The following is a 54,284-nucleotide window of genomic DNA, read 5'->3' on the forward strand; positions in this document are numbered from 1 at the left end:
CCGACATCGGCGATCAGGCGACTTTCGAGGTCATCCTCGGTGAACTCCCACCCGCCAAAGAACCGCAGCCCGATCCGAGGGCCGGTCGTGGCATAGGTCTCGCGCCGCTTGAAGGCGTCGAAGATCGCGGACCGGGTGTTGTCCGTCGCCCAAACCGCCGTGTAGCCCGAGGCGACGAGCATGTGCCCGGGAATCTCGCCGAGGTCATTGGCAATGAAGGGGTGCTCTATCCGGGTGGGGGAGGGTTCCACGCTGACGGATTTGCCGAAAAAATTCTCTTCCTCGGCGGTCGCCAGTGAAGTGTGGCTGTCCGTTGCGCCACCCATGCCGAATTTGTACGGGTTCACGCCGAACTTTTCCTCAAGCAGGAGGCCCCGCTTCAGGGCCTCGCGCGCGTATTCCCCGGCAAGCATGTCTTCGGTCTTGAGTTCGGTGATATCGAGGTTGCCGACATCCCAATTCTCGTAATCGGCAAAGTCGTCCTCGGGGCTGAGGAACGGGTGGGCCTCGCCATCGCCCTTGATCTGGGTCACTTCGTAGTGGGGTTCCCATTTCGCGCGCTTTGCCACGTAGTCGGCATCGACCGTGCCGCCGTGATAGGTACCCTCTGTCGGGAACATCCAACCGTTGGACAGGTTGCCGTTATGGGCAAAGGCAATGGCGCGTCCGCCGGTCTCTGCCTGGTAGGTTTCGAGCCAGTCATAGAGGAAATTCGGATCGGTCGAGCCCAGGGGGGCTTCCGTCGTTGGTGGAACCATTTGCAGCGCGCGGATCGCCCCGTCGCGAAGCATCACGTTGCGGTGCAGGTTGAAGCCACCGGGCACCGACGTCCACTCAAAGCCGATAAAGGCGGTGAAATTACCGGGGTCGTTATGGGCTTCTGCAGCCATGACGATTTGCTCCCACGTGAAGGCAAATGCGTCCGAGCCGGGTTGATAGCTGGCGAATAGTTCCTCTGGCAGTGTCCCCTGCGAAAAATTTGTGATCAGGTCGAACGCCGCGCGCGCAGCAGCATCGCCGCCCTCATTGAAGCCCTGATACCATTCCAGCCCCTTTGGGTCGGCAAGGATGTTGGGTTTGCCGGCCTGCAGGTCCGTCGCAAACCCCATCGAATCTGTGTGATCGGTCAGAACCATCCAGTCGAGCGGGCGGGCAAGGCGCACCGGCTGCCCGGTTGATGAGACCACCTGTTCGCCCTTGGCAAAGCGCCATGCCGTATCGGGCGGGAGTGTGTTTCCGAACAGTCCCGCATCGAGCGAGAGGCTGGTATGCAAGTGGGTGTCGCCCCACAAGGGGCGCTCGGGGAAGGTTCGATTTGCATAAGGGGAAAACGGGCGGTCTGGAAACGTGCCTTCGGCGGCGGCCTTGCTGGGTACGGCTTCATTTGCATGGGATGCGCTTGAAAGCACCGCGCAAAGGGACATCGCGACAAGAATATGTCGTATCATTGGGTCCTCCGGGGTCTGTCATCGAGAGTGAATCGATGTGCAAGCAGCGTAACACAGCTTGGCGACAAGGCAATTCTCGGCTTTTGCGCCCTAGCTGCTTTGCGTCGCCGCAATGAGCGCGCGACCCAGATGCGTTGCAGCGCTGTGGCGGTGTCCGCGTCGCGCGTAGACCGAGACGGACACCTGCCCGAGCGGCGGCAGCCCAAGCCGTGCGCCAACATCCGCAAGTGGCGCAACCACGGCCATGCAGGGCAGGACCGAGACCGCCAGCCCGCCCGCCAGCACCGCGCGCAGGCCGACCGGGTCAGGGTGCGTTTGCAGGGATGTGGCGACCGCGCCATGTGAATCGAGGGCGGCAAACGCGTGCCTGCGCAGGTCGCGCGCGTCCTCCAGAAAGGCGAGGGGAAGGGGGCCATCAACCGGCGGGGCGACGTTTGCGCAAGCCACCCAGACCAGTTCGGTCTGGGTTGTTGCCACCCGCATCGGATGCGGCCCCTGGTCGAACAGAAAAGCGAGGTCGATGCGGTCGGTTTCGAGCAGGTCGAGCAAGGCATGGGACCGGGCCGTCCGGACGGTGACGCGGGACGTGTCGGGTGCCTGTGCACAGGCGGACAAGGCCGGGGGGACGACCGACAGCGCAAAGGTCACGGTGGTCCCGAGACGCAGGGGTGGTGCGCCGTCGCCAGCGCCCGGGTGCCTGGCCATTTCCTCGGCCAGGGCGAGCAAGCGGCGGGCTTGCGCGAGGAACGCGATGCCGTCTGGCGTAAGGGCAACGGGCTGGCCCCGCCCGCGTGTGACCAGCGCGCGACCGACCTGGTGTTCCAACTGCTTGATATGGGCACTGATGGCCGACTGGACGGTGTTGGTCCGCGCCGCCGCGACCGAGAAATTGCGCGCCTCGGCCACCGCGATGAAGCTTTCGATATGCTTGAGGTCGAAGGGCATGAGATCGCAATATCAGATTTTAATGATCACAAGAAATCGTTTTACGGATTTATGGGCGCGGCATATCTGCGAGGAATGACGACTGACGCTTATCTTGTTGCGGCCCTGGCGGTTGCTCTGACCGGCATTTCGAAGAGCGGTTTTGCCGGTGGGCTCGGGATTCTCGGTGTGCCGCTGGTGGCGCTGACCATGCCGGTCCAGGAGGCGGCGGTGTTGCTGTTGCCGGTTCTGGTCGGGATCGATCTGCTGTCGGTCTGGCGGTATCGCCGGGCGTGGCAAGCGCGGCTGGTGCTGGTTCTGCTGCCGGGCGCCGCGCTCGGGATCGTCCTTGGCATGGTGGGGTTTTCGCAGGTGGACCCGGACGGGCTGCGTTTGGCGATCGGGGTGATGGCGCTGGTTTTCGTGGCGCGGTTTGTCTGGCGGGGCCCGGATACCGCCCCCGTCACCGCCGCGCCGCGCGCTGTGGTGTTCCTTGCGAGCCTGCTGTCGGGGTTCGCGGGGTTCGTGGCGCATGCCGGGGGGCCGCCGATCAAGGGGACGTTCTTGCGGATGAATCTCGATAAGTCTGCCTTTGTCGGCACCAACGCGGTTTTCTTTTTCGTGCTGAACATGGCCAAGGGGTTTGGGTATGGCGCACTTGGACTGTTAACCACCGAGGGGCTTTGGGCGTCTGCCTTACTCGTGCCCTTCCTGCTGATCGGTGTGGGGCTCGGGATGGCCCTGCATGACCGCATCCCGCAGGCGCTGTTCGTGCGGCTCGCCTACGGCCTTCTGGCGCTTGCGGGTCTGAATCTCGTGGTTCTGGGGGGCGCGTCGCTGTGGGCGGGGGCGAGCTAGCGAAGACCTGCGGACCTGCATTGAAAACGGCTCCCCCATTTCGTCCCCGAGGATCCGATCCGAACTTGTGCTGGCGGCTCCAGCGATAGCCTTTGCAGCTTGGACTCGTAAATCGGCGAATCTGGGGGTGACGGCTATCCGAGCCAGGTGGGGGCACGGGTTCGGTCAGGCGCAAATGGCGTTTAGGCGTGTGCGGCTAAGGTCAGCTTCGAGCCTTCTTTGTAGGCTGCTGCACTCTGCACCAATGTCTGCTCCTTGAGCGCCGGTCAAGAACGTGGAAAAACAAAAGGCGGTTTTGCCAAGGGCTTGTGGCACAAGATTTCTCAACCATTCCGGCGTGAGCAACGCCTGTGACAAAAACGACCGTTTTTGGCACATAAGGAGCCACTTTGGAGACTTGAACGCATGTTAGGCGCGCGGCATGCTTCCTGCGGGCTTTGCTGAAAAGGACAATCTCGTGACCACAGCAACAAATCTATTTCGACTAAATATTTTCCTAATCCTAATCATAGTCGTTTCTGCGGTCGCCTACTCCACACCGTACCTAAACCAATCATATCGAGAGCGTGTAACAGACGGCTTTAAGAACAGGCTGAACGAAAACCTATCTCTTAGAGCAAGCAGAAGCTTCATTACTTGTTCGGGAGTGGAGACTGACTTGCCGCCCGCTGCATTATTTAAGGAAGGCTTTGAGGATTGTAGGGCAGAATACGGTTTAGGTGAGGAACAGGGCATCTTCCTAACAGTCGAGCACCCTGAAGTCATTTTCATTGGAGACGAAGACGTCGTTCGCGTTTCCATAGACAGGATCGAAGAGCCAAAAAGTCAGGTCATTGAAATTGAAATCAGCAGCTTCACAGAGGGTGTCTCTGTTATTCCTGACACAGCCCAAACGCTCAAAGTCCGCGAAGGGGAAGATACAACCTTCATAGTAACTACCGGTTCTGACGTATCGCAGGGTGACAAGCTCTTGTCATTTTACGTTTCGTCTATGCTTGGCTCTCAATCGGCTGAACTGAGGTATGCCATATCGCAGCCGCCCAACTTGTTTTCCCTATCCCAAGATGACTTCAAATCGATTTCTCAGATTGCACAGATCATAGGTCTTCCCGCACTTCTACTATTGATAGCCAAGACTCTTGTTGACTGGAGGAAGCCAAAAAAAACGACTGATACGAAAAATCAAAGGTGACTATTGCTCAGGCTTTGTGCCGTCGGCACAAACGACCGTTTTTGACCCCTTCCGATTTCCGATAGCGGCTGTCGGCGCATCCGCAGCGAAATGGCGCTTTGTCCCGCTAAGCCGACATCTGTTTTATGCGGCGTTGGGTGCGACCTGGTTCCGCCATTCAACGGGCAAGAAAAAAGCCGCCCCGAGGGACGGCTTTTTGTCTCCGGTACGGCAGGGGCTTTAGAAGCCCAGACCTGCGTACTTGTTCTTGAACTTCGACACGCGGCCGCCGGTGTCGAGCAGGCGGGTGCCGCCGCCAGTCCAGGCCGGGTGCGAGGACGGGTCGATGTCGAGCGCGAGCTGGTCGCCTTCTGCGCCGTAGGTGGAGCGCATCTGGATCACGGTGCCATCGGTCAGCTTGACGTCGATGATGTGATAATCGGGATGGATGTCTTTTTTCATCGTGCGTCCCCTTATGCGCCGGATTTGGGCTTGTAGTTGGTCTGCTCTGCGATACGGGCGGACTTGCCGCGACGCTCGCGCAGGTAATACAGCTTCGCGCGGCGGACACGGCCACGGCGGACCACCTCGATGCTGTCGATGTTCGTGGAGTAGAGGGGGAACACACGTTCCACGCCCTCGCCGAAGCTGATCTTGCGCACGGTGAACGCGGCGGCAATGCCGTCGCCGCCCTTGCGTGCAATGCAGACACCTTCGTAGTTCTGCACACGGGTGCGCGTGCCTTCGGTCACCTTGTACCCGACACGGACCGTGTCGCCCGCCTTGAAATCGGGGATCTCTTTGCCAAGCGCTGCGATCTGCTCGGCTTCAAGCTGTGCGATCAGGTTCATCTGAACGCTCCTTCATTGATGCTTGCGGTTAGTCCGCAAAGTTTCTCGCGCCCCAGAGCTCCGTGTCTTCTATCGGGTCCGCGCGTATCGCGCCCGCCGGAGGTTCGGTCGTCCTTACCTATGTGTGTGCAGGGGCAGGGCCGTGGAGCGTCGGGAGAAGAACCCGCGCCAGATCGATCCTGTCCGATGCCGTGTCGTACCGGGTCGCGGAGAGGACGCTGACTGCCAAAAGCAAAAAGCGCCCGGTGATCCCACGGGGCCCGAGCACGCGCCGTATAGACCCGGACGGGCTGTCGATCAAGCCTTTATCGCGCGGCGTGTGCGCGGGCGTCTGCTTCAGTCTTTCCGGGGGGTTTTGGCGTTCAGATAGGCCTGCCAGAGATCCGGGCGGCGGTCCTTGGTCAGGGCCTCCGCCCTCTCGCGGCGCCAGTCGGCGATGCGTTCGTGGTGGCCCGAGAGCAGGACCTCGGGAATCGCGCGCCCGCGCCAGACCGGGGGGCGGGTGTAGTGGGGGTGTTCCAGCAATCCGCCGGAGAACGATTCCTCCTCCGTGGAGGCGTGGTTGCCCAGCACATTCGGGATCAGGCGGACGGTGGCGTCGATCATGGCCTGTGCCGCGATTTCGCCGCCGGTCAGGACGAAATCCCCCAGCGACACCTCTTCGACATCAAACTCGTCCAGCACGCGTTGGTCGACGCCCTCGAACCGGCCGCACAGCATCGTTATCCCGTCGGCCTTGGCCCACGCGGCCGCCCTGGCCTGGGTGAACGGCAGGCCGCGCGGGCTGAGGTAGACCACTGGCCACTTGCCACGGTCGGAAGGGGTGTTGTCAGCGGCTGTTTTGAGCGCCTGCCCCAGAACGTCCGCGCGCAGCACCATGCCCGCGCCGCCGCCCGCAGGTGTATCATCGACATTTCGGTGCCTGCCGTCGCCAAAGGGGCGCAGGTCGATCGTCTCAAGCGCCCAGAGACCCTGATCGAGCGCCTTGCCGGTCAGGCTTTCGCCAAGCACGCCGGGGAAGGCCCCGGGGAACAGGGTGATGACCTTCGCGGTCCAGGCCCCCTTGAGGCGGGGGCGCGGGGTCATCAACTCCTTGGGTTGGAGTGTCACCGAAATGCTTTTGCGGCCGTGGGATTTCAAAGGCGGTGTTTTCGTCATGACGGGCGGTTTAACCGAAGATTGAGGCCTTGCAAGGTATTTGGGGGGACACCCACGGAGAGTCCCATGGCCCAGACCCGAGATCCCCTGCTGCGCGCTGCCCTTGCGGATTGGCGCAGGCTTGCGCCGTTCGCCGGGTTGGACCCGGCTGCCCATTTGCCCGAACCGCTGGGGCGTCGGCAGGCCAGGGGTGTGGCGCGGATCGTGCTGCGGATGCGGGCGGAGGGGCGGTCTGATGTCGTGTTCAAGCGGGTGTTTCGCCCGCGGGTCGATCCCGGCTGGGCCGCGGGGCTGCAGACCCAGCGCGCGGTACGGGCGCTGCTGCCCGGGCCCGCGCGGCCCGCGCCGGTGATGCTGGAAGACGCGGACGCACAAGCGGCGATTTTCGGGTGGGTGCCGGGCAAATCGCTGAACGCGCATCTGCTGTTGAAATACGACCAGCCGGTGCAACGCGCCGATGCGTTGCGGCGTGCGGGTGACTGGCTCGCGCAGTTCCATGCCGCCACCGATGCGGGCCCGGTGGCGTTTCACGCCAGCCCGGTCCAGTTGCGCCTGTCGCGTCTGATGGCGCGGGCTGAGGCGGACCCGGCGGCAATTGTCGATGCGGATTTATTCATCGTGCTGGCCCAGGGCATGGCCCGGTTCGCCCGCGCAGCGCAGGGTGCGCCGGTGCAATGCGCGGCGCTCCATGGGGACCTGACGGCGAACAACATGGTGCTTGGGGTCAAGGCGACAACCGCGATTGATTTCTGCACGGCGGTGACAGGACCTGTGCTGCACGAGGTGGCAAAATTACTGGCCGACATCGCGGCGCGGTTCGGCGTGGACGGTGTGCCGCGCGCGGATGTCCAGGCTTTCGAAGAGGGTTATGGCGCGCGCGTGCGCCACGACCCGGTCTTCGATTACCTGCTGCGTGCGCAGCTCTTGTTTCAGTGGGCCGCACTTGGACCGATGGGGCGTCCGCAGACCGCCTTCACCGCGACGCGCATCGAAAAGGTCCAGGGTGTGGCGAAAAAGTTGATGCGCCCGCAGGCTGCCTGATGGCGGGGGTGCCGCGGGCGGGATCGGTCATGCGGCGAACCGCGCCCGCGTGCGGTTGGCAAGTGCGACGAGGGTCAGCATCACCGGGACCTCCACCAGAACACCGACGACCGTCGCGAGGGCCGCGCCGGAATTCAGGCCGAACAGGCTGATCGCGACAGCCACGGCCAGTTCGAAGAAGTTCGACGTGCCGATGAGCGCGCAGGGCGCGGCGATACGGTGGGGCACCTCGAGCGCGTAGGCCGCCACGTAGGCGAGCGCGAAGATGGAATAGCTTTGCAGGATGATCGGCACGGCGATCAGCAGAATCACGAACGGGTTCGATACGATGGTCTGACCCTGCAATCCGAACAGGATCGCAACCGTCGTGATCAGGCCCAGCACCGAGTAGGGCTTGGCGCGGGCCTGAAACGCTTTGATTGCAGCGTCGGTCCCGAGCTTTTTGCGGGTCACAATCCCTGCGATCAGGGGCAGGGCGATAAAGAGCAGAACCGACAGCACGAGGGTCTCCCACGGCACTGCGATATCGCTGACACCCAGCAGGAAGGCCACGATGGGCGCAAAGGCGATGACCATGATCAGGTCGTTCACCGAGACCTGCAAAAGTGTATAGGTCTCATCCCCGCGGGTGAGTTGCGACCAGACAAAGACCATCGCGGTGCACGGTGCCGCCCCCAGAAGGATCAGGCCCGCGATGTATTGCGCGGCGTCCTCGGGTTCGATGAAGGGCGTAAAGACATGCTCGAAGAACAGCACCGCAAGCGCCGCCATGGTGAAGGGCTTGATCAGCCAGTTGACCACCAACGTGATGAACAGCCCCTTCGGCTGGCGCGCCACATCGCGCAGCGAACCTGGGTCGACGCCGACCATCATCGGGTAGACCATCGCCCAGATCAGCACCGCGACCACTAGGTTCACGCTGGCAAGTTCCGCCGCCGCAATGGCTTCGACGAGGCCGGGGGCAGCGAGCCCGATGAGGATGCCTGCCATCATCGCCAGCCCGATCCAGACCGAGAGGTATCTTTCGAAAATGCCCATGCGCGGTCGTCGGGTTCTCTATCAGGCGGAGGCTGTGCCGGTCCGTGTCATTTCCGGCTGCAAACCCGGCATGCGGCCGAAAGACTAAAGGGAGGGCGACGTCGATGGCAATGCCGACAGAGCGCCAAATTCAAAGGTGTTGCGACCCTGCCTTGTCGCATCGAAATCCGGGAGCGAGATGCGGGCCACGGGCCGGGGGCGCGCCGTTGGAACGGCGAGTTGGGGGCGGGGTCTAGTCTTGTTTAAACGTGAACACCCCATCGGGCGGGTCGGTGACGATGCGGCCTGTGGTCAGATCTACCGTGGGCACAGCCTCGCGGGTGAAGGGCAGAAGGGCAGAGCCCTTGAGTGCTGCGCCGCGCACCTCCAGCAGGTCGCCCGCGCCGTGATTGTGAACGGCGGCGACCTTGCCCAGCACCATGCCGCCGGTATCGACCACCTCCAGCCCCATCAGGTCCGTGTGGTAGAACTCGTCATCGGGCAGGTGCGGCAGGGCAGTGCGGTCCGCATAAAGCCGCGTGCCCTTGAGTGCCTCTGCCTGTTCCTTGGTGCGCGCAATATCGAGCCGTGCGGCGAGGCCGTTCTTGATCTGCCCGGTGAGTTTCAGCGTCACGGTGCCCCCGTCTTCGAGCGAGAGAGGGTTGTAACCGGCGATATCCTCCGGCTCGGCGCAGAAGCTCTTGAGTCGGATCTCTCCCTTCACGCCAAAGGAGCCCGCCACCGCGCCAACGCAGATCTTGTCTTTCATCCGATGTTTTCCCCTTCGGTGGGCTTAGCCATTCTGACACATCCTTTGAGCGATTTCCTGAAAATCGAGGGCACCGATCTCCAGTTGTCCGCGCTGGAACGTGCGGCCCCAATGGCGCGGCTCTGCCACGAAGCCCAGCCGTGACAGGAGCGGTCGGACCGGGGTCTCGGTGACAGACGCATAGTCGCAACTGCGCACCCACGAGGTGAAACCGATCCCGTCCCACTCCTTCTTCCAGGCGTCGCCTTCGCCGACGGTGCCAAGCGCGGTGAAGCATTCCAGCGGCTCGCCGCGGCGCGCTTCGTGGGGGGAGTAGTAGATCACGCCGTCGCCGGGGCTGACCTTGCGGATCGGGGCTTCCTTGCCACCCGAGAACAGGCAAAGGCCGTGGCGCACGGCGGCGTGCACGTAATCGCGTTCGGCCACGCCGATCCAGTAGCGCGGCATGGCTCAGCGCTCCTCAACCGCGAGGGTGGTGCTGCGCGTATCCCACCCGGCGGTTTCCAGTTCGGGCGTTTCGCTGTCCAGTTGCGGCCATCCGAGGCAGAGGTAGCCCACCAGATGCCAGCTTTCGGGGACGTCGAGCGCCTGGGTGAGCGCGTGCGGATCAAGGATCGAGACCCAGCCGAGCCCGAGCCCTTCGGCGCGGGCCGCCAGCCACATCAGCGTGATGGCGGAGACCACCGAGTAGCTGCGCATCTCGGGCATGCTGGCGGCCCCGAGGCCCGCGCCCTTGTTGGTGCCGTCATCGCAGAAAAACGCAAGTTGTTCCGGCGCGTCGCGCATGCCCGAGAGTTTCAGGCCCGCATAGACCTTGGCCTTGTCGCCCTGGTACCCTGAGAGCGCCCGGGCATTGGCAGCCTCGAAGTTCTGCAAGGCCGCGGCGCGCGCGGCGGCAGACGTGACGCGCACAACGCGCCACGGTTCCGAAAGCCCCACAGACGGCGCAAGGCGCACCGCCTCGAGGCAGCGCGCCAACGCCTCCGGCGGGACCGGATCGGTGCGAAAGCGGCGCACATCGCGCCGCCAGCGCATCAGGTTTGCCAGTTCGTCCCGAAACTCGGGCGAGAACGCGCGCAAGGGCCGGGGTCTGCGGCGGATTACTCCGCTGCAGCTTCCTCTGCCGCTTCTACTGCGGGCTCTTCCGCAGGCGCTTCGGTGGCTTCTGCGGCCTTGGCGGCTTTTTCTTCAGCGCGTTCCTGGGCCTTCTTGCCCGGCTTGGCTTTGTTGGGGTTGTTACGCTCTTTCTTTTCGAGCGTGCCCGCGGCTTCGAGGAAGCGGGAGACGCGGTCCGTTGGCTGCGCGCCCTGGTCGAGCCAGTACTGCACACGCTCCATATCGAGCTTCACGCGGTCCTCGCTGTCTTTGGGCAGCAGCGGATTGTAGGTGCCCAGCTTTTCGATGAAGCGGCCATCGCGCGGCATGCGGCTGTCAGCTGCGACAACGCGGTAGAACGGGCGCTTCTTGGAGCCGCCGCGGGCGAGACGAATTTTCATAGCCATTTTGTAGTTCTCCTTGGATGTTCTGAGCGGGGCCTGCGCCCCAAGTCTTTGTCAGGATTGATGTTTCTTGTGGTGTTGGATCACTTCCTGAATGATGAAATTCAGGAAGGCCTTGGCGAAATCGGGGTCAAGATCGGCCATGTCCGCCAGGTCTTCGAGCCGGTCGATCTGCGCGGCTTCGCGCGTGGGATCGGACGGGGGAAGGTCGTACTGCGCCTTGAGCCGCCCCACGGCCTGCGTGTGCTTGAACCGTTCGGCCAGCGTGAACACGAGGATCGCGTCCAGCCGATCGATACTGTCGCGGTGTTCGGCCAGCACTTCGGCCGCGCGGGTCACGGGATCGGTCGCGGTGTCAGTCAAGGGGGAAGCCTTTCGGTTTGAACAGGGGATCGGCGTAATGGCTGATCTCCATCTCGATGCCGTGGGCCAACTGGCTGTCGGCGAGCGCCGCCGGGGCCGGGTGGCGGTAGACAACGTCACTGCCATCAACGGTCGTGGCAGTCTTGTCCTTGGTGGCGCCCAGCCGTTCGGCCAGTCGAATGCTGTCGAGGTCCTTGGGGTCGAGGTAGCTGACCGCACCTTCCCAGCCTCGGGTGTCGTAGAAATATCGCCGGCAGGCATGGGTTGCCTCCAGCGCGAAGCCATGGCCGGACTTCTCGGGCCAGATGATCCAGGCAATCTCGCGCTCGGGCCATTTCGCTGGCTGCCAGCCGCCCGCCATGCCGTAGGTTTCATCCGTCGCCTTGTCGTGGATCATCCACATGCCGAAGCCGCGAATTTCCCAATGCCCGATTTCAGCCGCGTACAGCATCCAGGTTTCATACGCGTTTAGTGGCCCGCCCATGAAGCGCGAGCGATAAGAGGCAAAGGTCGCCTTGAAGTTCGGATAATCCTCGGGGTCGGGGCCGCGCAAGACCAGACGCCGGGTTTCCAGCACGGGGATGTCGCGGTGGCCCATCAGACGGCCTCCGGGGCGGGGTGGCGCCAGATCGTCATGGGTCCGAACGCGGCATGGTCGAACATGCCGTCGGGATAGCAACCGAGGCGGTCTGCCAGTTTTTCCGACCGGGTGTTGCCGGGGATGATCAGGCTGATCACCGTGTCCCAGTCGAGCACGTCATAGACGTATTTGCGCGACGCAAACGCGGCCTCCTCGGCGTAGCCGTGGCCTTCGGCACCCTCGAACAGGGACCACGCAATCTCGGGCTCGGGCCAGCTTTCGGGCATATAGGGGCCAGCAAGGCCAAGCGGCGCGTCGGTTGCCTTGTCGGCGATGATCCAGCGGCCATAGCCACGCAAGTGCCAATGCCCGACGGTCATCGTCATGCGGTCAAACGCGTCCGAGGCCTTGAATGGTCCGCCCACCCCGGCAGATCGCGGGCTTTCCAGAAACGCGCCATAGGCGTCCGCGTCACTGGGTTGCGGTGCGCGCAGGCGCAGGCGGGCTGTTTCCAGCGTGGGGATTTTGACGAGGGTGGCCATCTACTTCTTCTTGCCGAACCCGCTCAGCCCCGGGGGCAGGCTGCCGCCGCCCAGACCGGGCAGGCCACCGCCGGGCATCTTGCCCATCGCCTTGGCCGCTTTTTCCAGATCGGCCGGGTTCATGCCGCCCATGTCGCCGCCGGGCATTCCGCCGGGCATCCCGCCCTTGCCGCCCATCAGCGCGCCAAGGTTCCGCATCATGCCCTTCTTGCCCATTTTACCCATCTTTTTCATGGCGTCGGCCATCTGCCGGTGCATTTTCAGCAGTTTGTTGAGGTCGCTGACCTCCATGCCCGCGCCCTTGGCGATGCGTTTCTTGCGCGAGGCTTGCAGCAGGGCAGGATTGGCGCGTTCCTTCTTGGTCATCGACTGGATCAGGGCGATCTGGCGGCGGATGACCTTGTCGTCGAACCCGGCCTCGTCGAGCTTGCCCTTCATCTTGGACATGCCGGGCATCATACCCATCAGCCCTTCGACGCCGCCCATCTTTTCCATCTGCTCCAGCTGGCCGCGCAGGTCGTTCATGTTGAACTGGCCTTTCTGGAAGCGCTTCATCATGCGCTCGGCCTGTTCGGCCTCGATCGTTTCCTGCGCTTTTTCCACCAGCGCCACGATGTCGCCCATGCCGAGGATGCGGCCCGCGACGCGGTCGGGTTCGAAGGTTTCGAGCGCGTCCATCTTCTCGCCCAGGCCCACGAAGCGGATCGGGCGGCCGGTGATTGCGCGCATTGACAGGGCCGCGCCGCCGCGCCCGTCGCCGTCCATCCGGGTCAGGACGACGCCGGTGATGCCGATTCGGTCGTCGAAGTTTTCGGCCGTGTGCACGGCGTCCTGACCGGTCAGACCATCGACGACCAGCAGCGTCTCGCGCGGGTTCGCGACGTCGCGCACCGCTTCGACCTGCGCCATCAGTTCCTCGTCGATCGACAGACGACCAGCGGTGTCGAGCAGGTAGACATCATAGCCGCCGAGGGCCGCTTGCGTCTTGGTACGCTTGGCGATGGCGACCGGGTCTTCACCCTTGACGATGGGCAGCGTGTCAACGCCGATCTGGACGCCGAGGATTTGCAGTTGCTCCATCGCCGCCGGGCGGTTCACGTCGAGCGAGGCCATCAGGACCTTCTTGCCCTCGCGCTCTTTCAGGCGTTTGGCGATCTTGGCGGTGGTGGTGGTTTTGCCGCCGCCCTGCAGGCCGACCATCAGGATCGGGGCAGGCGGGTTGTCGATCTTCAGCGCGCCCGGATCTTCGTCACCTTTCAGGACATGGACAAGCTCGTCATGGACGATCTTGACGACCTGCTGGCCCGGGGTGACGGATTTCGTCACCGCCTGTCCGGTGGCCTTTTCCTGCACGGCCTTGATGAAGTCGCGCGCCACGGGCAGCGAGACGTCGGCTTCCAGCAGGGCCACGCGCACCTCGCGCAGGGCGGTGGCGACGTCGGCCTCCGACAGCGCGCCCTGTTTGGTCAGCCGGTCGAAGACACCCGAGAGGCGGTCAGAGAGATTTTCGAACATGTCGTCTTCCTTGTCGGTTCTCTCGGGTCAGATAAGCCCAGTTGCTGCGAAACCCCATGGCCCAAAGCAGAAAAGCACCCGTGGGCGCAACGCGCTGACGGGTGGCGATCCCTGCACTGAGGCATGGGACCGGAGGGCGATGGCTCTCCGGAAGTTGGGGGCGTATCGCGCAAGCGGGGGCGCGAGTCAAGTCTGGCAGGGCTTTGGAGCCTCGGGCGAGGTATTTTCAGACTTGCATGGGGACCGCTGCGCCCCGGTGGCCGGGGCGCGGTGGTCTGGCATTACGCGGCGAGCGCGTCGATGGCGGCGGTGGCTTTGGCCATGGACGCGTCGGCATCGACCATCATGCGGTCTGCGGCGACCACTTCGACCTCATGGATCCCGATGAAGCCAAGTACGTGTTTCATGTAGTCGGTGGCAAAGTCGATGGCGCTGCCCACTTCGGTGCCGCCCGAGGCGATGACGAGAATGGCGCGTTTGCCTTCGAGCAGACCCACCGGGCCTTCGGCGCTGTATTTGAAGGTTAGGCCCGCGCGGGCGACCAGATCGATCCAGGCCTTAAGGGTGGAGGGGATGCCGAAATTCCAGATCGGCAGGGAAATCACGATCGTGTCGGCCGCTTGCAGTTCGGCCACGAGGGTGTCGGACAGGCCGAGTTTGGCGCGCTGGTCGTCGGTGCGGTCCGTTGCCGGGGTGAAGTTTGCGCCGATCCACTCGGCGTCCACTGCGGGCAGGCCACCGGTGATGTCGCGCGCGACGACTTCCGGGGCGCCGAGTTGGGCGATCACCTTGTCGGCGAGGTCGCGGGAGATGGACTGGTCCTTGCGGGGGGAACTGTCGATGCGCAAAACGGCGGTCATGGTTGGTGTCCTTTTCAAAGGGATGTGATTGTGCGTCTGGGGAGCAAGTTAGCCCTTGCAAAATTTCACACAATTGCGAAGATCAAACAAAGAGTGTTGATGGATGCACAATTATGCCGATTGAAAACTGGGATGAAATTCGAACCGCCTATCAGGTGGCGCGTCTGGGCACGGTCAGTGGCGCGGCGGATGTTCTGGGCGTACACCACGCGACCGTGATCCGTCATATCGACAGTCTGGAACAGCGGCTGGGGGTCAAGCTCTTCCAGCGCCACGCGCGCGGCTACACTGCGACAGATGCCGGGCAGGACCTGTTGCAGGTGGCCAAGGTCACGGCGGACCAGTTCGACCAGTTGTCAGGTCGGTTGCATGGGCACGGAGCCAAGGTCACCGGGGAGTTGATCATCACGTCGCTTGATCTGTTGTCGCCGTTGCTGGCGCCGATCATCGCCGGGTTTCAGGCAGAGCATGACGATCTGGTGGTCAAGTTCCTGACCGACAACCGGGTGTTCCGGCTGGAATACGGGGAGGCGCATATAGCGATCCGGGCAGGCAACAAGCCCGAGGATCCCGACAATGTCGTCCAGACACTCGACCGGCAGGCAACGGCGATCTATGCCACGAAGGCTTACCTGGATGCGCATGGACCCATTGATTGCGACGGCGATTTCGAGGGCCATCGCATCGTGGGGTATGCGGATGACAATCCGCGTGCGCCGTTCTCGAAATGGATGCGGGATCACGTGCCGTCAGAGCGAATTGTGTACCGTGCGTCGAACATCCGGTCGGCCTGCGATGCGGTCATTGCCGGGGTCGGCGCAGGGTTTCTGCCGGTGTGGCAGGCGGAATTGCATGACCATCTGGTCCCGGTATGCGACGCGCGCGAGGAGTGGGCGTCGCGCATCTGGCTGATCACGCACGTGGACCTTCATCGCACCGCGAAGGTTCAGAGTTTTACCACCTATCTCAAAGAACACGCGAAAGGCTGGCCGCAGGGGGCTAACTCTGCGGCGGGGACTCGGGTTCAAGTTCCGTAGCGAGAAACCGTTCGAAGGCATCGAGATTGACTGCTTCGAACTGGCCGAAGCTTTGCATCCAGATGCTGGCATCGCGCAGCGCGTCCGGCTCCAGCTTGCACCATTTCACGCGCCCGCGCTTTTCCTGGCTGATCAGTCCGGCGCGGGTCAGGATGGTGAGGTGCTTGGAAATTGCCGCCAGCGACATCTCGAACGGGTCGGCCACGTCGGTGACGGCCATGTCATCCTCCAGCAGCATCATCAGGATTGCGCGCCGGGTCGGGTCGGCAAGAGCGGAAAAAACCGTGTCGAGGGGCTGAGCCATACCCCCTGCGCTAGCGGTCATGTCGCCAATCGTCAACTGAATGGTTGAATATGGAAAATCCCCCCTTGGCCCGCCTGGTGGCGCTAACGCATGGCGGTACAGGCTGTCGCACCTTATGAAAATATAATAAAAACAGGTATTTGACGGAGTGCTGTTTGCATGTGCAGCGCGTTGACTCCGGGGGCGCCCGACCCTAGCGTGCGCTCAAATCCATCGGAGGGGCATTTGCCTTGGCGGACGATCCGCACCGCGAAAAGCTCAGGGCGCTTGAGGAGCGGATCGACGCGCTCAAGGGCGCACAGGCACCGGCCCCGGCGAAGGAAGAGCACTACAGCCTCGCTCAGCATGCGTGGCGGATGGTGATCGAACTTGTGGCCGGTCTTGGGATCGGCTTTGGCATCGGGGTCGGGCTGGACGCAGTGTTCGGGACCAAACCCTACCTTCTGGTGCTGTTTACATTGCTGGGCTTTGCCGCCGGGGTCAAAACGATGATCCGCACGGCGCAGGAGCTTCAGGAAGAGCGCATACAGGCGGCCGCGGCCGCAACGGACGAAGAGGAAACACATCGTGGCGACTGAAGAAGGCGGAAAGCTCGAATTCCATCCGATGGATCAGTTCATCGTCAAGCCGCTGTTCGGCGAGGCGGGCGACCCGGTCCACTTCTACACGATTACCAACGTCACGTTGTGGATGGCGCTGGCCGTCGTGGCGATCGTTCTGCTGCTGGTGGTGGGCACCCGTGGACGCGCGATCATCCCGAGCCGCGCCCAGTCCATCGCCGAGCTGATCTACGGCTTCGTCTACAAGATGGTCGAGGACGTGACCGGCAAGGACGGGATCAAGTACTTCCCCTATATCTTCACCCTGTTCCTGTTCATCCTGTGTTCGAACTTCCTCGGGCTGATCCCGATGAGCTTTACCACAACGTCCCACATTGCCGTCACGGCGATCATGGCGATGGCGGTGTTCCTGACAGTGACCATTCTGGGCTTCGTCAAGAATGGCGCAGGGTTCCTGAGCCTGTTCTGGGTGTCGTCCGCGCCGCTGGCGTTGCGCCCGATCCTCGCGGTGATCGAGGTGATCTCGTATTTCGTGCGCCCGGTCAGCCACTCCATTCGTCTGGCAGGCAACATGATGGCCGGTCACGCCGTTCTGAAAGTTTTCGCAGGCTTTGCGCAGGTCGCCGCGGTCGCGCCCATCGCGATCCTCGGCGTGGTGGCGATCTACGGGCTCGAAGTGCTCGTGTCCGCCATCCAGGCCTACGTCTTTACCATCCTCACTTGCGTGTATCTGAAAGACGCACTGCACCCGCATCACTAACACCCCGGGCGGGGCAGGTGCCCCGGTCGACCCCTGAATTCCAATTCCATCGTAAGGAGAGACGATCATGGAAGGCGATATCGCACAACTCGGTCAGTTCATCGGCGCAGGCCTCGCAGCAATCGGTTCCGGCGCAGCCGCAATCGGTGTGGGCCACGTTGCCGGCAACTTCCTCGCAGGCGCCCTGCGCAACCCGTCGGCCGCCGCCGGTCAGACCGCGACGCTGTTCATCGGCATCGCGTTCGCAGAAGCGCTGGGGATCTTCGCATTCCTCGTCGCTCTGCTGCTGATGTTCGCCGTCTAAGCACCTCTTGCGATCCTTACGGTCGGGTTGGCCCCGTGCGGGCCGATCCGATGTGACCGAAGGCCAAGGAGGGAAACATGGCAACAGACGCAACAGACGCTGCCGCGTCCGCACCGGGCATGCCGCAGCTCGATTTTTCGACGTTCCCGAACCAGATCTTCTGGCTCGTGATCACGCTCGTGGTGATCTACCTCGTGCTGACGAAGGTTGCTTTGCCCCGGGTCGCCTCGGTTCTGGCCGAACGCAGTGGTACGATCACCAATGATCTGGCCGCCGCCGAAGAGCTCAAGCTGAAGGCGGTCGAGGCGGAAGAGGCCTACAACAAGGCTCTGGCCGACGCGCGCGCGGAAGCCCAGAAGATCGTGGCGGAAGCCAAGGCCGAGATACAGGCCGATCTGGATGTGGCCACACAGAAGGCCGATGCGGAGATTGCTGCGAAGGCGGCTGAGTCCGAGAAAGCCATCGCCGAGATCCGCGAAAACGCGGTTCAGAGCGTGACCGAGGTGGCGAACGAAACAGCCGGTGCACTGGTCGGGGCGCTGTTGCCGCAAGCTGCGGGCACAGACGTGACCGCCGCCGTGGCCGCAAAGCTGAAAGGATGAGCAGGATGCGCATGCTGACACTCGCCCTTGCGGGAGCCTCGCTGGCTGCAACGCCTGCGTTTGCCGCCAAGGGGCCATTCTTTTCACTGGCCAACACCGATTTCATCGTTCTGATCTCGTTCCTGATTTTCGTCGGCATACTGGTCTACTTCAAGATCCCGGGAATGCTGAGCGGGATGCTGGACAAGCGCGCCGAGAGCATCAAGTCCGAGCTGGACGAGGCCAAGGCCCTGCGCGAGGAGGCCCAGACCATTCTGGCGTCCTATGAGCGCAAGCAGGCCGAGGTTGCCCAACAGGCGGAGGCGATCGTCAAGACCGCCCGCGAAGATGCCGAAGCGGCAGCGGCCCAGGCCAAAATCGATCTGGAAACCTCCATTGCGCGCCGTCTGGCCGCTGCGGAGGATCAGATCGCCTCTGCCGAAGCCTCTGCGGTGAAGCAGGTGAAGGACCAGGCAGTGGCCGTCGCCGTGGCAGCGGCTGCGGATGTGATCCGCGACAAGCTGACGGACAAGGACCGGACGGACATGATGGCCGCCGCGATCAAGGAAGTGCAGGCCAAGCTGCACTGATCTCAGGCTGATACAAGCAAAAGAAACCCGGGCATTCGCTCGGGTTTTTTCTTGCCGTCAGAGGGTCTGCGCGTGCTCGTAGCGCTGGCGGGCGATATCCTCGTTGCGCTCCATCTCGCGCCAGTCGGACAGGGAGCCCTCGACGAAGTCCAGATGCCGTTCGACCGCCTTGCGGGCCGCTTCCGGATCGCGGGCCTGGAGCGCATCGTTGATGGCGCGGTGCTGATTCAGAAGCTCGTCGCGTGTGGCGCGCTGTTTGAACATGATCTGGCGATTGTAGAACACGCCTTCCTGCAACAGTTGGAACATCGAGCGCATCATGTGCAGCATGATGATGTTGTGGCTCGCCTCGATGATCGACAGGTGGAACTCGGCATCGAGCTTTGCCTCCTCCGCCGGGTTCCGCTTGGCATGGGCGGCCTCCATCTTGCGGAAAACCGTGTCGACAACCTTCAGATCGGTTTCCGAGCCCAGTCGCGCGGCGCGGTCGGCGGCCATGGATTCCAGATCGCGGCGGAAGGCGAGGTAGTCGGACACCGCCTCGTCATGGGTGGCAAACAGGGTGATCAGCGCATCCGAAAACGCGGACCCCAGCACCTCGGCCACAAAGACACCCGCACCCGCGCGTGTCTCAAGCAATCCTCTGTCCTGAAGGTCTGCCAGCGCTTCGCGCAGCGACGGGCGTGAGACACCCAGCTTGTCCGCCAGTTCCCGTTCTGCGGGCAAACGTTCGCCGGGGCGCAGGATGCCGCGCAGGATCAGCTTCTCGATCTGGCGTACCACGGCATGGGAGAGTTTTTCGGACTGGATACGTTGGAATGGCATGCGACCTCCGGAATTGGTCAAATGATATGACCAACCTGGAGGCATGGCAAGGCGCGGTCAAACCGTGGGTGTGATCACAATCTCGACCCGCCGGTTTTGTGCGCGGCCCGCCTCGTCGAGGTTGGAGGCAACCGGGCGGTCCTCCCCCGCGCCGATGGCCACGATCCGGCCAGAGGGCACGCCGTTTTGCGTCAGCACGCTGGAGACAGAGGCCGCGCGGCGCTTGGACAGATCGAGATTGTAGGAGGCCGCGCCCGTGTTGTCGGTATGGCCGATGACCTGCACGGTGGTGTCTGGATAGGCCTGCAGGTTTTGAGCCAAGGCTGCGAGGTCCGATTGCAGCGTCGGTTGCAGCACGGCACTGTCCACGGGGAACAGGATGTCCTGCGGCATGGTCACGATCAACTCGCTGCCGGTATTGGTGATCTGGACCTGATCATTGCCCAGGGACTGGCGCAGCGCGGCTTCCTGCGCGTCCAGCTTGTCGCCGATGATCGCCCCGACCCCTGCGCCCACGGCGGCCCCGATCAGCGCTGTTTCCCGGTTGTTGGTCGCGCCCAGCAGGCCGCCGATGGCGGCCCCTGCGGCGGCGCCGGTGGCAGTTCTCTGGCGGTCTTCCGGAACAGCACACGCCGACAGCGCAACTGCACTGGCACTGAGGAAAATAAGAGGAAAACGCATACTCATGGGCCTGTGGCCTCCTTGCTCGATGTTTTTGAGCATAAAGGTATTGCCCCCCCGGTTATGCAATAGCAAAGGCGATTTTCGGAGGTTTTAGGCCGAGGCGCGCGCAGGGGCCGGGGTGTTGGCAGCTTGCTCGGCGGCCTCGTGGGCGAGCATGGCGCGTTTGACCGGCAGGCCCCAGTGATAGCCGCCCAGGCCGCCCGACTTGCGCAGGGCGCGGTGGCAGGGGATGAGCCAGCTGATCGGATTGCGCCCGACAGCGGTGCCCACGGCGCGTACCGCTTTGGGACTGCCGATGGCCTGCGCGATCTCTGAATAGGTCGTGACATGACCCGAGGGGATGCGCAGCAGGGCTTCCCACACCTTGATCTGGAAGGGCGCACCGGTCAGGAACAAGGGCGCTTTCGACAGGTGCGCAGCGTCCGCGCCGAAGGCGGTTTCCACCCAAGGGCGCAGGACTGTCGGATCCTCCACAAAATCAGCATTTGGCCAGCGGGAGACCATGTCTTCCATCGCGGCTTCCTCGCCGGTCTCAGCGGCAAAGGCCATGCCGCAGATGCCCTTGTCAGTGCCCATGACCAGCGTCAGGCCGAAGGGGCTGTCGAACCAGCCCCAGCGGATCGTCATGCCACCGCCCTTGCGGGCAAACGCGCCGGGGCTCATCGCCTCCCACGTCAGGAACAGGTCGTGCAGGCGTCCGGAGCCGGACAAGCCGACCTCGTGGGCAGCACTCAGGGTCGTGAAATTCTCAGACAGCAGGGATTTCGCGTGATCGAGCGTCAGGTATTGCTGATACCGTTTGGGCGAGACCCCCACATGCGCCGAAAACGTGCGCTGCAGATGCGCCGGGCTGAGGCCGGTGATGTCCGCCAACTCCTCCAGCGACAGAGGTGTGCCGCCCGCCGCATCGATTGCGTCGATGGCGCGGCGAATGACGTTGTAGTGGTAGCTTGTCTGCGGGTCGGACATGGCGGCTCTCCTTCGTCATTCAAGCTAGAGTGTTGCGGGCGTGCTCGCGACCCGGAATTTGCGGGAAAGCAACGCTTGCCCAGCCTGCGGGTGCGGGGCATACGGAGGGCCATGGCCAAGCAACTGCCCTATCACACGATCCGCGAGATTTTCACCCGGTTTCAGGCCGGTGATCCTGCCCCGAAAGGCGAGTTGGATCACGTGAACGCCTATACGCTGGTCGTGGCCGTGGCGCTGTCGGCCCAGGCGACCGACCTGGGGGTCAACAAGGCCACCAAGGAGCTGTTCAAGATCGCCGATACGCCGGAGAAGATGCTCGCATTGGGCGAAGAGGGCGTGATCGCGCATATCAAGACGATCGGGCTCTATCGCAACAAGGCCAAGAACGTCATCAAGCTGAGCCGCATCCTTGTGGAGGAGTACGGGGGCGAGGTGCCGAATTCGCGTGCCGCGCTGGAAAGCCTGCCAGGTGTCGGGCGCAAGACCGCCAATGTGGTGTTGAACATGTGGTGGGGGCATCCTGCGCAGGCGGTCGATACCCATATCTTTCGCGTCGGGAACCGGACCGGGATCTGCCCCGGCAAGGATGTGGTGGCTGTAGAGCGCGCAATCGAGGATCATATCCCGGTCGATTTCCAGCATCATGCGCATCACTGGCTGATCCTGCACGGGCGGTACATCTGCAAGGCGCGCAAGCCTGCCTGCGGCGTCTGCCCGATCAAAGACCTTTGCCAATTCGAGGACAAAAGTGAATGACCCAACCGTATCAGGTGGTGGGCATCGGCAATGCGATTGTCGATGTGCTCGCCCAGACCGATGACAGCTTTCTGGACCATATGGGGATAGAAAAGGGCATCATGCAGCTGGTCGACAAGCCGCGGGCGGAGACGCTCTATGGCGCGATGTCGGACCGGGTTCAGGCACCGGGCGGGTCGGTTGCCAACACGCTGGCGGGGCTGGGCGAGCTTGGTTTGCGCTGCGCGTTCATCGGGCGGGTCAAAGACGATGCGCTTGGCCGGTTCTATGCCGAGGGCATGGTCGCCGAGGGCACCGCGTTTCCCAACCCGCCCATGGCCGGGCTGGAGGCACCGACGTCGCGTTCGATGATCTTCGTGACCCCGGATGGGGAGCGGTCGATGAACACCTATCTTGGCGCGGGAGCCGATCTGGGACCCGAGGACGTGGCCGAGGAGGTGTTCGAGAGTGTCGGCCTGCTGTTCCTGGAGGGGTATCTGTTCGACAAGGTGCCCGGCAAGGCGGCGTTTGAGGCGGCCGCGCGCTATGCGCGGGCGGCGGGTGGGCACGCGGGGATTACTCTGTCCGACCCGTTCTGCGTGGATCGGCACCGGGCGGATTTCCAGAAACTGGTGGCGGATGACTTGAATTTCGTGATCGGCAACGAGCATGAGTTCAGGGCGCTGTACGAGGTAGACGATCTGGAGGCGGCGCTCGCGCAAGCGGCGGCGGTTTGCGACCTGGTCGTGTGCACGCAGTCGGGCGATCCGGTGATCCTGATCCGGGGCGACGAGCGGGCGGAAGTGCCGGTGCACAAGGTCGTGCCTGTGGATGCGACTGGGGCAGGCGACCAGTTCGCGAGCGGGTTCCTGTACGGGCTGGTGACAGGGCAGAGCCTTGAGACCTGCGGGCGCATGGGATGTGTCGCAGCGGCCGAAGTGATCAGCCATTTCGGCGCCCGACCAAAGACGGACGTGCGTGCGCGGTTTGTGGCCGAAGGCCTGATCTGAAGGAGCGGCCCTGCCGGGCCGCGTTCCCTTTGCCTCGCGCGCGGGGCGCGCTCAGGTGGCCTGCGCGAGGATGTTTCCCGGACTGACAGGCGTTTCAGCCGTGATGGGTGGCGACGGTCTTGAGCTGGGAAAAGCCGTAAAGCGCCTCGAACCCCTTTTCGCGCCCGTGGCCGGATTTGCCGACGCCGCCGAACGGCAGTTCCACCCCGCCGCCCGCACCGTAGTTGTTGACGAAGACCTGCCCGGCGCGGAGGCGTTTGGCGAGCCGCATCTGGCGCGCGCCGTTTTCTGTCCAGAGGCCCGCGACGAGGCCGTAATCCGTGCTGTTGGCGATGCGGACGGCGTCCTCTTCGGTTTCAAAAGGCAGGATGACCTGTACGGGGCCGAAGATCTCGTCCCGGGCAAGGGGGTGGTCGGGGGCAAGACCGCCGAGCAGGGTGGGGCGGACGTAATGACCTGAGCCCGGGGCATCCTCGACAACCTCGCCACGGGCGAGGACGGAGGTTTCGGGTGCGTCTGCCAGAAACCCCTCGATGATCTCTTTCTGACGGGCGGAGATGACGGGGCCGACATGCAGGTCTGCGCGCGCCGGGCCGACACGCAAGGCCTGGTAAGCCGCGGTCGTGGCGGCCTGCACTTCGGCCATGCGGGAGGTATGCACAAGGATGCGTGAGGCGGCAGAGCAGGTCTGTCCGGCATTCTGAATGCCCGCGTTGACAAGGAATGGCATGGCCCGGTCGAGATCGGCATCCTCGAACACGATCTGGGGGGATTTGCCGCCCAACTCCAGTGTGACGGGGACGATGTTCTGCGCCGCCGCTGTCTGAACGAGCGTGCCCACGGGGACCGAGCCGGTGAAGCTGAGGTGATCGACATCCGGGTGTGCCGACAGGGCGGCCCCGGCCTCTGCCCCAAGGCCCGGCACCACGTTCAACGCACCTGCGGGAAAGCCGACGTCATTGGCAAATCGCGCGAAGGCGAGTGCGGTCAGACAGGCTTCCTCGGCGGGTTTCAGCACGCAGGCGTTGCCCATCGCCAGGGCCGCGCCAACAGAGCGCCCGATGATCTGCATCGGGTAGTTCCACGGGACGATATGGCCGGTTACGCCGTGGGGTTCGCGCAAGGTGTAGACGGTGTAGCCCTGTTGATAAGGGATCGTTTCGCCCATTACCTTGTCGGCCGCCCCGCCGTAGAATTCCAGATACCGGGCCAGCGCCAGTGCGTCGGCCCGGGCTTGCGAAAGCGGTTTGCCGACGTCGCGGGCCTCCATCTCTGCCAGCCAGTCGGCTTTCTCGGCCACGCGCGCGCCAAGTCTGGCGAGCAGGCGGCCGCGCTCCGTCGCCGTCAGCGCCCCCCATGTCCCATCAAGGGCCGCGCGCGCGGCGCTGACCGCCGCGTCGATGTCCTGCGCCTGCCCACGAGCGATCCTTGCAAGGTCGGACGCGTCCGACGGGTCGATCAGGTCAAGCGTTGCCGTCGGTTTCCGCCACGTGCCGCCGATCAGCATCTCGTCCGTGGCAAAGCCTGTGGTGTAGCGCGGTGTCTGAAGCATCCCGGTGTCCTCCCCGTCGGAGAGGTTACGGGGCGGGCGACGGGCTCACAAGCAACTCTTGCAGGGTCAGGGCCATCACGCGCGCGCTGTCGAGCATATCGTCGACCCCGACCCATTCGTCGGGCTGATGTGCCAGGTCGAGGATGCCCGGACCATAGGCGATGCAGTTTTTCAGCCGTCCGATCCGGTCGATGTGTTTCTGGTCATAGGTGCCGGGGCTGACCACGTAATCGGGTTGCCGGGCCAGCACGCGTTCGATCGCGGCGGCGACGGTGCGGACGATCGGCGCGTCGCGGTCTGCCATGGTCGGGGCAACCTCAAACAGCTCGCGCACCTCGTACTCGAACCCGGGGCGGTCGGTCTTGACCCGCTCCAAGAGGGAGGTGACCTCTGCCTTTACCTCGGTGATGTTTTCTTCGATCAGGAACCGGCGGTCGAGGATGATGCGGCAGCGGTCAGCCACGCAGGGCGCTGGCAGGCCGGTATAGTCCGGATCCTGTTCGGGCTCGCCACCATGGATGGAGTTGATGTTAAGCGTGGATTGCCGCGCGCCTTCGGGCACCACCGGCATCTCTGTCCGCTTGGTGGCCAGATGCGGATAGAGCACCGTTTCGATCTCATGCAGGACGGCGCCCATGTGGCGGATCGCGCTGTCGCCCAGAAACGGCATGGAGCCATGGGCAATACGGCCCTTGGTTTCAATCTCGGCCCACCAGACGCCGCGATGGCCAAGACAGATGCGGTCCTTGTTGAGCGGTTCCGGGATGATCACGTGCTGGACGCGGGCGGGGTCGAAGTAGCCTTTCTCTGCCAGATAGGCGACGCCGCCGAACCCGCCGGACTCCTCGTCCGCCGTTGCCGATATCTCGACCGCGCCGGCGAAGTCGGGATGCACGTCGAGAAACGCCTCTGCCGCGATGACGGAGGCGGCAAGCCCGCCCTTCATGTCGCACGCGCCGCGCCCGTAGATGCGCCCGTCGTCCAGTTCGCCGCCGAATGGGTCGCGGGTCCAGCCATGACCGACCTCCACCACGTCGTGGTGCGAGTTGAAATGCACGCAGTCGCCGGGCTTTGAGCCGCTGCGTCGGGCCACGAGGTTCCAGCGCGGGTGGGTGTCGCTGTCGGCCGGCGCGCCGGTTGCGCGGATCATCTCGCACACGAACCCGTTTTCCGCGAGGCGCGCGCCCAGATACTCGCATACCTCAAGGTAGTTGCGCCCGGGGGGGTTCAGCGTTGGAATGCGGATCAGGTCCCGGGTCAGCGCGATCAGGTCGTCGCGCCGGGCCAGAACGGCGGCGTGCAGGCGGGTATCATCCATACCGTGACGGTAGGCGGGGGCAGGCGGGCCGGCAATCCCCCGTGATTGCCCCTTTTCAGCGCGCCCTGTGCGACCCATCTGTTCAGGGTGAACTCAGGAGGGGTAAATGGCGTTTCTTCGTATCAGCCTGTTCGTTTTTCTGGCTGTGGCCGTGGTGCATATCCTGTTGGCCATGTTACAAAGATGGCGTAAGTCGCAGGAGTTGGAGCAGGACTGGCTGGACGCTGGCCAGCCCGGCCCGTTGAAGGACTACGTGACAGCCGGGATGGCCCCGCTGGAAAAGGATTTGAAACGGCGGTTGGTTTGGGGCGTTTACGTATTTCCCGCTCTTCTGACCGTGGCGCTGGCGGTGCTGACCAACTGGGACTGACCACTGCTGTCAGAGACAGCGAAAGGACATGGCAATGACGTATCTGCGTTGGGGTTTCAAACTGGTGCTGATCCTGCTGATCGGTGGCTTTCTGCATTACGTGCTGCCCAGCCATGACGTGGTGCGGATCGTGGACGCCTATGAACGCCGCGTGGATTTCACTGCCAACAATCGGATTTTCTGGTCCCGTCCCGACAGTGGCGCGCCGGATGTGGATAGCCGGGACGTGCGGTTCATCGATGCGGTCAAGACCAATGGACGTGAGATCGTTTACCGGAACGAGGACACCAGCTGGGGCTGGCCATTTTATTTCAAGTTTGATTCCAGTGATCTGAACGCGCGTGCCAAGGATCTGGTATCGCCCAGTTCCGATCCGCAATGGGTGGTCATCCGGAACTATGGCTGGCGGTCGAATTTCTTTTCCATCTTCCCAAATGCAACGAGCCTGCGCGTTGTGGACACGCCCGACCCGACCATAATTCCGTGGTTCAACATTGCCTTCTTTGCTGTTCTGGCGCTGATCGCCCTGCGCATCTGGCGTTGGTGGAGCCGGTTCGAAGAGGACAGGATCGAGCCGGTCATGGATGAGATTGCGATTTCATGGGGGCGCGAGAATGTCCGCCCGAACACGTTTCTCGGCCGGATCGGGCGCGCACTGGACTGGGTGCGCGGCAAGAAAAGCGCATGATCACGCGCCGTAAGGCACCCAGATTGTCTTGATTTCCGTTGCGGCCTCAAGCCATGTCCGCGCGTCCCTTTCCACCCCTGCCCAGTCATGGGACCGGCCGTAATTCACCCAGCTGCGCTTGAGGTTCCCGGCGGAGGCTTCCTCGATCTGTGCCGACAGGGGGCTGGAAGAAAATGACCAGACAGCGTCCACGCCCAGATGCGAAGCGAGTGGGCCCGCAAGATCGTTGTGGCACCCCGGCACGATGTTGACCACACCCGCGGGTACGTCCGAGGTGTCGAGCACCTGGTAGAAATCCGTGGCCGCAAGCGGGGCCGGTTCCGAGGGCACCAGCACCACGCGATTGCCCATGGCCAGCGCCGCGCCCATGATCGTGACAAGACCCAGCAGCGGCGCATCATCCGGGCACAGCGCGCCTATGACGCCGACGGGTTCGTGCATGGCCAGCGCCACGCCGCGCATCGGCACCGACTTGGCGGCTCCGTCGTACTTGTCGGCCCAGGCGGCCCAGGTAAAGAGGCGCGCGATGGACGCCTCGACCTCTGCCGCAGCCGTGCGGGCCTGCACACCCGTCAGCCCGCGCAGACGCTCGGTGAACTCGTCGTGACGGGCGCTGAGGTTTTCGGCAATGTAGTAGAGGATCTGGGCGCGCAGATGCGCCGTGGTCGTGCCCCATCCTTTCGCGGCTGTTGCGGCCTCCACCGCGTTGCGGATGTCCTTGCGGTTGCCGATCGGCGCGTGGCCCAGCAACCGGCCACGCGGGGACCAGATTGCCGTGGAATACCCCCCGTCGGGCCGCGCCTGCTTGCCGCCGATATACATCTTGGCGGTGCGGTCCACTCCGCCGTCCAATTCGGCCTCTTTCGGTGCAGGTTCAGGTTTGATCGGTTTCAGCGCCGGCCCGGGGGCGCTTGCGGGTTTGGTATAGGCGCGCAGGCCTTCCCACCCGCCTTCGCGGCCAAAGCCGCTGTCGCGAACTCCGCCAAATCCGGCGGCCGCATCGAACATGTTCGTGCCGTTCACCCACACAACGCCCGCGGCAAGTCTTGGCGCAATGTCGAGGGCGGTGTTCACGTTCTCCGTCCAGATGCTGGCGGCAAGGCCGTAGCGGGTGTTGTTGGCGACCTCAACGGCCTCTGCCGGGGTGCGGAAGGTGGTGGAAACCAGTACGGGCCCGAAAATCTCGTCCTTCATCAGTGGATCGGCGGGGGAAAGACCCGTGATCAGCGTCGGTGGGTAGTAACAGCCTGTCTCTGGCAGGGCTGCGGGGGCCGTGTGAATGGTTCCGGCAGTGTCAGTGACCATGCTGGCCACCCGGTCCAGCTGCACCGGGTCGATCATCGCGCCGACATCGATGCATTTGTCCATCGGGTCGCCCACGCGCAGTCCGGCCATGCGGGCGCGCAGCTTTTTCTCGAACCGGTCGGCGACACCCTCCTGGACCAATAGCCGTGATCCGGCACAGCAGACCTGACCCTGGTTGAACCAGATCGCATCAACCAGTCCCTCGACCGCCGAGTCGAGATCCGCATCCTCGAACACGATGTAGGGGGATTTGCCGCCCAACTCCAGCGTGAGCGCCTTGCCAGAGCCCGCTGTCACACGGCGGATCTCGCGGCCCACCTGGGTGGAGCCGGTGAAGGCCACCTTGTCCACGCCAGGGTGTGCGACCAGGGCCGCCCCTGTTTCGCCATTGCCGGTGACGATGTTCAGCACGCCTTTGGGCAGGCCCGCCTGCACCGACAGCTCCGCAAAAAGCAGGGCGGTCAGCGGGGTCCATTCCGCGGGTTTCAGCACCACGGTGTTGCCCGCAGCCAGCGCCGGTGCGACCTTCCAGGCCAGCATCAGGAGCGGGAAGTTCCACGGGATCACCTGAGCGCACACGCCATGCGGCGCGCGGTCCGGCAGGGCGCTGTCCATAAGCTGCGCCAGCCCGGCGTGGTAATAGAAATGCCGCTGCGCCAGCGGGATATCGATGTCGCGGCTTTCCCGAATGGGCTTGCCGGTGTCCAGCGTTTCCAGTGTCGCAAAGAGCCGGGCATGTTTCTGCAAGAGCCTCGCGAGCGCATACAGCACCTTTGCCCGCCGATGTCCGGGCAGTTTCGCCCACCGGGGCTGCGCGCGCCGCGCCGCCGAAACGGCAGCATCCACATCCTCCGCTGTGCCCTGGCTCAGCGTCGCAAGTGTCTCTGCCCGCGCAGGGTTTCGCGTTTCGAAATCCGCGCGGGGCGCGGCAAACGCACCGCCGATGAAATGCCCGAACGCGGCCCTGTGCCCGGCCAACCAAGCCCGCGCCGCGCTGTCGTCTTCAGGCGCAGGGCCATAGTCCGGAGCTTCGAAAATTTCTTTGACACCCATGCCCGCCCTCCTGGTTTCTTTTGTGCTCAAATACCTGACCTCCGACCTAGCCAAGCGCGTGCCGGTAGGAGGTCGAATACGCGCCGCTCACGTGATGGTCCAACTGGCGTTCGATATCGCCGAGCAACGACGATGCGCCGAAACGAAATAGATCGGGGTATAGCCAGCGCGGACCCAATTCCTCGTTCAGCAACATCAGATAGACCAGCGCATCTTTCGCTTTGGAAATCCCGCCTGCGGGTTTGTAGCCAACGCGGTGGCCGGTGATCTCGAAATACTCGCGGATCGTACGGATCATCACGAGGCTGACGGGCAGGGTCGCGTTGACGCTTTCCTTCCCGGTGGAGGTCTTGATGAAATCGGCTCCCGCCATCATCGCCACGATCGAAGCTTTCGCGACGTTGCGCAACGTGCCCAGTTCGCCGGTGGCAAGGATGGCCTTCAGGTGCGCCGCGCCACAGGCTTCGCGGAACGCTTTGACCTCATCGTAGAGCGCGCGCCAGTTCCCTTGCAACACGTGACGGCGGGAGATGACGATGTCGATCTCTTCGGCCCCGGCCTTGACGCTTTCGCGGATTTCCTTGACCCGCAGCTTGAACGGGCTGAGCCCAGCCGGAAAGCCGGTCGATACGGCGGCGACCGGAATGCCGGTGCCCTGCGAGGCCTCCACTGCCGTGGGCACCATTTCGTGGTAGACGCAGACTGCGCCGGTCGTGATCGGTGGCATGCCGAGGGCCTCCAGGATCGCAGGGGATACCGGCTGCCGGGCCTTTGCACACAGGCGTTTCACACGCCCTTCCGTATCGTCGCCGGACAAAGTGGTCAGGTCGATCATCGTGACCGCCTTCAGCAACCACGCGGCTTGCCAATCCTTCTTGAGACTGCGGCGGCCGGGCAGGGTTGCTGTCCGCCGTTCGATCGCGGAGGTGTTCGCGGTCATCGCTTCGACCCAGGACAGATCGAATGCGCCGCCGGGGTTTCTGGCGTTCGTTGTCTGCGGCAGGCCAACCACCGATGGGGCAGGTTCCGGTGCGGTTTTTGCCGTTGGTTTTCTGGCGGAGGATTTCGCAGCGCTCACGCGGGGCTCCCTTGGTCGTGCGGGTCGCAGGCTGACACGGGCGCGCGGTCCGCGCAAGCGCGCCGCCGGGTCAGATCGTCAGAACCGCGACAGAACAAGGCCCGCGGCCACAAGCATCACCGCTCCGATGCGCTGCGGCGTGATCTCACGTGAGGCCATGCCAAACGCGCCCATGGCATCGAGGACCAGCGCCGCAAGCAACTGGCCGAACACCAGTGCCGCGACCAAGCTGACCACGCCGATCTTGTCGACGCTCCAGGCGGCAGCCCAGACATAGATGGCGCCGAGCGCGCCACCGGTCCATGCCCACCACGGCAACGGCGCCAGCGCTGACAGGCTGGGGACCGTGCCGCGGGCCAGCACGATCGCACTGAGCACGACAAATCCGACCCCGAAGGAAATCGCGGCCGCCGAAACCGGATCGGCCGTTTGCCGGGCCAGCGTTGCATTTATGGGGGCCTGCGTGGCGATCCCCGCGCCGCCGAGGGCGACGGCCCCAAGGGCCAGCCAGTAGGTCAAGCTCATCATGATCCTCCGATTTGCGGTCTGAGCAGATCACGCGCCGCGCCCGGGGGCCAGAGCAATTGCACCCCCGGCCCGTGCAGGCTAAAGGGACGGCCAATCCACACAGGAGCCTGCGCCATGAGCTTTGACCGTTCCATCAAGATCGCGCCGTCGATCCTCGCCTCGGATTTCGCCAACTTCGGTGCGGAATGTGCCGCGGTCGAGGCGCAGGGCGCGGACTGGGTCCATGTGGACGTGATGGACGGGCATTTCGTACCTAATATCACGTTCGGCCCCGAGACCTGCAAAGCCATTCGCCCGCATATCAAGGGCATAATGGATGTGCACCTGATGATCGCGCCGGTCGATCCGTATATCGAGGCGTTCGCGGGCGCGGGCGCAGACGTGATCACCGCGCATCTGGAAGCCGGGCCGCACATTCACCGGACGCTGCAGGCGATCCGGGGGGCCGGGGCCAAGGCGGGTCTGGCGCTGAACCCGGGCACCGGGATCGACGCGGTTGCGCACCTGCTCGACATGATCGACCTTGTCTGCGTTATGACCGTGACCCCCGGCTTCGGAGGACAGAAGTTCATCCATAGCCAGATCGAGAAGGTCACAGCGCTGCGCCAGATGATCGGCGAACGTCCGATCCATATCGAGATCGACGGTGGGGTGACGCCCGAGACGGCGCCACTGGTGTCCGCTGCTGGCGCGGATGTTCTGGTTGCGGGATCGGCAGTTTTCAAGGGCGGATCGGTACAGAACCCGGCGCCCTATGGCGACAACATCGCCAATATCCGCGCTGCGGCAGAGGCGGCGGCCTAGGGGGCCTCGTCCGCCCAGAGCGCCGCGAGGACCCGCCCATCGGGCATCGGGTCGCCGCGCATCTCAAACGCGAAAAGGTCGGCGGATACCATCGCTGCAAGCCGGTAGAGCGCGGGGACACGGCTGTCCGGGGCGAAATCCTCTAGACCGTTCGCTGCGGAGGTCAGGGCAAACACCAGCGACAGGCCGGACGCATCCGGAAAGGCCTCGGCGATCGCGCGGGCGAAGGCGAAGTCGATGCGCTCCGCCCGGGCCGCGTCTTCGAGGACGCGCGCGATGATTGAATCGGTGAACAGTTCGGGCATGGGACTCACAAAACTCGTAAATAGGCGTCTGCGGTGACGCAATAGAGCCTGAGCTATACGCGGAATTTCGCGCGAGAATGAGGCTAAAAGTAGAATTCGAGGTTAATTGTGCGAAAGACGCACCGCAGTTCTGGATCAGCGCGGCCTTTGTCGCGCGATCTTATTCGGCGACCGATTTCAGCCCGGCCAGCAAATGGTGAAACTTCTCACCCTGCACGGCCACATGATCGCGCAAGAGATGGGCCACACCGTCCGCGTCCCCGGCTTCAAGCGCGTCGAGGATGCGGTGATGCTCCTCCATCGATTGGGCCAGGCGCCCCCTGAGTTGCAATTGCATTTTCCGAAAGGGCCGCAGACGTTTTTGCAGCCTGCGCACATCTGCTTCAAGAAAGGCATTGCCGGCCTGGGCATAGATCAGGCGGTGAAACCGCTCGTTTTCGCGGTAATAGGCATCGCTGTCACTTGAGGTAACTGCCGCCTCGCACGTTTCGTTCGCCAGCTTGAGCTCCGCGAGGGCGGCATCGGTGATGCGGGCCGCTGCCAGTCGCGCGCAGGCGGCTTCCAACTCGGCCATGTATTCGAACAGCGACAGCAGTTCGACCGGTCCCGGGTGGCGCACGAAGACGCCGCGCCGCGGAATTTGCTCGACCAGCCCTGCCATGGAGAGTTTGTGAAAAGCCTCCCGGATCGGCGTGCGCGAGACGCCGAAATGCTCTGACAGCTTGATCTCGTTCAACCTGTCGCCGTCATTGAACTGACCTGTCAGGATCATCTGCTCCAAGTCTTCTGCAATTGTGTCAGCGCGGCGGTTTTGCATGTCAGCACCTTCCCGCAGATAACCTCTAAATGCAATAGCGTTTAAATTGTATACAATTCTGTTGACATGGCGTGCAATCTGCCTAACCTTGTCAGCATAGCCGACATACTAAGTGCGGCAGTTTTGGGAGGAATCAAATGAAAACGTCTTTGTTCGCCGTCGTTGCGGCGGTTTCTTTGGGTGTGGCTGGTGCCGTCAGCGCGCAGGAACTGCGTTTGTCGCACCAGTGGTCGACGGCCGATATCCGCCACCAGGTTGCACAGATCGTCGCTGACGAAGTGGCCGCAGCCGACGTCGGGCTGGACATCAAAATCTACCCCTCGGGCTCGCTGTTCAAGGCACGCGAGCAATACAAGCCCCTGTCGCGCGGTCAGCTCGATATGACGGTGTTCCCGCTCAGCTATGCAGGCGGCCAGCAGCCCGCTTTCAACCTGACCCTGATGCCGGGGCTGGTGAAGAACCACGACCACGCTGCACGCTTGAACGAAAGCCCGTTCATGGAAGAGATCGAAGCCAAGATGGCCGAAGACGACGTGATGGTTCTGGTGCATGGCTATCTGGCAGGTGGATTTGCAGGCAAGGACAAGTGCATCACCTCCCCCGAGGACGTGCAGGGCCTGCAGACGCGCGCAGCCGGAAAGGCTTTCGAACAGATGCTGGCAGGCGCGGGTGCCTCCATCGCATCGATGGGGTCGGGTGAGATTTACAACGCGATGCAGACCGGCGTTCTGAACGCAGCGAACACGTCGTCCTCGTCCTTCGTGTCGTTCCGCATCTACGAACAGGTCGCGTGCTACACTCCGGCTGCGGATTTTGCACTTTGGTTCATGTATCAGCCGCTTTTGATGAACAAATCCACCTTTGAGGGCCTGAGCGCCGAGCAGCAGGAAGCGCTGATGGCCGGTGCGGCGAAGGCCGAGGCGTTCTATCTGGAAGAAGCCAAGAAGCAGGACGCCGCCTCTGCCGAGGTCTTCGCTAAGGCGGGCGTCGAGATCGCGTCCATGACGCAGGAAGAGTTCAACGCATGGCGTGCGCTGGCGCAGGAAACCTCCTACGCGCAGTTCATCGAAGACACCCCCGGCGGTGCGGAACTGCTTGAAAAGGCGCTGGCGGTCGAGTGATCGACACCGCGGCATGAAACACTGACCGGCGCGTCTGCCCCTTGCGGGTGCGCCGGTCCCGTCCCCGAAGACCACATCAAAACCTGAGGTTTCCATGGCTGGGCAAAGTTCCGTCGCCGTGGCCCGGACCGGGAACAATCCGTTCCTGAAGGCCGTGGCTGCGCTCTCTACACTTGCGGGTTGGATATCCGCGGCAATGATCGTCGCCGCCGTGATCCTGACCTGTCAGATGATCTTCGTCCGGTTCGTGCTGAACGGCTCGACCGTCTGGCAAACCGAAGCGGTCATCTATCTGGCCGTGGGCGCTACGCTGATCGGTCTGCCCTATGTGCAGTACCTGCGCGGGCACGTGAACGTCGACCTGATCCCGCTGATGATGCCCAAGGGCCTGCGCCGGGTGGCGGCCATGTTCACCTTGTCGATCTCCATCGCGATCATCGGTGTGATGTTGTTCTACGGCTTTGAATACTGGCACTTCGCATGGGAGCGCGGCTGGAGGTCCGACACGGTCTGGGGGCCCAAGTTGTGGGTGCCATATCTGGTCCTGCCGGTCGGTTTCGGTCTGCTGATGCTGCAACTGATTGCCGATCTGGTCGCCGTGGTCCTGAGGATCGACACGCCGTTCAGCCTGCCTGAGGAGGACGCGTAATGGATCCGCTTTCACTTGGCGCGCTGGTCGCCGTCGGAACCATCCTCGTGCTGTTCTCCGGCGTGTCGGTGGCCGTTGGACTGCTGATCGTTTCCGCCGGGTTCCTGGTCATCTTCGACGGCATGCGGTCGCTGGAACTGATGCCCGAGATTTTCTTCGGCAAGCTCAACAATTTTGCACTGCTGTCGATCCCCATGTTCATCATAATGGGCGCTTCGATCGCCTCAACCCGGGCAGGCGCGGACCTCTATGAGGCGCTGGAGCGCTGGTTGACCCGCGTTCCCGGCGGTCTGGTTATCTCCAACCTCGGGGCATGTGCACTGTTTTCGGCAATGTCTGGCTCCAGCCCCGCGACCTGCGCGGCCATCGGCAAGATGGGCATCCCCGAGATGCGCAAGCGTGGCTATTCTGACGAGGTCGCGTCCGGCTCTATCGCAGCGGGCGGCACGCTGGGCATCCTGATCCCCCCATCCGTTACGATGATTGTCTACGGGATCGCCACGGAAACCTCTATCGGGCGGCTGTTTCTGGCGGGCGTCTTTCCGGGGCTGATGCTGGTCGGACTGTTCATGGCCTGGTCGCTCTATTCCACTTGGGCGTCGGGCAACGCGCAGGTTCTGACCAAGACCGTCTACACGTGGAAGCAGAAGTTCGAGATCCTGCCCCGCGTGGTCCCGTTCATCGTCATCATCATCGGGGTGCTCTACGCCATGTACGGCGGCATCGCGACCCCGTCCGAGACGGCGGCTGTGGGCGCGCTGATGTGCTTGCTGATTGCCGTGATCATCTACAAGCTCTGGTCCCCGCAAAAGCTGTGGCACATCCTGCGCGACAGCACCAAGGAGTCTGTGATGATCCTGTTCATCATCGGGGCAGCGGGTGTGTTCAGCTATATGCTCAGCTCTCTTTTCATCACGCAGGCGATTGCCGAGTGGATCGGGACGCTGGATGTGAACCGCTGGGTGCTGATGTTCGCGGTCAATATCTTCCTGCTGATTGCCGGGTTCTTCCTGCCGCCGGTCGCCGTGATCCTGATGGCGGCGCCGATCCTGCTGCCGATCATCATCGCTGCGGATTTCGATCCGATCTGGTTTGCCGTGATCCTGACGATCAACATGGAGATCGGCCTGATCTCCCCACCTGTGGGACTCAACCTGTATGTCATCAACGGGATCGCACCGGACATCAAACTGAAGACAATCCTGAAAGGCTCCTTGCCGTTTGTGGCCTGCATGGTCATTGCGATCCTGCTCTTGTGCTTCTTTCCGGGCATTGCGACATGGTTGCCTGACACAGTCATGGGGCCACGGTCATGAGCTTGATGGCGGATCTTCTCGGCACGGTTTTTGAACGGCGCTATCGCCCCGGGGCCCCGGACGGGCGGTCCCTCGTGGAGCTGTCGCAGGCCTTGCTGTCCAACTCGGGGGAGGTGTCGGGCGGTGCGCTGGCGCGCGCCTTGCTGGACCGGTACGAGGTCGCGGAGACGTCCGAGCGGGAGGCCTGGTTTGCCTTTCTCACGGATGAACTGGACCTCGACGTGCCGACCCTGATGACACGGTTGCAGTCTTACGTGGAGACGCGTGATCCGTTGGAATACCGCAACCTGATGGCGGTTGCCGAACCACCCCGGCAGGAGCTGATCCGGCGCCTGAACCAGGTGCCGGGGGCGACGGCGCGGTTGGTGGGCCTGCGAGCCGAATTGCTGGCCCTTTTGCCTGACTGGCCGGCGCTGGCGCGCTTGGATACCGACATGCGGCACCTGTTTCGAAGCTGGTTCAATCGCGGGTTTCTGGTGCTGCGACCAATCACCTGGGAAAGCCCTGCGCATATTCTGGAAAAGATCATCGCCTATGAGGCCGTGCATGCAATCGACAGCTGGTCTGACTTGCGCGCCAGACTTGAACCAGATGACCGGCGGTGTTTTGCGTTCTTCCACCCTTCCATGCCGGACGAGCCGTTGATTTTTGTCGAAGTGGCGCTGACCAAGGGCGTGCCGGGTTCGGTACAGGGGCTGTTGTCGGATGATCGCGACCAACTGGCGGGCCGCGATGCCGATACGGCGGTCTTCTATTCTATTTCCAACTGCCAGGAAGGGCTTGCCGGGATCAGTTTCGGCAATTCCCTGATCAAGCAGGTTGCCCGCGATCTTGCGCGGGACCTGCCGAACCTCGGGCGGTTTGTGACCCTGTCGCCTATCCCCGGGTTGATGAAATGGGTGTCGGAGGCACAGGTCACATGGCCCGAGGAGGCCGATGCGCAGCGCGCTCTGGTGGCGCACTACCTGATCGGGGAAAAGGCGCGCGCGGGGCGTCCGCGCGATCCGGTGGCCCGGTTCCATCTGGGCAATGGTGCGCTTGTCCATCAAGTCCATGCAGCGGCGGATACATCAGAAAACGGGCTGCGCCAGTCCGGCGGGATGATGGTCAATTATCTGTATGATCTGGACCGTGTGTCCGACAATCACGAGGCGTTTGTCAGCCGGGGGGAGGTTGCGGCCTCCAAGGAGGTGACAACGCTGGCGCGCAAGGCGGCGCCCCTCGTGAGCAAGACGTGAAGGAGGATTTCGATGGTAAACCCCTTGTTTGATTCACTGTTCGGACGCCATTCCGGCAAACAGACGGCTTTTCTGTACCTGCCGGACGGGTCCGTGCTGACCCACGATGCGTTTCTGAAGCTGACGGCGCGATTTGCCCATGCCATCAAGGCCGCCGGGGTTGCGCCGGGGGATCGGGTGGCCGTGCAGATCGCAAAGTCCCCCGAGGCTTTGGCGGTCTATGCCGCCTGCGTGCAATCGGGGGTGATTTTCCTGCCCTTGAACACGGCATACACACCCGCAGAGCTTGAGTATTTCATCGGGAACTCCGGCGCGAAACTGGTTCTGTGCGACCCCCGCAACCTTGAGGCGCTGACGCCGGTCGCGACATCGCATGATGCCCGGCTGATGACTTTGGATGCCAATGGTGACGGAAGCTTCGCGACCGTGGCCATCGCCATGCCGGAGGTGTTCCCGACAGTTGCGCGGAGCACCGATGACCTGGCTGCATTCCTGTACACATCCGGCACGACGGGGCGGTCAAAAGGCGCGATGCTGAGCCAGGGAAACCTGCTGTCCAATGCCGAGGTGCTGGTGGAGCATTGGCGGTTCACGCCTGAAGATGTGTTGCTGCATGCGTTGCCGATCTTCCATACGCACGGTCTGTTCGTCGCCACCAACATCATGCTGTTGGCCGGCGGTGCCATGATTTTCCTGCCGAAGTTCGACACCGATACAGTGATTGCCCGTTTGCCAGAAGCCACCGCGATGATGGGGGTGCCGACCTTCTACACGCGACTTCTGGACGACCCGCGTTTCGACCGGGATCTGACGGCGCATATGCGGCTGTTCGTGTCCGGCTCGGCCCCGCTGCTGGCCGAGACCCACCGCCTCTTCGAGGCGCGGACAGGACACCGGATTCTTGAGCGCTACGGGATGACGGAAACCAACATGAACACCTCAAACCCCTACGACGGGGCGCGGCGGGCCGGGACGGTTGGGTTCCCCTTGCCGGGCGTCGAGTTGAAGGTCACCGATCCCGAAAGCGGCGCCGCGCTGGCGCAGGGCGAGGTCGGCATGATCGAAGTGCGCGGGCCGAACGTGTTTCAGGGCTACTGGCAGATGCCCCAGAAGACCGCCGAAGAACTGCGGGCTGACGGGTTCTTCATTACCGGAGATCTGGGGCTGATCGACGATCAGGGCTACGTTCAGATCGTCGGGCGCGGCAAGGACCTGATCATCTCGGGCGGGTACAACATCTACCCCAAGGAGGTTGAACTGGCGCTGGACGACCAACCCGGTGTGCTCGAATCCGCCGTGATCGGCGCACCGCACCCGGATTTCGGGGAAAGCGTGGTTGCGGTTCTGGTGCCCGAGCCCGGACAGGCCGTGGATACCGCCGCGATCGAGACCGATCTGCGCGGCAAGCTGGCCCGGTTCAAGCAACCCAAGAAGCTCGTGGTGATGGAAGCTCTGCCGCGCAACACGATGGGCAAGGTCCAGAAAAACGTGCTGCGTGACCAGTTCGCCGGTGTCTTTGACCCCTCCGCCGTGGGCTGACGCGGGCCCTTAGGCCTGCGTTGGACTATCGGGCACGTCGTTCTCCGAGGGCGGCGTATCCAGTTCGACTGGTTTTGCCGTGGGCTCCGTGACGGGGGTTGTCTTGGACGTTTCGGGCTCCGACGTGTGGAGCACGACCTGAACCGGCGGGGCGTTGCCGCTGCGATCCTCGCCGAAATAGAGGGTCTGGTGCGGGAACGGAATTTCGATGCCGCGCGCGTCGAAGATGACCTTGAGGTTGGCGTTATAGGCGCGGCCAATCCCCCATTGCTGTCCCGGCACGGTCTTGATCCGCGCGCGCAGAACGATGGCGCTGGCGTCAAACGAGTTGAGGCCGAACCACTCCAGATCGCCGAGGATGTGGCGCGAAAGTTCTTCGTCCTGCTGAAGCTGTTCGAACGCGTCGAACATCGCGATTTTCACCTCTTCGATGTCTTCGCGGTAGGCCACGCCCATATCGCAGACATAGTAGGAGAACTCGCGCATGTAGTTCGAGATCATGGCCGCGGACGAGAACGGGATCATGTGCACGACGCCCTTGAGGTCGCGCAACGTGACCGAGCGAACGGTCAGTTTTTCCACCGTGCCCACAACGCCGCCGACATCCACGACATCGCCCACGTTCATCGCGTTTTCGAGCTGGATGAACACGCCGGTGATAATGTCTTCGACCATCTTCTGCGCACCAAAGGAAATCGCGAGGCCAAGCACACCGGCGGAGGCAAGGAGCGGGCCGATATCCAGCCCCAGCTGGCTGAGCGACAGCATCAGCGCAATGACCACGATCACGATGGTGAGCGCGTTGCGCAGCAGCGTAAGCAGGGTAATCGTGCGGGGTGTAGGCGCGCCGCCGACAAACGGGTTGAGTTGATAGTCCACCCAAGATGACAAGCTGAGATAGATCGCGATTGCGATCGCCGCAATGACACCCACGCCAAAGAGCGCTGAAAGAAAGGCCGCCCCGGCATCGCTGCCGAAAATCCGGTATGGCGCAAAAAAGTCGAATGAGCTGATCAACGCCAGGACAACCACCACGACAATGAGTACGCGAATGACCCCGAAAAACGCTGGAACAAGACGGTTCACACGCATTTCCAGCATAGGGAGGCTGGACGTGATGAAGCCGGGCAGTTTCAACCTTCGTTGAGACGCAGAGCGCGCAAAAGACGTGGCAAGGAACCCTAGGAACAGGATGGTCGCGAACTCGAGGGTCGAGTTCAGCATCGGCAAAAGTACGTTGCCGGTGTGGGTGCTGACGATAGCAAAAAGGATGAACAGGTAGATCAGGATGGGCACATGCCAGCGTTGTGCGATTGCGCCCATCGCTTGATCAAAGGCGCTTTCACCTTCGTTCTGGCGCAGCCAGTCCGCCACGTCTTTGCGCTTCAGGTAAACGACCACTATGGCGTAGAGGACGCTTATGCTGCCCAGCAAAGATGACAGGGCGCGACCAACGAAGATCGAGGTTTCTTCGGAGACCGCGGGAACGACAACGAGCTGCGCATAGCCAAGAAACAGGATCGAGATGGTCGCGAACCGTTGAAAACTGCGCGCACCGCGATCCGGCATGGGCAAGAGGCGCAATTCTGGCGTGGCGGGTGATGTAAAGAACCGCACCGCCGTTCGGATGAGTTCCACCACCACGAAGGCGCCAAGGTAGTTGGCCTGCATCTGGCTGGCTTCGGCCTCAGGATTGGTTGCAACGAAATAGGAGATCGTCGCGAAGCTCGCGATGAATATTGGCGTAACCTGAAGAAGCGTCACGAGTGACCGTCGCCAAAGCTTGCCTAGCCACTGCTTTTCTCTTCCGGTTCTTGCAGCAATCCGGACAAGCGGAAAGACAGCAAACCGGACGGCGTAAAAGACCCCGTAGCTGACCAGAAAAATAACGGTCAATTCGGAAATGATGCGCCCGATGAAATTCCCGTCGAACGCCCTGAGTGCGAGCTGCGTATTGTATGGGATACGCTCCATCCTCGTGAAGAACCCTTGCACTTCATCAACGACGTTTTCGCGGAGCCCGCGCAGAATCGTGAGGCCTATGTTGATCTCGGCCGGGTCGGTCTCGGGTTCCGCCGCTGGCGCTTGTGCTGGTGGTACGGCAGGCGGCGTGGCTGCGCGTTCAAGATCACGAATGAGCGCCTCGCGCGCTTCGGGGTCGCGCAGGATGTTCGCGAGGTCCTGCGCGGCTTGTGACGGGGTGGCCTCGTTCGTGTCGGGCGGTGCGCCTGCCTCAGGTGCGGGTTCGGATGACGTGCCGGGCACGCCCGGGATCGGGAAAGTTGACTGCGCGTTCAACGATGGCGCTAGCATGACCATCACAAAGAAGATGCCCAGGAACCAGATGGTGCATCCGCGCAGAGAAAAACCGTATGCCTTCATGTCGGGTGTCACGCTTACCGATACCTCTGGTCTACACAAGCAAAAAGCTGGTGCCCGGCCAGCCACGATGCCGTGCGGCGTCCGGACGGAACAACAGAGAACGACGGAGGTTTTGGTGGAGCCTAGCGGGATCGAACCGCTGACCTCCTGCATGCCATGCAGGCGCTCTCCCAGCTGAGCTAAGGCCCCGAACCGTGACGCGGCTTTTAGGGAAGGGGCGGAGCGGATGCAAGGGGATTCTCCTGCCCGATCCGCCCGTTCAAATCAGTCGTCGTCCTTGTCGCTGGCGACATCCGTGATGTCATCCAGCGAGACGTCATCATTGTCATCGTCGTCATCCAGCACGTCATCACCGAGATCGACATCTGCATCGGTGTCGTCCTCCAGGATCACGTCATCGTCGTCATCCGTGTCGGGCTTGGCCTTGGCGGCGGCCTTCGACGCTTTGGCCGATTGCGCCAAAGCGACAGTCGACTTGCGACCGGTCTCAATTTCGACAACGTCGCCCGTGTAGGGGCTGACGATCGGGGAGCGGTTCATGTCATAGAACCGCTTGCCGGTTGTGGGGCACAGGCGTTTGACGCCCCAATCTTCCTTGGGCATTCAGAAATCCTCTCGCTTGGGCATGGGCCTCAAGATCGGGGTCGGTTGCCACAATGGCAAGGGCATGTCAAAGCCTTTCGAAGGGCAAAAGCAGGGAACAGCGCCTATGACCGAGATCGAACTGCCCGGCGACCCGAAGCTGCGCGTTCTACTGCGCGTCTCGGCACGGGCGCGGCGGTTCACGCTGCGGGTTTCGCGACTGGACGGACAGGTGACGCTGACCATGCCGAAAGGTGCGGCGCGGCAGGATGCGGTTGCATTTGCTGAGGCCCAATCCGGCTGGATCGCAAGGCAGTTGGCGCGGCACACCCCCTCCGAAAAGGTCGGATTCGGTGTTCAGGTGCCGGTGGAAGGGCGACTTGCGCGGGTTGTGCCCACGGATGCCAGGCGCGGCGACCTGGCCGGTGACCTGATCGAAGTGCCCCGCAAGGCCCCGGCTGCCGGTGCACATGTGGAGGCTTTGCTCAAAGCGTATGCCCGGGATCGCCTGCAGGCCGCCAGCACCCGCTATGCCGAAACGTTGGGGCGGCGGTATGCCTCGCTTACGTTGCGGGACACACGCTCGCGCTGGGGGTCGTGTTCCTCCGAGGGCAAACTGATGTATTCATGGCGGCTGATCATGGCGCCGCCGGAAGTTCTGGAATATGTCGCGGCGCACGAGGTCGCGCATCTGGCGGAAATGAACCATTCGCCTGCGTTCTGGGGAACGGTGGACCGGCTTTATCCCAACTACGAAGCACCGCGGGCCTGGCTGCGGCGTGAAGGCGCGGGGCTGCATCGCTATCGCTTCCGGGATTGACCTGCGCGGTGCAGCGGGCTTCCCTGTGCACATGCTTCTCAATCAGAAACCGACTGCGGACCAGAGCCCGACGCTACAGGCCGCGCATGACCGCGTCTATCGCACGCTGCGCACGCGGATCATGCACGGGGAACTCGAACCGGGCGAGGCGCTGACCCTGCGCGGTATCGGGAAGGAGTACGGGGTATCAATGACCCCCGCGCGCGAGGCCGTGCGCCGCCTGGCGGCCGAAGGTGCGCTGACATTGTCCAGTTCAGGCCGGGTCTCAACGCCCGAGTTAAATGCTGACCGGATCGAGGAACTGGCCGCTTTGCGCGCCTTGCTCGAGCCGGAGTTGTCGGCGCGCGCGATGCCCCGGGCGCACATGGCCCTGATCGAGCGGCTGGAGATGATCCAGACCTCCATTGGGCAGGTCATCGCACGTGAGGATGCCGTTGGATATTTGCGGACCAATCTGGAATTTCACCGCACGCTCTACCTGCGCGCGCAGGCCCCGGCCATTCTGGCCATGGCCGAGACGGTCTGGCTGCAACTCGGTCCGACGATGCGGAAACTCTATGGCCGTCTGCGCCGGACCGAGCCGCCGCATTACCACAAGCTGATCATCGCAGCGCTGAAGGCGGGCGACGAACCCGGCCTGCGTCTGTCCGTGCGTATGGACGTCACGCAGGGGCTCAAGCTCCTGACGACATGAGGCGTTCCGGGAAGTCGATGTGGACATAGGCGCGTCTGTACGCCTCCTGCGGGCTATCCTCCAGTCCGCGGGCGCGCCAAGCCAGAAAGTTCGGCTCGGCAAGATGCGCATTGATGTAGGCCACACCGGCCTCCGACACCGGCAGGCTGTATCCTGCGATCCGCATCGCGACCGGCGCATAGAACACATCCGCAAGGCTGTAGGCGCCGAACAGCCACGGGCCGTCCGCCGCGTGCTGGCGTGCAAGCCCCCAGAGCAATTCGATCCGGTTCAGATCGGCCTGCACGGCGTCACTGACCGGCACGCCGGAATAAGCCGTGCGCAGGTTCATCGGGCACGCCTCGCGCAGGGCGGAAAACCCGCTGTGCATCTCTGCGACGAGTGACCGTGCCAATGCGCGCGCGGTGGGGTCCTCGGGCCAGAACCCGGCCTTTGGATGTCGGGTGGCGAGTTCTTCGGCGATGGCAAGACTGTCGGTCAGGATACCACCTTCGGGCATCCGCGCCGCGGGCACGGTTCTGGCGGGGGCGTAGCGTTTCAGATCCTCGGTGAAACCGGGCTGATAGAGGCGCGTGTCCTCTACCGTGACGGGGACATCGAACGCGGCAAAACACAGCCAGCCACGCAGCGACCATGAAGAATAGGATCTGTCAGCGATCAGGAGAGAATAGGACATGCGTGCAGCCTAGGCCCATAGAACGCAGGAACAAAACCAAAGCTTTTGAAGGTGTCCATCACGGATGGTGATTGATCGTCCTGACATGCCAGACGTCGCCTGCGTCGCGGTGCAGATGCGTGACCGAAAGATTGTCGATCTTGTAGGCAAAGGCCTCTCGTGCCGGCAGGCTCAGGGCGCGTTGAATCTGGCTGACGATCACGCCGAGATGCGCAACGGCGACCACGGGCCCGGGTGTGCGCCAGCTATCAACGAACCCGTCGACGCGGGCGCGCAGGGTATTCCAACTTTCGCCGTCAGGCGGGGCGATATCGCCGGGCTGATCCCAAAACGCGAAGATATGGTCGCGGGCCTCTGCCTCTACATCGGCATGGCTGCGGGCTTCCCACGCGCCGAAATGGATCTCCCGCAGGGTCGGGCTGATCGTGTCGTGAACCCTGTCTCCGGCGATGGCTGCCGCGGTGTCTTTGGCGCGGCTGAGGTCGGACGAGACCAGCGGTGCGGTGCCGGGCAAGTGATCGCGCACCCGTGCGATCTGCGCGGTATCGCTCAGATCCGCTGGCAGATCGGTCCAGCCGATCATGGTTTTCGCATGGGTCGGCCCGTGGCGCACCCAGTACCAGTCCTGCATCAAAACGCGCCTTTAAGGGCCAGTGGCAAGCCAGCCACGATCAACGCCACGCGATCCGCCTGTGCCGCAAGGCGCTGGTTCAGAGCACCTTGCGCGTTGCGAAAATCGCGCCCGAGCCGGTGTTCCGGCACGATGCCCATCCCGGTTTCGTTCGAGACCACAACCACCGGCACCGGGCACGCCGCCAAGGTGGTAAGAAAAGCATCTGCTTCCGCTTCCCAGTCCTTCTCGGCCAACATCACGTTGGACAGCCAAAGCGTTGCGCAATCCAGCAGGACGATTTCGGTTTCGCGCACGGATGCAAGCGCGGCCGCCGGGTCGAGCGGGGATTCCAATGTGCGCCAGAGGGAGCCCCGGTCGGACTTGTGTTTTTTGATCTTGGCAGCCATTTCCGCGTCAAACGCCTGAGCCGTGGCGATATAGACGCGATCGCGGTCGGTCTCCGTGACCAGAGCTTCCGCGAAGCGTGACTTGCCCGACGCTGCGCCGCCCAAAATCACCGTGAGATGGGGCACACACCGCCCTCCGTCAAAACTTTTTTGAAACTTTTTTCCATTCCGGGTGATCCAGACAACGTTTCGCCGCGTAACCCCTATGCCAAACGACGAAATGGGACGCGAATTCCAGCAGGGGGTTGATATGGCATTAGATGGCTACTCGGGTGAAATGAGCCTGTCACGGCGTGCGATGCAAGCGGAATTGCTCGACGCGGAAACCGAACTGAAACTTGCCTATGCATGGCGCGACGAGCGCGATGAAGAGGCGCTGCACCGCCTGATCACGGCTTACATGCGGCTCGCGATCTCGATGGCGGCAAAGTTCAAGCGCTATGGTGCGCCGATGAACGACCTGATCCAGGAAGCCGGACTTGGGTTGATGAAAGCTGCCGACAAGTTCGACCCGGACCGCGGCGTGCGTTTTTCCACCTATGCCGTGTGGTGGATCAAGGCATCGATCCAAGATTACGTCATGCGCAACTGGTCCATGGTGCGCACCGGGTCAACCTCCTCTCAAAAGTCGCTGTTCTTCAACATGCGTCGTGTTCAGGCCCGGCTGGAGCGCGAAGCTGCTGCCTCCGGCGAGACACTGGACAAGCACCAGCTGCGCCAGATGATCGCGACCGAAGTTGGCGTGCCCCTGCACGACGTGGAGATGATGGAAGGCCGCCTTGCGGGGTCGGACTATTCGCTGAACGCAACCCAGTCGACGGAAGACGAGGGCCGCGAGTGGATTGACACGCTTGAGGACGCATCGCCCCAGGCCGCCGAAATGGTGGAAGAGGATCACGACCTCGAAACGCTGCGCGGCTGGCTCGTCACGGCCATGGACGGTTTGAACGAGCGGGAACGGTTCATCGTGCGGGAACGCAAACTGCGCGACGACGCGCGGACGCTCGAGAGCCTTGGGCAGGAGCTTGGGTTGTCGAAAGAGCGCGTGCGCCAGCTTGAGGCCGCTGCGTTCGGAAAGATGCGCAAAAGCCTTGTGAACCAGTCCTCCGAGGTTCGCCAATTCTTCGCCTGACCCACTTCCTCCCGGTCATTTTGGCGATACTTGCCCGCCCCGTTGGGGCGGGCGAAGTCATGGCCGGCGATCTGGACGTGCCGCCCTCTGCCGATGTGGTCATACTTGGCGAATTGCATGACAACCCGATCCATCACGAGAATCAGGCGCGCGCCGTGGCGGCCATAATGCCTAAGGCGCTGGTGTTCGAGATGCTGACACCGGATCAGGCCGCAGCTGCGACGCCAGAGGCCCGTTCCGATGCCGCGCGTCTTGAGGCTGCGCTGCGGTGGTCGGACGGTGGCTGGCCCGCGTTTTCAATGTATTGGCCGATCTTTGCAGCTGCTCCGGACGCCGCCGTGCTCGGGGCGGCGTTGCCGCGCGATCTGGTGCGCCAGTCGGTTATGGACGGGGCGGTCGCCGTGTTTGAACAGACGGGCAATGATCCGGCGCAATTCGGTCTTGATCAGCCCTTGCCCGAGGCTGAGCAGACCGCACGCGAAGAGATGCAGCAGGAGGCGCATTGCAACGCACTGCCGCCGCAGATGTTGCCGGGAATGGTCGATGCGCAGCGGTTGCGGGACGCTGCCTTTGCCAATGCTGTTGCGCGGGCGGTCGAGACGTATGGCACACCGGTCGTTCTGATCACCGGAAACGGGCATGCACGCCGAGACTGGGGTGTTCCGGTTTACCTGAGCGCGGTCGCGCCGGAGCTTTCGACCTACGTCCTGGGGCAATTCGAAGACGCACCCGACGCGGACTATGCCGAGCAGTTCGACGCGTGGATCGTCAGTGCTCCGGCAGAACGTGAAGATCCCTGTGCCGTCTTCCGCAGTTGAGTTCCCGCGCACAGGTGCTTACACCTTCGAGAGACAGGCTTTTTTCGGATGGCACAATGCTTGCGGGCAAACGCGTACTCCTGATTATCGGTGGCGGCATTGCGGCCTTCAAATCGCTTGACCTGATCCGCCAGATCCGCCGGGCAGGGGGCACGGTCGTGCCGGTTCTGACCCGCGCCGCCGAGGAGTTCGTGACCCCGTTGTCAGCCTCGGCGCTGGCGGCGGAAAAGGTGTATCGCGACCTCTTCGATCTGACCGACGAGGCCGAAATGGGCCATATCGAGTTGAGCCGTGCCGCCGATCTGGTGGTTGTTGCACCCGCGACGGCGGACTTGATGGCCAAGATGGCGCACGGTTTGGCGAACGATCTGGCCTCCACGCTTCTGATGGCGACCGACAAGCGGGTTCTGATCGCGCCGGCGATGAACGTCCGAATGTGGGACCACCCGGCGACGCAGCGCAATCTGGCGGTGTTGAAAGCGGATGGCGTGCTAGTGGCCGGCCCCGATGAGGGGGAAATGGCATGCGGCGAGTTCGGACCGGGCCGCATGTCCGAACCGGATCGCATTCTCGGGGCAATTGCAGAGGCGTTGCGCGACGGACCGCTGACTGGCCGCCATGTTCTGGTGACATCCGGCCCGACGCACGAACCGATCGATCCGGTGCGCTACATCGCCAACCGTTCCTCTGGCGCACAAGGGACCGCTTTGGCGGAAGCCCTGCGCGATCTGGGGGCGAAAGTGAGTTTCGTCACCGGTCCCGCCACGGTCCCCGCGCCGCAGGGCGTTTCGGTGTATCCTGTTGAAACGGCAAAGGACATGCTGGCGGCGGTCCGGCGCGCGTTGCCTGCGGATGCGGCCGTCTTTGCCGCGGCCGTCGCCGATTGGCGGGTGGAGAATGCGGCGACATCGAAGATGAAGAAAGATGGCTCTGGCGCGGCGCCGGCACTGGAGTTTGCAGAAAACCCCGACATTCTGGCGACCATCGCCAAGGCAAAGAAACGGCCCAGGCTGGTTGTCGGGTTTGCCGCCGAGACCAACGATGTTCTGGAGCACGCGACGGCCAAGCGCGCCCGCAAGGGCTGCGACTGGATCGTGGCCAACGATGTCAGTCCCGCGACGGGGATCATGGGCGGCTCGGAAAACGCAGTGACCCTGATTACCGAAGACGGGGCCGAGGTCTGGCCGCGCATGGGCAAGGATGCCGTTGCTGCGAAACTGGCGGCCCGGATTGCCGAGGCGCTGGCATGACCCAGCCGGTCTTGCGCGTGCTGCGGGAAGAATGGGCCGACCCGAGCGTTCCGCTGCCCAGCTACGAGACCGCCGGGGCCGCGGGAGCCGATCTGCGCGCAAACCTGCTGGCTGAGGACCGGGAAGAAGGCATTGAAATTCAACCGCTTCACCGAGTTATCGTGCCGACGGGCCTGCGCGTGGAAATCCCTGAAGGGTTCGAAATGCAGATCCGTCCCCGGTCTGGCCTTGCGTTGAAACACGGGCTGAGCCTGCCCAATACGCCGGGCACGATCGACAGCGATTATCGTGGCCCCCTTGGGGTGCTCCTGACCGTTATCGGTACGGATCCGGTGACGATCCGGCATGGCGAGCGGATTGCGCAGGCGATTGTTGCGCCGGTCGTGCAGGCCCGGTTCCAACAGGCGGCGACCTTGTCGGACACTGTGCGCGGCACGGGTGGTTTCGGGTCCACCGGGCGGGGGTAGGCGTGTTTCTGGTATTCGCCATGGCGCTGACGATCTGGCTGATCGGGCGCAGGATGCAGGCCCCGGCGCAAGCGCGCTGGCTGATGATCGGCATCCTTTATGTTGTTGTATTGGCTATCCAAATAGCGTTGCCCGAGGGCGCTCCATTGCGCGAGGTGACGGGCGGGTCCCCGGCCTTGTGGCTGATCCTTGGGGGGGCGGTCGCGCTGGTTCTGGCCTATGGGGAGGTCTTGCGGCGTGTGAAGGCGCGGGTTCAGGACCCGCCTGCTTCGACCGCTGCGTCCACGCAGTCAGGGCCCTTTTCGGATGTGGAACTGGACCGGTATGCCCGCCACATCGTGATGCGCGAGATAGGCGGCCTTGGCCAAAAAAGAATGAAGGATTCCAAAGTCTTGGTGGTCGGTGCCGGTGGGCTTGGCAGCCCGGCGCTGCTGTATCTGGCGGGCGCCGGGATCGGTACCATCGGGGTTGTGGATGACGACACGGTCAGCTTGTCGAACCTGCAACGGCAGGTGATCCACACGGATGCGCGGTCGGGCATGCCCAAGGTGTTTTCAGCCGAGATCGCGATGAAGGCCCTGAACCCGCATATCGAGGTGCGCCCATACAACCGACGCCTGACCGACGCCATCGCCGAAGACCTGTTCGCCGATTACGATCTGATCCTGGACGGCAACGACAATTACGGGACGCGCGCGCTGGTCAACAGGGCGGCAGTCGCAACCGGCAAGCCTCTGATTTCAGGTGCTATTTCGCAATGGGAAGGGCAGATCAGCCTGTTCGATCCAGTGCGCGGTGCCCCGTGTTATGCCTGCATATTTCCGACTGCGCCCGCAGACGGACTGGCCCCGTCTTGCGCCGAAGCCGGGGTTGCCGGGCCGCTGCCGGGGGTGATCGGAACGATGATGGCGCTTGAGGCGATGAAGGACATCACCAAGGCGGGCGATGGGCTGGCCGGGCGGATGCTCTTGTACGATGCGCTGTCGGCGGAGACGCGGACGGTCAAGCTCAAGCGCCGGGCGGATTGTGCGGTCTGCGGGCACCTGTAGCTGGTTTTGTACGTTTTGTAGCACGCTCCAGAAGGCGTTTTTGCAAATTGTAGCAATCCGGAGGCTCGCGGATCCAGGCCAACTGCGGGTTAGCCCACCCGCGTTGAGCGCCCCGTGGTCGGAACTGGCTACCCCAAACCAAGAACCTCTACGGGTTTCGCGCCAGGGATGAGGACACCAGCAAGAGCGGCCCGGTTTGCCCGTTGCGACCGTCGCTGACGATGCGTGCTGCTGGACGGATGATTTCGTGGTCGCCAACGGCAATATCTTGAAGGCGCAGGTGGGCGGACAGGTGCTGGTGATTGCGTGGGACCCGGTTTTCGAGAGTCTGAACATCTGGGTCAATGACACCGGTGCACCGGTGAAGCAGATCGATCTTTTCTGCAAGACGCCGGACGGCAGCTTGCAGCGGTTCGCGGATGTGAAGGCGGGGCTGTTCTGGCACGTCTGGTCGGAGTTCTTTCCTCATACTGACATCAACCGGAGGCCCGGTGCCGAGGCCTAGTGCCTGGGGCACCCATCGGGTCGATATGCCGGGCCAGATTGGTTGTTGCGGTGTCCTGCACGCCCTAGATGTGAGGGAAAGGAGACCGCGCCCATGACCAACCCGCTCTTGTCCGACTGGACCACCCCGCAGCAAATGCCGCCATTCGACCAGATCGAGGATGCGCATTTCAAACCCGCGCTTGAGGCGGCCTTGACGCAGGCGCGGGCGGATATCGCGGCGATCGCGGGCAACCCCGAGCCACCGACTTTCGACAACACCATTCGCGCGATGGAGGCGGCGGGCCCGACGCTGAACAAGGTGTTGCGCGTGTTCTTTCACATTGCAGCGATCGACAGCACGCCAGAGCGCGAGGCGTTGCAAAAGGATTTCGTTACGGCACTGAGTGCGTACAACGCCGAAGTGACCGGGAACGAGGCGCTGTTTGCCCGGATCGCGCAGGTGTGGGAGGCGCGCGCCGCCCTTGGCGATCAGGAAGCCCGTGTGGCGGACCTGACCTACAAGAGTTTCACGCGCGGGGGTGCTGCGCTGAAGGGGGCCGAGAAGGACCGGATGACCGAGATCAAGGCGCGTCTTGCGATGCTGGGCACCGAGTTCACGCAGAACATTCTGGCCGACGAGCGTGACTGGGTGATGCCGCTGGCGGAGGCCGATCTGGAGGGGTTGCCGGAGTTCGTCATCGCCACCGCGCGGTCGGCCGCTGAGGAACGCGGTCTGGAGGGGCACGTCGTGACCCTGTCGCGGTCGCTGATCGTGCCGTTTTTGCAGTTCAGCCCGCGCCGGGACCTGCGCGAGAAGGCTTATGAGGCATGGACCGCGCGCGGTGCCAACGGCGGGGAGACAGACAACCGCGGCAATGCCGCCGAGATACTGGCTCTGCGGGAAGAACGCGCCAGGCTGCTCGGTTATGAAAGCTTCGCCGCCTACAAGTTGGAGCCCGAGATGGCCAAGACACCCGACGCGGTGCGCGATCTGCTGATGCAGGTCTGGGCCCCGGCGCGGGCGCAGGCCGAAGCGGATGCCGAGGTGCTGACGCAGATGATGCAGGCCGACGGGATCAACGGCGATCTGGAAGCATGGGACTGGCGGTATTACTCCGAGAAACGGCGGCAGGCCGAGCACGATCTGGACGAGGCGGAACTGAAGCCGTACCTGCAACTCGACCGGATGATCGAGGCGGCGTTCGATTGCGCGAACAAGCTGTTCGGGCTGGAGTTCAGGCCGCTGGACGTGGCGCTGCCGCATCCCGATGCACGCGCCTGGGAAATCTGGCGCGGTCCTCGGCTGATGGCGGTGTTTGTCGGCGATTACTTCGCGCGCGGCGGAAAACGCTCCGGCGCGTGGTGCGGGTCGCTGCGCAGTCAGGACAAGCTGGAGGGCGACACGCGGGCGATCATCACCAATGTGTGCAATTTCGCCAAACCCGCCGCCGGGCAGCCCGCGCTGCTGAGCTTCGACGATGCGCGCACGCTGTTTCACGAGTTCGGCCACGCGCTGCATCATATCCTGTCGGATGTGACCTATCCGACGATTTCAGGCACCTCCGTGGCGCGCGATTTCGTGGAACTGCCGAGCCAGTTGTATGAGCATTGGCTGGAGGTGCCGGAGGTTCTTAGCCGGTACGCCACCCATGCCGAGACCGGTGCGCCAATGCCCAAGGCCCTGCTGGACCGCATGTTGGGGGCGGCGACCTATGACATGGGGTTCCAGACAGTGGAATATGTGGCGTCCGCCATTGTGGACCTCGCGTTTCACGACGGCGCGGCGCCAGCGGATCCGATGGCCCGTCAGGCCGAGGTTCTGGCCGATCTGGGCCTGCCGCACGCGATCCGGATGCGCCATGCGACCCCGCATTTCGCCCATGTGTTTGCGGGCGACGGGTATTCGTCGGGCTATTACAGCTACATGTGGTCCGAGGTGATGGACGCGGACGCATTCGCGGCCTTCGAGGAGGCGGGTGATCCGTTCGACCGGGAGGTTGCGAGCCGTCTTGAGGCCTACATCCTGTCCACCGGCGGGTCGGTCGAGGCGGATCGCCTGTACACGGAGTTCCGGGGCCGTTTGCCCGGGGTCGAGGCGCTGCTCAAGGGGCGCGGGCTGGACAAGGCGGCCTAGCGCAAATCGGCGCGGCGGGTCTGAACGCCAAGGTCGGTGTCAAGACCCCAGAGCGTTCCGGCCTCCACCCAGCCGCGCGTACGGCCCTGTTTGACCCGGCACCACCCGGCGCGGCAGCCGTCGAGATTGACGATTGCCCCCGCCTCGGCGCGCGCGCGGATCTGGGAGGTTGACGTCGGCTTGGCGTGGATCGGGGTCAGGTCGTGTTTGACGATGACGGTCCGCACCCCCGAGAGCAGCGCGTAGTGCATCCAGCCGCCCGCGCCCTCGCGGTCGACGACGCGGCGCCAGTGGCCGTATTCGCCGACGATCATCAGCGGCATGTTCTGGTGCTGGAATACCCAGTCGATGCGGTGGGTCAGGCTGGGGCCGCGGCGCACATTGCCGGTTTCAGCCTTCATCGACACGAAACGCGGCAGCGGCAGGTTGGTGACCGGCCCGGTCTGCGGCGCCACCGGGTTGATCACTGTCGCTGCTGTTGCCGGAGGTGTGGGGCGCGGTTGTGGCTTCACCTCTGCCGTCGCGATGCTTGAGGTCAGCGCGAGGATCAGCCCGCCAATCAGAAACCGGGACCGGACAGCGGCCAGTGCCTGCAACAGGCGGCGGAATGGGTGCATCAGTGTGCCCTGCTCTTGTCTGCTCTGCCGGGCTTTCGCGGAATCGCACGATGCCCGGGTAATTTTATTTCGTTTCAAGCCTCGATCAGGGGTCTATCGGGTTGCCCCTGCTTCTGACTTATTGCCAGTATAGCGCGTGATTTGGAAGCGGGGAGGGGTCGTGCATGCCCGGTGAACGCCTGAGTGTTGTCGTCACGCGACGGTTGCCCGACGTGGTTGAAGCGCGTCTGAAAGAGCTTTTCGATGTCGAGCTGAACGAGACGGATGTCCCGATGGATCGCGCCGCCCTCGTGGAGGCGATGCGGCGCGCGGATATCCTGGTGCCGACGCTGACCGACACGATCGACGGTGCGATGCTGGCCGCGGCTGGGGACCGTTTGAAGCTGATTGCGAATTACGGGGCCGGCGTGGACCATATCGACGTGGCCACGGCGCGGCAGCGGGGCGTGCATGTGTCCAACACCCCCGGGGTGCTGACCGACGACACTGCGGACATGACCATGGCGCTGATCCTCGCGGTTACGCGGCGCATCCCCGAGGGTCTGGCGCGGATGCAGGGCAGTGATTGGAACGGCTGGAGCCCGACGGCGATGCTGGGCGGGCGGATTGCCGGGCGTCGGCTGGGCATTCTGGGCATGGGGCGCATCGGGCAGGCGGTGGCGCGGCGCGCGGCGGCATTCGGGATGCAGGTGCACTATCATAACCGGCGGCGGCTGCACCGCGGGATCGAGGAAGATCTGGGCGCCACTTGGTGGGACAGTCTGGACCAGATGGTCAGCCGGATGGATATCCTGTCGGTCAACTGCCCGCACACGCCGTCCACCTTTCACCTGATGAACGCGCGGCGGCTGAAGCTGATGAAGCCGTCCGCAGTGATCGTGAACACCTCGCGCGGGGAGGTGATCGACGAGAACGCGCTCACGCGGATGCTGCGGGCGGGCGAGATCGCCGGGGCCGGGCTGGATGTGTTCGAAAACGGCGAGGTAAACCCGCGCCTGCGCGAGTTGGAGAATGTCGTGCTGCTGCCGCACATGGGGTCTGCCACGGTGGAGGGCCGGGTCGAGATGGGCGAGAAGGTCATCATCAATATCAAGACCTTCGATGACGGGCACCGGCCGCCTGATCTGGTCGTCCCCTCGATGCTCTGACCCATTTGACCCCGATCAAGGCGCGGGCACGCGGTTGGGCGCATATCCGACCTGAATATATTCAGGAAGGAGAATGTGATGGATTGGCCGGGGTTCATGGATGGTATGCGCGACGAGTTGAAATCTCTGAACGCGGCGATGCCGGAGACAGCCAAGGGGTTCGGGGCGCTTACCAAGGCCGCCAAGGAAAGCGGGGCGCTGGATCTGAAGGCGCGGGAGTTCGTGGCGCTGGGCATCGCCGTGTCGCAGCGTTGCGCCCCGTGCATCGGGTTTCATGTGGAGGCGCTGGCAAAGGCCGGGGGCAGCCGTCAGGAACTGGTGGATGTGCTGGGCATGGCCGTGCAAATGGGCGGCGGGCCGTCCTATATGTATG

62 protein-coding genes and 1 tRNA gene (2 of these 63 cut by a window edge) are annotated in these 54,284 nt (G+C 63.3%); 30 read left to right on the forward strand and 33 right to left on the reverse strand.

From position 1 onward, the window contains the following. Together ACP15N_RS07825 and ACP15N_RS07830 are read right to left on the reverse strand one after the other, a co-directional pair. Positions 1-1,448: the 5' portion of a DUF3604 domain-containing protein gene (locus ACP15N_RS07825; protein WP_425091679.1), read on the reverse strand. 484 nt of this gene lie to the left of the window's left edge; the window shows 1,448 of its 1,932 coding nt (coding positions 1-1,448); its start codon is at positions 1,446-1,448; its stop codon lies off the left edge, out of view. A gap of 90 nt (positions 1,449-1,538) precedes the next feature. Continuing rightward, positions 1,539-2,393, reverse strand: coding sequence for a LysR family transcriptional regulator (locus ACP15N_RS07830; protein ID WP_425091680.1), 855 nt, complete (start codon positions 2,391-2,393; stop codon positions 1,539-1,541). A gap of 75 nt (positions 2,394-2,468) precedes the next feature. On the opposite strand from ACP15N_RS07830, the gene ACP15N_RS07835 reads away from it, so the two are divergent. Next, the gene (locus ACP15N_RS07835; RefSeq protein WP_425091681.1) at positions 2,469-3,230 is read left to right on the forward strand and encodes a sulfite exporter TauE/SafE family protein; all 762 of its coding nucleotides are present in this window, start codon (positions 2,469-2,471) and stop codon (positions 3,228-3,230) included. 421 nt (positions 3,231-3,651) lie between these two features. Beyond that, positions 3,652-4,422, forward strand: coding sequence for a hypothetical protein (locus ACP15N_RS07840; protein WP_425091682.1), 771 nt, complete (start codon positions 3,652-3,654; stop codon positions 4,420-4,422). 219 nt (positions 4,423-4,641) lie between these two features. Here the strand turns inward: ACP15N_RS07840 and rpmE are convergent, their stop codons facing one another. From rpmE to trmD, 3 genes are all read right to left on the reverse strand, one after another. Further along, positions 4,642-4,863, reverse strand: a complete 222-nt coding sequence (gene rpmE, locus ACP15N_RS07845) for a 50S ribosomal protein L31 (RefSeq protein WP_425091683.1) — start codon at positions 4,861-4,863, stop codon at positions 4,642-4,644. An 11-nt stretch (positions 4,864-4,874) separates the two neighbouring features. Further along, positions 4,875-5,252, reverse strand: coding sequence for a 50S ribosomal protein L19 (rplS, locus tag ACP15N_RS07850; RefSeq protein ID WP_425091684.1), 378 nt, complete (start codon positions 5,250-5,252; stop codon positions 4,875-4,877). Between the two features lie 336 nt (positions 5,253-5,588). After that, positions 5,589-6,410, reverse strand: a complete 822-nt coding sequence (gene trmD / locus ACP15N_RS07855) for a tRNA (guanosine(37)-N1)-methyltransferase TrmD (protein WP_425091685.1) — start codon at positions 6,408-6,410, stop codon at positions 5,589-5,591. A 66-nt stretch (positions 6,411-6,476) separates the two neighbouring features. Between trmD and ACP15N_RS07860 the strand changes: the two genes are divergently transcribed. Next, the gene (locus ACP15N_RS07860) at positions 6,477-7,451 is read left to right on the forward strand and encodes a phosphotransferase (protein WP_425091686.1); all 975 of its coding nucleotides are present in this window, start codon (positions 6,477-6,479) and stop codon (positions 7,449-7,451) included. Positions 7,452-7,478: 27 nt separating this feature from the next. On the opposite strand, the gene arsB is transcribed toward ACP15N_RS07860, so the two are convergent. From arsB to ACP15N_RS07910, 10 genes are all read right to left on the reverse strand, one after another. Next, the gene (arsB, locus tag ACP15N_RS07865; RefSeq protein ID WP_425091687.1) at positions 7,479-8,489 is read right to left on the reverse strand and encodes an ACR3 family arsenite efflux transporter; all 1,011 of its coding nucleotides are present in this window, start codon (positions 8,487-8,489) and stop codon (positions 7,479-7,481) included. 232 nt (positions 8,490-8,721) lie between these two features. Beyond that, positions 8,722-9,237, reverse strand: a complete 516-nt coding sequence (rimM, locus tag ACP15N_RS07870; RefSeq protein WP_425091688.1) for a ribosome maturation factor RimM — start codon at positions 9,235-9,237, stop codon at positions 8,722-8,724. 24 nt (positions 9,238-9,261) lie between these two features. Next, on the reverse strand, positions 9,262-9,684 hold the full coding sequence (locus ACP15N_RS07875; RefSeq protein ID WP_425091689.1) for an EVE domain-containing protein: 423 nt from the start codon (positions 9,682-9,684) through the stop codon (positions 9,262-9,264). A 3-nt stretch (positions 9,685-9,687) separates the two neighbouring features. Beyond that, positions 9,688-10,317, reverse strand: coding sequence for a 5,6-dimethylbenzimidazole synthase (gene bluB, locus ACP15N_RS07880; RefSeq protein ID WP_425091690.1), 630 nt, complete (start codon positions 10,315-10,317; stop codon positions 9,688-9,690). 20 nt (positions 10,318-10,337) lie between these two features. Continuing rightward, complete coding sequence (gene rpsP, locus ACP15N_RS07885; protein WP_425091691.1) at positions 10,338-10,739, reverse strand: 30S ribosomal protein S16; 402 nt, start codon at positions 10,737-10,739, stop codon at positions 10,338-10,340. A gap of 51 nt (positions 10,740-10,790) precedes the next feature. Next, on the reverse strand, positions 10,791-11,099 hold the full coding sequence (locus ACP15N_RS07890) for a chorismate mutase (protein ID WP_425091692.1): 309 nt from the start codon (positions 11,097-11,099) through the stop codon (positions 10,791-10,793). Next, positions 11,092-11,697 (reverse strand): GNAT family N-acetyltransferase, encoded by a 606-nt coding sequence (locus ACP15N_RS07895; protein WP_425091693.1) that lies wholly within the window; start codon positions 11,695-11,697, stop codon positions 11,092-11,094. Before ACP15N_RS07895 ends, ACP15N_RS07890 begins: the two co-directional genes overlap by 8 nt. Continuing rightward, on the reverse strand, positions 11,697-12,221 hold the full coding sequence (locus tag ACP15N_RS07900) for a GNAT family N-acetyltransferase (RefSeq protein ID WP_425091694.1): 525 nt from the start codon (positions 12,219-12,221) through the stop codon (positions 11,697-11,699). The genes ACP15N_RS07895 and ACP15N_RS07900 overlap by 1 nt, the downstream gene beginning before the upstream one ends. Then, positions 12,222-13,736, reverse strand: a complete 1,515-nt coding sequence (gene ffh / locus ACP15N_RS07905) for a signal recognition particle protein (protein WP_425091695.1) — start codon at positions 13,734-13,736, stop codon at positions 12,222-12,224. 281 nt (positions 13,737-14,017) lie between these two features. After that, positions 14,018-14,596: an FMN-dependent NADH-azoreductase gene (locus ACP15N_RS07910; protein ID WP_425091696.1), complete on the reverse strand. Its 579-nt coding sequence runs from the start codon at positions 14,594-14,596 to the stop codon at positions 14,018-14,020. Between the two features lie 119 nt (positions 14,597-14,715). On the opposite strand from ACP15N_RS07910, the gene ACP15N_RS07915 reads away from it, so the two are divergent. Then, positions 14,716-15,633 (forward strand): LysR family transcriptional regulator, encoded by a 918-nt coding sequence (locus ACP15N_RS07915; RefSeq protein ID WP_425092109.1) that lies wholly within the window; start codon positions 14,716-14,718, stop codon positions 15,631-15,633. Here ACP15N_RS07915 and ACP15N_RS07920 read toward each other — a convergent pair. Continuing rightward, positions 15,596-15,937 carry an ArsR/SmtB family transcription factor gene (locus tag ACP15N_RS07920; RefSeq protein WP_425091697.1) on the reverse strand — a complete coding sequence of 114 codons (342 nt, stop codon included), beginning with the start codon at positions 15,935-15,937 and terminating at the stop codon, positions 15,596-15,598. The two genes, ACP15N_RS07915 and ACP15N_RS07920, sit on opposite strands and share 38 nt — an antisense overlap. Before the next feature lie 230 nt (positions 15,938-16,167). Between ACP15N_RS07920 and ACP15N_RS07925 the strand changes: the two genes are divergently transcribed. From ACP15N_RS07925 to ACP15N_RS07945, 5 genes are all read left to right on the forward strand, one after another. Then, on the forward strand, positions 16,168-16,515 hold the full coding sequence (locus ACP15N_RS07925; protein ID WP_425091699.1) for an AtpZ/AtpI family protein: 348 nt from the start codon (positions 16,168-16,170) through the stop codon (positions 16,513-16,515). After that, on the forward strand, positions 16,505-17,257 hold the full coding sequence (locus ACP15N_RS07930) for a F0F1 ATP synthase subunit A (RefSeq protein ID WP_425091700.1): 753 nt from the start codon (positions 16,505-16,507) through the stop codon (positions 17,255-17,257). Before ACP15N_RS07925 ends, ACP15N_RS07930 begins: the two co-directional genes overlap by 11 nt. 67 nt (positions 17,258-17,324) lie before the next feature. Continuing rightward, the gene (locus ACP15N_RS07935; protein WP_425091701.1) at positions 17,325-17,561 is read left to right on the forward strand and encodes a F0F1 ATP synthase subunit C; all 237 of its coding nucleotides are present in this window, start codon (positions 17,325-17,327) and stop codon (positions 17,559-17,561) included. Between the two features lie 77 nt (positions 17,562-17,638). Next, positions 17,639-18,163, forward strand: a complete 525-nt coding sequence (locus tag ACP15N_RS07940; RefSeq protein WP_425091702.1) for a F0F1 ATP synthase subunit B' — start codon at positions 17,639-17,641, stop codon at positions 18,161-18,163. A gap of 5 nt (positions 18,164-18,168) precedes the next feature. Beyond that, complete coding sequence (locus ACP15N_RS07945; protein ID WP_425091703.1) at positions 18,169-18,732, forward strand: F0F1 ATP synthase subunit B; 564 nt, start codon at positions 18,169-18,171, stop codon at positions 18,730-18,732. A gap of 57 nt (positions 18,733-18,789) precedes the next feature. Here the strand turns inward: ACP15N_RS07945 and ACP15N_RS07950 are convergent, their stop codons facing one another. The 3 genes from ACP15N_RS07950 to ACP15N_RS07960 form a co-directional block, all read right to left on the reverse strand. Beyond that, positions 18,790-19,557 (reverse strand): FCD domain-containing protein, encoded by a 768-nt coding sequence (locus tag ACP15N_RS07950; RefSeq protein WP_425091704.1) that lies wholly within the window; start codon positions 19,555-19,557, stop codon positions 18,790-18,792. A 57-nt stretch (positions 19,558-19,614) separates the two neighbouring features. Beyond that, positions 19,615-20,244 (reverse strand): OmpA family protein, encoded by a 630-nt coding sequence (locus tag ACP15N_RS07955; protein WP_425091705.1) that lies wholly within the window; start codon positions 20,242-20,244, stop codon positions 19,615-19,617. Between the two features lie 87 nt (positions 20,245-20,331). After that, a complete protein-coding gene (locus ACP15N_RS07960; RefSeq protein ID WP_425091706.1) occupies positions 20,332-21,210 on the reverse strand; it encodes a methylated-DNA--[protein]-cysteine S-methyltransferase in 879 nt (292 codons plus the stop codon). A gap of 111 nt (positions 21,211-21,321) precedes the next feature. Between ACP15N_RS07960 and nth the strand changes: the two genes are divergently transcribed. Beyond that, positions 21,322-21,966 (forward strand): endonuclease III, encoded by a 645-nt coding sequence (gene nth / locus ACP15N_RS07965; RefSeq protein WP_425091707.1) that lies wholly within the window; start codon positions 21,322-21,324, stop codon positions 21,964-21,966. Then, a complete protein-coding gene (locus ACP15N_RS07970; RefSeq protein ID WP_425091708.1) occupies positions 21,963-22,955 on the forward strand; it encodes an adenosine kinase in 993 nt (330 codons plus the stop codon). Before nth ends, ACP15N_RS07970 begins: the two co-directional genes overlap by 4 nt. A gap of 94 nt (positions 22,956-23,049) precedes the next feature. On the opposite strand, the gene ACP15N_RS07975 is transcribed toward ACP15N_RS07970, so the two are convergent. Then, on the reverse strand, positions 23,050-24,507 hold the full coding sequence (locus ACP15N_RS07975; protein WP_425091709.1) for an aldehyde dehydrogenase family protein: 1,458 nt from the start codon (positions 24,505-24,507) through the stop codon (positions 23,050-23,052). Between the two features lie 25 nt (positions 24,508-24,532). Continuing rightward, positions 24,533-25,825 carry an acetylornithine deacetylase/succinyl-diaminopimelate desuccinylase family protein gene (locus tag ACP15N_RS07980; protein ID WP_425091710.1) on the reverse strand — a complete coding sequence of 431 codons (1,293 nt, stop codon included), beginning with the start codon at positions 25,823-25,825 and terminating at the stop codon, positions 24,533-24,535. A 106-nt stretch (positions 25,826-25,931) separates the two neighbouring features. Between ACP15N_RS07980 and ACP15N_RS07985 the strand changes: the two genes are divergently transcribed. Together ACP15N_RS07985 and ACP15N_RS07990 are read left to right on the forward strand one after the other, a co-directional pair. Beyond that, positions 25,932-26,195 (forward strand): hypothetical protein, encoded by a 264-nt coding sequence (locus tag ACP15N_RS07985; protein ID WP_425091711.1) that lies wholly within the window; start codon positions 25,932-25,934, stop codon positions 26,193-26,195. 34 nt (positions 26,196-26,229) lie between these two features. Beyond that, a complete protein-coding gene (locus ACP15N_RS07990) occupies positions 26,230-26,883 on the forward strand; it encodes a DUF1523 family protein (RefSeq protein ID WP_425091712.1) in 654 nt (217 codons plus the stop codon). Here ACP15N_RS07990 and ACP15N_RS07995 read toward each other — a convergent pair whose 3' ends face one another. The 3 genes from ACP15N_RS07995 to ACP15N_RS08005 all read right to left on the reverse strand — a co-directional run bounded on the left by ACP15N_RS07995 (position 26,884) and on the right by ACP15N_RS08005 (position 30,844). Continuing rightward, positions 26,884-29,241, reverse strand: a complete 2,358-nt coding sequence (locus tag ACP15N_RS07995; RefSeq protein ID WP_425091713.1) for an aldehyde dehydrogenase family protein — start codon at positions 29,239-29,241, stop codon at positions 26,884-26,886. Between the two features lie 46 nt (positions 29,242-29,287). Further along, on the reverse strand, positions 29,288-30,253 hold the full coding sequence (gene deoC, locus ACP15N_RS08000) for a deoxyribose-phosphate aldolase (protein ID WP_425092110.1): 966 nt from the start codon (positions 30,251-30,253) through the stop codon (positions 29,288-29,290). A gap of 144 nt (positions 30,254-30,397) precedes the next feature. After that, positions 30,398-30,844: a DMT family transporter gene (locus ACP15N_RS08005; protein ID WP_425091714.1), complete on the reverse strand. Its 447-nt coding sequence runs from the start codon at positions 30,842-30,844 to the stop codon at positions 30,398-30,400. A gap of 117 nt (positions 30,845-30,961) precedes the next feature. Here ACP15N_RS08005 and rpe point away from each other — a divergent pair, with 117 nt between their 5' ends. Next, positions 30,962-31,651 (forward strand): ribulose-phosphate 3-epimerase, encoded by a 690-nt coding sequence (rpe, locus tag ACP15N_RS08010; RefSeq protein ID WP_425091715.1) that lies wholly within the window; start codon positions 30,962-30,964, stop codon positions 31,649-31,651. On the opposite strand, the gene ACP15N_RS08015 is transcribed toward rpe, so the two are convergent. Both ACP15N_RS08015 and ACP15N_RS08020 read right to left on the reverse strand, forming a co-directional pair. Beyond that, positions 31,648-31,956 carry a hypothetical protein gene (locus tag ACP15N_RS08015; protein ID WP_425091716.1) on the reverse strand — a complete coding sequence of 103 codons (309 nt, stop codon included), beginning with the start codon at positions 31,954-31,956 and terminating at the stop codon, positions 31,648-31,650. The two genes, rpe and ACP15N_RS08015, sit on opposite strands and share 4 nt — an antisense overlap. Before the next feature lie 160 nt (positions 31,957-32,116). Next, complete coding sequence (locus ACP15N_RS08020) at positions 32,117-32,773, reverse strand: GntR family transcriptional regulator (protein ID WP_425091717.1); 657 nt, start codon at positions 32,771-32,773, stop codon at positions 32,117-32,119. 137 nt (positions 32,774-32,910) lie between these two features. On the opposite strand from ACP15N_RS08020, the gene dctP reads away from it, so the two are divergent. The 5 genes from dctP (at position 32,911) to ACP15N_RS08045 (ending at position 38,636) form a co-directional block, all read left to right on the forward strand. Further along, positions 32,911-33,894: a TRAP transporter substrate-binding protein DctP gene (dctP, locus tag ACP15N_RS08025; protein WP_425091718.1), complete on the forward strand. Its 984-nt coding sequence runs from the start codon at positions 32,911-32,913 to the stop codon at positions 33,892-33,894. Between the two features lie 94 nt (positions 33,895-33,988). Then, positions 33,989-34,543, forward strand: a complete 555-nt coding sequence (locus ACP15N_RS08030; protein ID WP_425091719.1) for a TRAP transporter small permease subunit — start codon at positions 33,989-33,991, stop codon at positions 34,541-34,543. Further along, positions 34,543-35,859 (forward strand): TRAP transporter large permease, encoded by a 1,317-nt coding sequence (locus ACP15N_RS08035; RefSeq protein WP_425091720.1) that lies wholly within the window; start codon positions 34,543-34,545, stop codon positions 35,857-35,859. Before ACP15N_RS08030 ends, ACP15N_RS08035 begins: the two co-directional genes overlap by 1 nt. Continuing rightward, the gene (locus tag ACP15N_RS08040) at positions 35,856-37,097 is read left to right on the forward strand and encodes a malonyl-CoA decarboxylase (protein WP_425091721.1); all 1,242 of its coding nucleotides are present in this window, start codon (positions 35,856-35,858) and stop codon (positions 37,095-37,097) included. The genes ACP15N_RS08035 and ACP15N_RS08040 overlap by 4 nt, the downstream gene beginning before the upstream one ends. A 12-nt stretch (positions 37,098-37,109) precedes the next feature. Further along, on the forward strand, positions 37,110-38,636 hold the full coding sequence (locus ACP15N_RS08045) for a malonate--CoA ligase (protein WP_425091722.1): 1,527 nt from the start codon (positions 37,110-37,112) through the stop codon (positions 38,634-38,636). 9 nt (positions 38,637-38,645) lie between these two features. Here ACP15N_RS08045 and ACP15N_RS08050 read toward each other — a convergent pair whose 3' ends face one another. The 3 genes from ACP15N_RS08050 to ACP15N_RS08060 form a co-directional block, all read right to left on the reverse strand. Further along, the gene (locus ACP15N_RS08050) at positions 38,646-41,018 is read right to left on the reverse strand and encodes a mechanosensitive ion channel domain-containing protein (protein ID WP_425091723.1); all 2,373 of its coding nucleotides are present in this window, start codon (positions 41,016-41,018) and stop codon (positions 38,646-38,648) included. Between the two features lie 113 nt (positions 41,019-41,131). Next, positions 41,132-41,207 (reverse strand) — tRNA-Ala (locus tag ACP15N_RS08055). A gap of 75 nt (positions 41,208-41,282) precedes the next feature. Further along, on the reverse strand, positions 41,283-41,621 hold the full coding sequence (locus ACP15N_RS08060) for a TIGR02300 family protein (protein ID WP_425091724.1): 339 nt from the start codon (positions 41,619-41,621) through the stop codon (positions 41,283-41,285). 22 nt (positions 41,622-41,643) lie between these two features. Here ACP15N_RS08060 and ACP15N_RS08065 point away from each other — a divergent pair, with 22 nt between their 5' ends. Beyond that, complete coding sequence (locus ACP15N_RS08065) at positions 41,644-42,420, forward strand: M48 family metallopeptidase (RefSeq protein ID WP_425091725.1); 777 nt, start codon at positions 41,644-41,646, stop codon at positions 42,418-42,420. A 31-nt stretch (positions 42,421-42,451) separates the two neighbouring features. Then, entirely contained in the window at positions 42,452-43,114 is a 663-nt protein-coding gene (locus tag ACP15N_RS08070) for a GntR family transcriptional regulator (RefSeq protein ID WP_425091726.1), read from the forward strand. On the opposite strand, the gene ACP15N_RS08075 is transcribed toward ACP15N_RS08070, so the two are convergent. Genes ACP15N_RS08075 through cobU form a run of 3 tightly spaced genes read right to left on the reverse strand, consistent with a single transcriptional unit; the run spans position 43,095 to position 44,936 of the window. Continuing rightward, entirely contained in the window at positions 43,095-43,790 is a 696-nt protein-coding gene (locus ACP15N_RS08075; RefSeq protein WP_425091727.1) for a glutathione S-transferase, read from the reverse strand. The two genes, ACP15N_RS08070 and ACP15N_RS08075, sit on opposite strands and share 20 nt — an antisense overlap. 58 nt (positions 43,791-43,848) lie before the next feature. Beyond that, on the reverse strand, positions 43,849-44,421 hold the full coding sequence (locus ACP15N_RS08080) for a histidine phosphatase family protein (protein WP_425091728.1): 573 nt from the start codon (positions 44,419-44,421) through the stop codon (positions 43,849-43,851). Next, complete coding sequence (gene cobU, locus ACP15N_RS08085; protein ID WP_425091729.1) at positions 44,421-44,936, reverse strand: bifunctional adenosylcobinamide kinase/adenosylcobinamide-phosphate guanylyltransferase; 516 nt, start codon at positions 44,934-44,936, stop codon at positions 44,421-44,423. Before cobU ends, ACP15N_RS08080 begins: the two co-directional genes overlap by 1 nt. A gap of 124 nt (positions 44,937-45,060) precedes the next feature. Here cobU and ACP15N_RS08090 point away from each other — a divergent pair, with 124 nt between their 5' ends. The 7 genes from ACP15N_RS08090 (at position 45,061) to ACP15N_RS08120 (ending at position 52,146) form a co-directional block, all read left to right on the forward strand. After that, a complete protein-coding gene (locus tag ACP15N_RS08090) occupies positions 45,061-45,942 on the forward strand; it encodes an RNA polymerase factor sigma-32 (RefSeq protein WP_425091730.1) in 882 nt (293 codons plus the stop codon). A gap of 59 nt (positions 45,943-46,001) precedes the next feature. Beyond that, positions 46,002-46,760, forward strand: a complete 759-nt coding sequence (locus ACP15N_RS08095) for a ChaN family lipoprotein (RefSeq protein WP_425091731.1) — start codon at positions 46,002-46,004, stop codon at positions 46,758-46,760. A gap of 56 nt (positions 46,761-46,816) precedes the next feature. Beyond that, positions 46,817-48,010, forward strand: coding sequence for a bifunctional phosphopantothenoylcysteine decarboxylase/phosphopantothenate--cysteine ligase CoaBC (coaBC, locus tag ACP15N_RS08100; RefSeq protein ID WP_425091732.1), 1,194 nt, complete (start codon positions 46,817-46,819; stop codon positions 48,008-48,010). Then, complete coding sequence (dut, locus tag ACP15N_RS08105; RefSeq protein ID WP_425091733.1) at positions 48,007-48,477, forward strand: dUTP diphosphatase; 471 nt, start codon at positions 48,007-48,009, stop codon at positions 48,475-48,477. The genes coaBC and dut overlap by 4 nt, the downstream gene beginning before the upstream one ends. A gap of 2 nt (positions 48,478-48,479) precedes the next feature. Then, entirely contained in the window at positions 48,480-49,526 is a 1,047-nt protein-coding gene (locus ACP15N_RS08110) for a HesA/MoeB/ThiF family protein (protein WP_425091734.1), read from the forward strand. A 196-nt stretch (positions 49,527-49,722) separates the two neighbouring features. Continuing rightward, entirely contained in the window at positions 49,723-50,031 is a 309-nt protein-coding gene (locus tag ACP15N_RS08115) for a hypothetical protein (RefSeq protein ID WP_425091735.1), read from the forward strand. 93 nt (positions 50,032-50,124) lie between these two features. Continuing rightward, a complete protein-coding gene (locus tag ACP15N_RS08120) occupies positions 50,125-52,146 on the forward strand; it encodes a M3 family metallopeptidase (protein WP_425091736.1) in 2,022 nt (673 codons plus the stop codon). On the opposite strand, the gene ACP15N_RS08125 is transcribed toward ACP15N_RS08120, so the two are convergent. Next, on the reverse strand, positions 52,143-52,763 hold the full coding sequence (locus ACP15N_RS08125; protein ID WP_425091737.1) for an SH3 domain-containing protein: 621 nt from the start codon (positions 52,761-52,763) through the stop codon (positions 52,143-52,145). The genes ACP15N_RS08120 and ACP15N_RS08125 overlap by 4 nt on opposite strands. Positions 52,764-52,927: 164 nt before the next feature. On the opposite strand from ACP15N_RS08125, the gene ACP15N_RS08130 reads away from it, so the two are divergent. Together ACP15N_RS08130 and ACP15N_RS08135 are read left to right on the forward strand one after the other, a co-directional pair. Then, entirely contained in the window at positions 52,928-53,911 is a 984-nt protein-coding gene (locus ACP15N_RS08130) for a 2-hydroxyacid dehydrogenase (protein ID WP_425091738.1), read from the forward strand. 78 nt (positions 53,912-53,989) lie between these two features. Further along, positions 53,990-54,284 carry the 5' portion of a carboxymuconolactone decarboxylase family protein gene (locus ACP15N_RS08135; protein ID WP_425091739.1) on the forward strand. It continues 47 nt past the right edge of the window, so only the first 295 of its 342 coding nucleotides appear in the window; its start codon is at positions 53,990-53,992; the stop codon falls past the right edge of the window.

It is taken from the genome of Tropicimonas sp. S265A, assembly GCF_049800835.1.
GTDB lineage: Bacteria > Pseudomonadota > Alphaproteobacteria > Rhodobacterales > Rhodobacteraceae > Dinoroseobacter.

Coding starts and splice junctions, on each gene's coding strand:
- ACP15N_RS07920 (WP_425091697.1), bottom strand. CDS start 15,937: ATGGCTCAGCCCCTCGACACGGTTTTTTCCGCTCTTGCCGACCCGACC.
- ACP15N_RS07835 (WP_425091681.1), top strand. CDS start 2,469: ATGACGACTGACGCTTATCTTGTTGCGGCCCTGGCGGTTGCTCTGACC.
- ffh (WP_425091695.1), bottom strand. CDS start 13,736: ATGTTCGAAAATCTCTCTGACCGCCTCTCGGGTGTCTTCGACCGGCTG.
- ACP15N_RS08125 (WP_425091737.1), bottom strand. CDS start 52,763: ATGCACCCATTCCGCCGCCTGTTGCAGGCACTGGCCGCTGTCCGGTCC.
- ACP15N_RS07975 (WP_425091709.1), bottom strand. CDS start 24,507: ATGCTTCAGACACCGCGCTACACCACAGGCTTTGCCACGGACGAGATG.
- ACP15N_RS07860 (WP_425091686.1), top strand. CDS start 6,477: ATGGCCCAGACCCGAGATCCCCTGCTGCGCGCTGCCCTTGCGGATTGG.
- ACP15N_RS07985 (WP_425091711.1), top strand. CDS start 25,932: ATGGCGTTTCTTCGTATCAGCCTGTTCGTTTTTCTGGCTGTGGCCGTG.
- arsB (WP_425091687.1), bottom strand. CDS start 8,489: ATGGGCATTTTCGAAAGATACCTCTCGGTCTGGATCGGGCTGGCGATG.
- ACP15N_RS08120 (WP_425091736.1), top strand. CDS start 50,125: ATGACCAACCCGCTCTTGTCCGACTGGACCACCCCGCAGCAAATGCCG.
- ACP15N_RS07970 (WP_425091708.1), top strand. CDS start 21,963: ATGACCCAACCGTATCAGGTGGTGGGCATCGGCAATGCGATTGTCGAT.
- rpe (WP_425091715.1), top strand. CDS start 30,962: ATGAGCTTTGACCGTTCCATCAAGATCGCGCCGTCGATCCTCGCCTCG.
- ACP15N_RS08130 (WP_425091738.1), top strand. CDS start 52,928: ATGCCCGGTGAACGCCTGAGTGTTGTCGTCACGCGACGGTTGCCCGAC.
- ACP15N_RS08090 (WP_425091730.1), top strand. CDS start 45,061: ATGGCATTAGATGGCTACTCGGGTGAAATGAGCCTGTCACGGCGTGCG.
- ACP15N_RS07945 (WP_425091703.1), top strand. CDS start 18,169: ATGCGCATGCTGACACTCGCCCTTGCGGGAGCCTCGCTGGCTGCAACG.
- ACP15N_RS07995 (WP_425091713.1), bottom strand. CDS start 29,241: ATGGGTGTCAAAGAAATTTTCGAAGCTCCGGACTATGGCCCTGCGCCT.
- ACP15N_RS08070 (WP_425091726.1), top strand. CDS start 42,452: ATGCTTCTCAATCAGAAACCGACTGCGGACCAGAGCCCGACGCTACAG.
- ACP15N_RS07955 (WP_425091705.1), bottom strand. CDS start 20,244: ATGAGTATGCGTTTTCCTCTTATTTTCCTCAGTGCCAGTGCAGTTGCG.
- ACP15N_RS08095 (WP_425091731.1), top strand. CDS start 46,002: ATGGCCGGCGATCTGGACGTGCCGCCCTCTGCCGATGTGGTCATACTT.
- ACP15N_RS08015 (WP_425091716.1), bottom strand. CDS start 31,956: ATGCCCGAACTGTTCACCGATTCAATCATCGCGCGCGTCCTCGAAGAC.
- rplS (WP_425091684.1), bottom strand. CDS start 5,252: ATGAACCTGATCGCACAGCTTGAAGCCGAGCAGATCGCAGCGCTTGGC.
- ACP15N_RS07935 (WP_425091701.1), top strand. CDS start 17,325: ATGGAAGGCGATATCGCACAACTCGGTCAGTTCATCGGCGCAGGCCTC.
- ACP15N_RS08030 (WP_425091719.1), top strand. CDS start 33,989: ATGGCTGGGCAAAGTTCCGTCGCCGTGGCCCGGACCGGGAACAATCCG.
- dut (WP_425091733.1), top strand. CDS start 48,007: ATGACCCAGCCGGTCTTGCGCGTGCTGCGGGAAGAATGGGCCGACCCG.
- ACP15N_RS08065 (WP_425091725.1), top strand. CDS start 41,644: ATGGGCCTCAAGATCGGGGTCGGTTGCCACAATGGCAAGGGCATGTCA.
- rpsP (WP_425091691.1), bottom strand. CDS start 10,739: ATGGCTATGAAAATTCGTCTCGCCCGCGGCGGCTCCAAGAAGCGCCCG.
- ACP15N_RS07830 (WP_425091680.1), bottom strand. CDS start 2,393: ATGCCCTTCGACCTCAAGCATATCGAAAGCTTCATCGCGGTGGCCGAG.
- dctP (WP_425091718.1), top strand. CDS start 32,911: ATGAAAACGTCTTTGTTCGCCGTCGTTGCGGCGGTTTCTTTGGGTGTG.
- ACP15N_RS07940 (WP_425091702.1), top strand. CDS start 17,639: ATGGCAACAGACGCAACAGACGCTGCCGCGTCCGCACCGGGCATGCCG.
- ACP15N_RS08040 (WP_425091721.1), top strand. CDS start 35,856: ATGAGCTTGATGGCGGATCTTCTCGGCACGGTTTTTGAACGGCGCTAT.
- ACP15N_RS08045 (WP_425091722.1), top strand. CDS start 37,110: ATGGTAAACCCCTTGTTTGATTCACTGTTCGGACGCCATTCCGGCAAA.
- rpmE (WP_425091683.1), bottom strand. CDS start 4,863: ATGAAAAAAGACATCCATCCCGATTATCACATCATCGACGTCAAGCTG.
- ACP15N_RS08005 (WP_425091714.1), bottom strand. CDS start 30,844: ATGAGCTTGACCTACTGGCTGGCCCTTGGGGCCGTCGCCCTCGGCGGC.
- ACP15N_RS08080 (WP_425091728.1), bottom strand. CDS start 44,421: ATGCAGGACTGGTACTGGGTGCGCCACGGGCCGACCCATGCGAAAACC.
- ACP15N_RS07895 (WP_425091693.1), bottom strand. CDS start 11,697: ATGGGCCACCGCGACATCCCCGTGCTGGAAACCCGGCGTCTGGTCTTG.
- ACP15N_RS08075 (WP_425091727.1), bottom strand. CDS start 43,790: ATGTCCTATTCTCTCCTGATCGCTGACAGATCCTATTCTTCATGGTCG.
- ACP15N_RS07840 (WP_425091682.1), top strand. CDS start 3,652: ATGCTTCCTGCGGGCTTTGCTGAAAAGGACAATCTCGTGACCACAGCA.
- ACP15N_RS07875 (WP_425091689.1), bottom strand. CDS start 9,684: ATGCCGCGCTACTGGATCGGCGTGGCCGAACGCGATTACGTGCACGCC.
- ACP15N_RS08050 (WP_425091723.1), bottom strand. CDS start 41,018: ATGAAGGCATACGGTTTTTCTCTGCGCGGATGCACCATCTGGTTCCTG.
- coaBC (WP_425091732.1), top strand. CDS start 46,817: ATGCTTGCGGGCAAACGCGTACTCCTGATTATCGGTGGCGGCATTGCG.
- ACP15N_RS07960 (WP_425091706.1), bottom strand. CDS start 21,210: ATGTCCGACCCGCAGACAAGCTACCACTACAACGTCATTCGCCGCGCC.
- ACP15N_RS08060 (WP_425091724.1), bottom strand. CDS start 41,621: ATGCCCAAGGAAGATTGGGGCGTCAAACGCCTGTGCCCCACAACCGGC.
- nth (WP_425091707.1), top strand. CDS start 21,322: ATGGCCAAGCAACTGCCCTATCACACGATCCGCGAGATTTTCACCCGG.
- ACP15N_RS08020 (WP_425091717.1), bottom strand. CDS start 32,773: ATGCAAAACCGCCGCGCTGACACAATTGCAGAAGACTTGGAGCAGATG.
- ACP15N_RS07900 (WP_425091694.1), bottom strand. CDS start 12,221: ATGGCCACCCTCGTCAAAATCCCCACGCTGGAAACAGCCCGCCTGCGC.
- ACP15N_RS07990 (WP_425091712.1), top strand. CDS start 26,230: ATGACGTATCTGCGTTGGGGTTTCAAACTGGTGCTGATCCTGCTGATC.
- ACP15N_RS07910 (WP_425091696.1), bottom strand. CDS start 14,596: ATGACCGCCGTTTTGCGCATCGACAGTTCCCCCCGCAAGGACCAGTCC.
- ACP15N_RS08035 (WP_425091720.1), top strand. CDS start 34,543: ATGGATCCGCTTTCACTTGGCGCGCTGGTCGCCGTCGGAACCATCCTC.
- rimM (WP_425091688.1), bottom strand. CDS start 9,237: ATGAAAGACAAGATCTGCGTTGGCGCGGTGGCGGGCTCCTTTGGCGTG.
- trmD (WP_425091685.1), bottom strand. CDS start 6,410: ATGACGAAAACACCGCCTTTGAAATCCCACGGCCGCAAAAGCATTTCG.
- ACP15N_RS07980 (WP_425091710.1), bottom strand. CDS start 25,825: ATGGATGATACCCGCCTGCACGCCGCCGTTCTGGCCCGGCGCGACGAC.
- ACP15N_RS07950 (WP_425091704.1), bottom strand. CDS start 19,557: ATGCCATTCCAACGTATCCAGTCCGAAAAACTCTCCCATGCCGTGGTA.